The 52,017-nt window shown below is 72.3% G+C and carries 42 protein-coding genes and 3 pseudogenes; 17 read left to right on the top strand and 28 right to left on the bottom strand.

The annotated features are described in order from the left end of the window. Nucleotides 1-448: VOC family protein (locus ACFUK0_RS20260; protein WP_380252058.1), on the top strand; the 448-nt coding region annotated here is incomplete at its 5' end. 85 nt (nucleotides 449-533) lie between these two features. Here ACFUK0_RS20260 and ACFUK0_RS20255 read toward each other — a convergent pair. Next, nucleotides 534-737 (bottom strand): cold-shock protein, encoded by a 204-nt coding sequence (locus tag ACFUK0_RS20255; RefSeq protein WP_030918248.1) that lies wholly within the window; start codon nucleotides 735-737, stop codon nucleotides 534-536. A 307-nt stretch (nucleotides 738-1,044) separates the two neighbouring features. On the opposite strand from ACFUK0_RS20255, the gene ACFUK0_RS20250 reads away from it, so the two are divergent. Then, on the top strand, nucleotides 1,045-1,269 hold the full coding sequence (locus tag ACFUK0_RS20250) for a hypothetical protein (RefSeq protein WP_380252056.1): 225 nt from the start codon (nucleotides 1,045-1,047) through the stop codon (nucleotides 1,267-1,269). A gap of 195 nt (nucleotides 1,270-1,464) precedes the next feature. Here the strand turns inward: ACFUK0_RS20250 and ACFUK0_RS20245 are convergent, their stop codons facing one another. After that, a complete protein-coding gene (locus ACFUK0_RS20245; protein ID WP_380252054.1) occupies nucleotides 1,465-2,391 on the bottom strand; it encodes an LLM class F420-dependent oxidoreductase in 927 nt (308 codons plus the stop codon). A 151-nt stretch (nucleotides 2,392-2,542) separates the two neighbouring features. On the opposite strand from ACFUK0_RS20245, the gene ACFUK0_RS20240 reads away from it, so the two are divergent. The 3 genes from ACFUK0_RS20240 to ACFUK0_RS20230 all read left to right on the top strand — a co-directional run bounded on the left by ACFUK0_RS20240 (nucleotide 2,543) and on the right by ACFUK0_RS20230 (nucleotide 5,460). After that, nucleotides 2,543-2,872 carry a DUF6401 family natural product biosynthesis protein gene (locus tag ACFUK0_RS20240; protein WP_380252052.1) on the top strand — a complete coding sequence of 110 codons (330 nt, stop codon included), beginning with the start codon at nucleotides 2,543-2,545 and terminating at the stop codon, nucleotides 2,870-2,872. A gap of 135 nt (nucleotides 2,873-3,007) precedes the next feature. Next, a complete protein-coding gene (locus ACFUK0_RS20235) occupies nucleotides 3,008-3,766 on the top strand; it encodes an alpha/beta fold hydrolase (RefSeq protein ID WP_380252050.1) in 759 nt (252 codons plus the stop codon). A gap of 293 nt (nucleotides 3,767-4,059) precedes the next feature. Next, the gene (locus tag ACFUK0_RS20230; RefSeq protein ID WP_380252048.1) at nucleotides 4,060-5,460 is read left to right on the top strand and encodes a pectate lyase; all 1,401 of its coding nucleotides are present in this window, start codon (nucleotides 4,060-4,062) and stop codon (nucleotides 5,458-5,460) included. An 88-nt stretch (nucleotides 5,461-5,548) separates the two neighbouring features. Here the strand turns inward: ACFUK0_RS20230 and ACFUK0_RS20225 are convergent, their stop codons facing one another. The 3 genes from ACFUK0_RS20225 to ACFUK0_RS20215 form a co-directional block, all read right to left on the bottom strand. Continuing rightward, entirely contained in the window at nucleotides 5,549-6,394 is an 846-nt protein-coding gene (locus tag ACFUK0_RS20225) for a hypothetical protein (RefSeq protein WP_380252046.1), read from the bottom strand. Beyond that, nucleotides 6,391-6,918, bottom strand: a complete 528-nt coding sequence (locus tag ACFUK0_RS20220; protein WP_380252044.1) for a SigE family RNA polymerase sigma factor — start codon at nucleotides 6,916-6,918, stop codon at nucleotides 6,391-6,393. Before ACFUK0_RS20220 ends, ACFUK0_RS20225 begins: the two co-directional genes overlap by 4 nt. Nucleotides 6,919-7,049: 131 nt before the next feature. After that, the gene (locus ACFUK0_RS20215; RefSeq protein WP_380252042.1) at nucleotides 7,050-7,328 is read right to left on the bottom strand and encodes a helix-turn-helix domain-containing protein; all 279 of its coding nucleotides are present in this window, start codon (nucleotides 7,326-7,328) and stop codon (nucleotides 7,050-7,052) included. Nucleotides 7,329-7,390: 62 nt separating this feature from the next. On the opposite strand from ACFUK0_RS20215, the gene map reads away from it, so the two are divergent. The 3 genes from map (at nucleotide 7,391) to pntB (ending at nucleotide 11,813) form a co-directional block, all read left to right on the top strand. Next, nucleotides 7,391-8,158 (top strand): type I methionyl aminopeptidase, encoded by a 768-nt coding sequence (gene map / locus ACFUK0_RS20210; RefSeq protein WP_380252040.1) that lies wholly within the window; start codon nucleotides 7,391-7,393, stop codon nucleotides 8,156-8,158. Between the two features lie 617 nt (nucleotides 8,159-8,775). After that, a complete protein-coding gene (locus ACFUK0_RS20205; RefSeq protein ID WP_380252038.1) occupies nucleotides 8,776-10,344 on the top strand; it encodes a Re/Si-specific NAD(P)(+) transhydrogenase subunit alpha in 1,569 nt (522 codons plus the stop codon). A gap of 5 nt (nucleotides 10,345-10,349) precedes the next feature. Further along, nucleotides 10,350-11,813 carry a Re/Si-specific NAD(P)(+) transhydrogenase subunit beta gene (gene pntB / locus ACFUK0_RS20200; RefSeq protein ID WP_380252036.1) on the top strand — a complete coding sequence of 488 codons (1,464 nt, stop codon included), beginning with the start codon at nucleotides 10,350-10,352 and terminating at the stop codon, nucleotides 11,811-11,813. Nucleotides 11,814-11,874: 61 nt separating this feature from the next. On the opposite strand, the gene ACFUK0_RS20195 is transcribed toward pntB, so the two are convergent. Next, nucleotides 11,875-13,503, bottom strand: coding sequence for a serine/threonine protein kinase (locus ACFUK0_RS20195; RefSeq protein WP_380252034.1), 1,629 nt, complete (start codon nucleotides 13,501-13,503; stop codon nucleotides 11,875-11,877). Nucleotides 13,504-13,808: 305 nt separating this feature from the next. Between ACFUK0_RS20195 and ACFUK0_RS20190 the strand changes: the two genes are divergently transcribed. From ACFUK0_RS20190 to ACFUK0_RS20180, 3 genes are all read left to right on the top strand, one after another. Further along, nucleotides 13,809-14,975, top strand: coding sequence for a 4-hydroxybenzoate 3-monooxygenase (locus tag ACFUK0_RS20190; protein ID WP_380252064.1), 1,167 nt, complete (start codon nucleotides 13,809-13,811; stop codon nucleotides 14,973-14,975). A gap of 101 nt (nucleotides 14,976-15,076) precedes the next feature. Next, nucleotides 15,077-16,783, top strand: coding sequence for a methyltransferase (locus tag ACFUK0_RS20185; protein WP_380252032.1), 1,707 nt, complete (start codon nucleotides 15,077-15,079; stop codon nucleotides 16,781-16,783). Nucleotides 16,784-17,218: 435 nt separating this feature from the next. Next, a complete protein-coding gene (locus ACFUK0_RS20180) occupies nucleotides 17,219-18,211 on the top strand; it encodes a glycoside hydrolase family 11 protein (protein WP_380252062.1) in 993 nt (330 codons plus the stop codon). 200 nt (nucleotides 18,212-18,411) lie between these two features. On the opposite strand, the gene ACFUK0_RS20175 is transcribed toward ACFUK0_RS20180, so the two are convergent. From ACFUK0_RS20175 to ACFUK0_RS20130, 10 genes are all read right to left on the bottom strand, one after another. Then, the gene (locus ACFUK0_RS20175) at nucleotides 18,412-19,266 is read right to left on the bottom strand and encodes a glutathione S-transferase C-terminal domain-containing protein (protein WP_380252030.1); all 855 of its coding nucleotides are present in this window, start codon (nucleotides 19,264-19,266) and stop codon (nucleotides 18,412-18,414) included. Between the two features lie 471 nt (nucleotides 19,267-19,737). After that, nucleotides 19,738-20,757: an LLM class flavin-dependent oxidoreductase gene (locus ACFUK0_RS20170; RefSeq protein ID WP_380252028.1), complete on the bottom strand. Its 1,020-nt coding sequence runs from the start codon at nucleotides 20,755-20,757 to the stop codon at nucleotides 19,738-19,740. Nucleotides 20,758-20,959: 202 nt separating this feature from the next. Continuing rightward, on the bottom strand, nucleotides 20,960-21,841 hold the full coding sequence (locus tag ACFUK0_RS20165; protein ID WP_380252026.1) for a substrate-binding periplasmic protein: 882 nt from the start codon (nucleotides 21,839-21,841) through the stop codon (nucleotides 20,960-20,962). Between the two features lie 10 nt (nucleotides 21,842-21,851). Beyond that, a complete protein-coding gene (locus tag ACFUK0_RS20160) occupies nucleotides 21,852-22,793 on the bottom strand; it encodes a hypothetical protein (protein WP_380252024.1) in 942 nt (313 codons plus the stop codon). A 10-nt stretch (nucleotides 22,794-22,803) separates the two neighbouring features. Then, nucleotides 22,804-23,730 (bottom strand): trypsin-like peptidase domain-containing protein, encoded by a 927-nt coding sequence (locus ACFUK0_RS20155; RefSeq protein ID WP_380252022.1) that lies wholly within the window; start codon nucleotides 23,728-23,730, stop codon nucleotides 22,804-22,806. A 10-nt stretch (nucleotides 23,731-23,740) separates the two neighbouring features. Next, nucleotides 23,741-24,121, bottom strand: coding sequence for a CU044_2847 family protein (locus ACFUK0_RS20150; RefSeq protein ID WP_380252020.1), 381 nt, complete (start codon nucleotides 24,119-24,121; stop codon nucleotides 23,741-23,743). Nucleotides 24,122-24,355: 234 nt separating this feature from the next. Further along, on the bottom strand, nucleotides 24,356-25,402 hold the full coding sequence (locus ACFUK0_RS20145; protein ID WP_380252018.1) for a radical SAM protein: 1,047 nt from the start codon (nucleotides 25,400-25,402) through the stop codon (nucleotides 24,356-24,358). Beyond that, on the bottom strand, nucleotides 25,402-25,728 hold the full coding sequence (locus ACFUK0_RS20140) for a hypothetical protein (RefSeq protein WP_380252016.1): 327 nt from the start codon (nucleotides 25,726-25,728) through the stop codon (nucleotides 25,402-25,404). The genes ACFUK0_RS20145 and ACFUK0_RS20140 overlap by 1 nt, the downstream gene beginning before the upstream one ends. A 275-nt stretch (nucleotides 25,729-26,003) precedes the next feature. After that, nucleotides 26,004-27,125, bottom strand: a complete 1,122-nt coding sequence (locus tag ACFUK0_RS20135; RefSeq protein WP_380252014.1) for a Gfo/Idh/MocA family protein — start codon at nucleotides 27,123-27,125, stop codon at nucleotides 26,004-26,006. Nucleotides 27,126-27,242: 117 nt separating this feature from the next. After that, the gene (locus tag ACFUK0_RS20130; protein ID WP_380252012.1) at nucleotides 27,243-28,274 is read right to left on the bottom strand and encodes an aldo/keto reductase; all 1,032 of its coding nucleotides are present in this window, start codon (nucleotides 28,272-28,274) and stop codon (nucleotides 27,243-27,245) included. A gap of 107 nt (nucleotides 28,275-28,381) precedes the next feature. Here ACFUK0_RS20130 and ACFUK0_RS20125 point away from each other — a divergent pair, with 107 nt between their 5' ends. Beyond that, nucleotides 28,382-28,837: a MarR family winged helix-turn-helix transcriptional regulator gene (locus ACFUK0_RS20125; protein ID WP_380252010.1), complete on the top strand. Its 456-nt coding sequence runs from the start codon at nucleotides 28,382-28,384 to the stop codon at nucleotides 28,835-28,837. Nucleotides 28,838-28,856: 19 nt separating this feature from the next. On the opposite strand, the pseudogene ACFUK0_RS20120 reads toward ACFUK0_RS20125, so the two are convergent. The 3 pseudogenes from ACFUK0_RS20120 to ACFUK0_RS20110 form a co-directional block, all read right to left on the bottom strand. Then, nucleotides 28,857-28,928: pseudogene (locus tag ACFUK0_RS20120) on the bottom strand (family 1 glycosylhydrolase); the annotation flags it as partial. A 17-nt stretch (nucleotides 28,929-28,945) separates the two neighbouring features. After that, a pseudogene (locus ACFUK0_RS20115) lies at nucleotides 28,946-29,854 on the bottom strand (TIGR02679 family protein); the annotation flags it as partial. Nucleotides 29,855-29,972: 118 nt separating this feature from the next. Next, nucleotides 29,973-30,350 (bottom strand): annotated as a pseudogene (locus tag ACFUK0_RS20110) (SbcC/MukB-like Walker B domain-containing protein); the annotation flags it as partial. A 41-nt stretch (nucleotides 30,351-30,391) separates the two neighbouring features. On the opposite strand from ACFUK0_RS20110, the gene ACFUK0_RS20105 reads away from it, so the two are divergent. After that, nucleotides 30,392-30,673 (top strand): hypothetical protein, encoded by a 282-nt coding sequence (locus ACFUK0_RS20105; RefSeq protein ID WP_380252008.1) that lies wholly within the window; start codon nucleotides 30,392-30,394, stop codon nucleotides 30,671-30,673. Nucleotides 30,674-31,098: 425 nt separating this feature from the next. Here the strand turns inward: ACFUK0_RS20105 and ACFUK0_RS20100 are convergent, their stop codons facing one another. Then, on the bottom strand, nucleotides 31,099-32,484 hold the full coding sequence (locus ACFUK0_RS20100) for a GH1 family beta-glucosidase (RefSeq protein WP_380252006.1): 1,386 nt from the start codon (nucleotides 32,482-32,484) through the stop codon (nucleotides 31,099-31,101). A 236-nt stretch (nucleotides 32,485-32,720) separates the two neighbouring features. Further along, nucleotides 32,721-33,023, bottom strand: coding sequence for a hypothetical protein (locus tag ACFUK0_RS20095; RefSeq protein WP_380252004.1), 303 nt, complete (start codon nucleotides 33,021-33,023; stop codon nucleotides 32,721-32,723). A gap of 1,831 nt (nucleotides 33,024-34,854) precedes the next feature. On the opposite strand from ACFUK0_RS20095, the gene ACFUK0_RS20090 reads away from it, so the two are divergent. Both ACFUK0_RS20090 and ACFUK0_RS20085 read left to right on the top strand, forming a co-directional pair. Then, a complete protein-coding gene (locus tag ACFUK0_RS20090) occupies nucleotides 34,855-37,650 on the top strand; it encodes a LuxR C-terminal-related transcriptional regulator (RefSeq protein ID WP_380252002.1) in 2,796 nt (931 codons plus the stop codon). Between the two features lie 420 nt (nucleotides 37,651-38,070). After that, on the top strand, nucleotides 38,071-39,030 hold the full coding sequence (locus tag ACFUK0_RS20085) for an ACP S-malonyltransferase (protein WP_380252000.1): 960 nt from the start codon (nucleotides 38,071-38,073) through the stop codon (nucleotides 39,028-39,030). 103 nt (nucleotides 39,031-39,133) lie between these two features. Here ACFUK0_RS20085 and ACFUK0_RS20080 read toward each other — a convergent pair whose 3' ends face one another. Both ACFUK0_RS20080 and ACFUK0_RS20075 read right to left on the bottom strand, forming a co-directional pair. Beyond that, nucleotides 39,134-40,735 (bottom strand): PQQ-binding-like beta-propeller repeat protein, encoded by a 1,602-nt coding sequence (locus tag ACFUK0_RS20080; protein WP_380251998.1) that lies wholly within the window; start codon nucleotides 40,733-40,735, stop codon nucleotides 39,134-39,136. Nucleotides 40,736-41,060: 325 nt separating this feature from the next. Then, a complete protein-coding gene (locus tag ACFUK0_RS20075; protein ID WP_380251996.1) occupies nucleotides 41,061-42,638 on the bottom strand; it encodes an AMP-binding protein in 1,578 nt (525 codons plus the stop codon). Between the two features lie 232 nt (nucleotides 42,639-42,870). On the opposite strand from ACFUK0_RS20075, the gene ACFUK0_RS20070 reads away from it, so the two are divergent. Beyond that, nucleotides 42,871-43,158: a phosphopantetheine-binding protein gene (locus tag ACFUK0_RS20070; protein ID WP_380251994.1), complete on the top strand. Its 288-nt coding sequence runs from the start codon at nucleotides 42,871-42,873 to the stop codon at nucleotides 43,156-43,158. A gap of 372 nt (nucleotides 43,159-43,530) precedes the next feature. Here the strand turns inward: ACFUK0_RS20070 and ACFUK0_RS20065 are convergent, their stop codons facing one another. The 3 genes from ACFUK0_RS20065 to ACFUK0_RS20055 form a co-directional block, all read right to left on the bottom strand. Next, nucleotides 43,531-44,772, bottom strand: coding sequence for a pyridoxal phosphate-dependent aminotransferase (locus ACFUK0_RS20065; protein WP_380251992.1), 1,242 nt, complete (start codon nucleotides 44,770-44,772; stop codon nucleotides 43,531-43,533). A 70-nt stretch (nucleotides 44,773-44,842) separates the two neighbouring features. Further along, on the bottom strand, nucleotides 44,843-46,165 hold the full coding sequence (locus ACFUK0_RS20060; RefSeq protein WP_380251990.1) for a KamA family radical SAM protein: 1,323 nt from the start codon (nucleotides 46,163-46,165) through the stop codon (nucleotides 44,843-44,845). Between the two features lie 196 nt (nucleotides 46,166-46,361). Then, nucleotides 46,362-47,981, bottom strand: a complete 1,620-nt coding sequence (locus ACFUK0_RS20055; protein ID WP_380251988.1) for an MFS transporter — start codon at nucleotides 47,979-47,981, stop codon at nucleotides 46,362-46,364. A 100-nt stretch (nucleotides 47,982-48,081) separates the two neighbouring features. Between ACFUK0_RS20055 and ACFUK0_RS20050 the strand changes: the two genes are divergently transcribed. Next, entirely contained in the window at nucleotides 48,082-48,681 is a 600-nt protein-coding gene (locus tag ACFUK0_RS20050; protein WP_380251986.1) for a TetR/AcrR family transcriptional regulator, read from the top strand. Nucleotides 48,682-48,858: 177 nt separating this feature from the next. On the opposite strand, the gene ACFUK0_RS20045 is transcribed toward ACFUK0_RS20050, so the two are convergent. Together ACFUK0_RS20045 and ACFUK0_RS20040 are read right to left on the bottom strand one after the other, a co-directional pair. Next, on the bottom strand, nucleotides 48,859-50,406 hold the full coding sequence (locus ACFUK0_RS20045) for an amino acid adenylation domain-containing protein (RefSeq protein ID WP_380252060.1): 1,548 nt from the start codon (nucleotides 50,404-50,406) through the stop codon (nucleotides 48,859-48,861). A 140-nt stretch (nucleotides 50,407-50,546) separates the two neighbouring features. After that, the coding region (locus tag ACFUK0_RS20040; protein WP_380251984.1) for a thioesterase domain-containing protein at nucleotides 50,547-52,017 on the bottom strand (1,471 nt) is incomplete at its 5' end.

Below are 52,017 nucleotides of genomic sequence, written 5' to 3'. Positions count from 1 at the left end.
CTCCACGGCCGGGCCGTGGAGATTCCGGCCCGTCTGCGCGATAGTGACCGCCATGATCGGACGCCTGTTCTCCCTCGTCGTCGACTGCCCCGACCCGTCCGCACTCGCGGGCTTCTACGAGAGGCTGCTGACCCTCACCCGGGTGGAGGACGGCGACGACTACGTGGTGCTCCGGAGCGCGACGGGCACGGAGGTGGTGACCTTCCAGCGGGTCGCCGGCTTCCGCCCGCCGAAGTGGTCCGACCCGGGGCGCCCGCCGCAGATGCACGTCGACGTGATGGTCGAGGACCTGGACGTGGCCGAGGCCGAAGTCCTCGCACTGGGCGCGACGCTGCTCGAAGGCTCGGACAAGCCGATCGGGTACCGGGTGTACGCCGACCCGGTCGGCCACCCGTTCTGCCTGGTGACCCGCGAAGGCGTCGTCCCCGAGGACGCCCCGGCCGGGTAGCAGCGCCCGGACGCGAAAGGGGCCCGCACCGCGCGTGAACGCGGTGCGGGCCCCTTGCCTGCCGGGCGGGTGCCCGGCGGAAGGACTACAGCGGGCGGATGTTCTCGGCCTGCGGGCCCTTCTGGCCCTGCGTGACGTCGAACTCGACCTTCTGGCCCTCAAGCAGCTCGCGGAAGCCGTTGGCGTTGATGTTCGAGTAGTGGGCGAACACGTCCGGGCCGCCACCCTCCTGCTCGATGAAGCCGAAGCCCTTTTCCGCGTTGAACCACTTCACGGTGCCGTTAGCCATAACAAATTCTCCTTCGAGGACTGTCCGGAATCTGCACTGTGCGGATTCCGAGTCGCCGCGATGATGACCCGCCCGGGAAGCCGGGAAAACAAAAATGCGCCTGCGGTCAATCAGCAGGCGCACACAAAGTTCATGGGAACCAAAACTGCAACTAATTCGACTGTAGCAGGGCCGGGCCCCGAACGGGGCGATGTGACGCGTCGGTCCTCCGATCGCCCGCACTGTTCACCCCGCCGCCACCTGCTCCGGCGAACCAGCCGGGGCCCGGGCGGCCCGAGGGCCCCGGATTGGGCGCATACTGGCAAGGATGACGAAATCAGCTGCTCCCAGACGACCCCTGCCCACCAGCCCGTTCCGGGTTGCCGCCCCACCGCCGCTCAAGGAGTTCGCCGTCGGAGACCGGGTGTCACACGACCAGCACGGCCTCGGCCGGGCGATCAGTGTCGAGGGTGACGGCGACGCGGTGGTCATCGACTTCGGCGGACGACAGGTCCGGATCGCGAAGCCCTACCCCAAGCTGTTCAAGCTCTGAACAGCTGTCGCACCATCAGCCGGCCGTAGCCGCCGCGGAGCCCGGTCCTCGGCGGCGGCACGCGCCGGCACCGGCACGGCCAGCTCCGGCACGGCCGGCTCCGGCACGCCTGGCGCCCACCCGCGCCGGGCCCGGACGGCCTGCTGCCCGGCCCAGGTCGTGCCCGTCCCCCCGGACACGACCCGGCCCACGGCTTCAGCCGAGCTGCGGGGCGATCCGGGTGGCGATCAGCTCCAGGTGGTCCAGGTCGTCGAGGTCGAGGATCTGGAAGTAGAAGCGCTGCGAGCCGGCCTTGGCGTAGCGGCCGATGGTCTCGACGACCTCGTCGGGCGTACCGGCCAGGCCGTTCGCCCTCAGCTCGTCCACGTCACGCCCGATCGCGGCGGCCCGGCGGGCCACCTCGGCGTCGTCCTTCCCGACGCAGGCGACCAGGGCGTTGGAGTACACCAGGTCGTCGGCCTTGCGGCCGTGCTGTTCGACGGCGGCGCGGACCCGGCCGAACTGCTCACGGGTCTCCTCCACGGAGACGAACGGCAGGTTGAACTCGTCCGCGTACCGCGCGGCCATGGCCGGAGTACGCGTCGGGCCCCGGCCCCCGATCAGGACCGGGATCCGCTGCTGCACGGGCTTGGGCAGTGCCGGCGAGCCGCTGATCCGGTAGTACTCGCCCTCGAAGTCGAAGGTGTCGCCGAGTTTGGTCCCCCACAGCCCGGTGACGATGGCGAGCTGCTCCTCCAGCCGCCCGAACTTCTCCTTGGGGAAGGGGATGCCGTACGCCGCGTGCTCCTCGGCGAACCAGCCGGCGCCGAGGCCCAGCTCGACCCGGCCGTTGCTCATCGCGTCGACCTGCGCCACCTGGATCGCCAGCACGCCGGGAAGCCGGAAGGTGGCGGCGGTCATCAGGGTGCCGAGGCGGATCGTGCTGGTCTCGCGGGCGAGGCCGGCCAGCGTGATCCAGGCGTCGGTGGGGCCGGGCAGCCCGTCGACGTCGCCCATCTTGAGGTAGTGGTCGGAGCGGAAGAACGCGCTGAAGGCGCCGAGCTGCTCGGCGGTCTGCGCGACGCGCAGCAGCGTGTCGTAGGAGGCGCCCTGCTGGGGTTCGGTGAAGATGCGGAGATCCATGGGCCTCATTCTGGTCCGGACCGTCGCGTCGGCGAAGCCCGCCCGTCCGGTTCGGCCGGATCCCCACCGGATCTCCCCGGGTGGCGGAAGTCTCATGTTCAAAAGGCATAAGTGCGCGTCGGCCGATCGTTCGCTCCCCTACCGTGGACGGATGTTCGCCTACCCCGACGAAGCAGCCGGCTGCCCGCTGACCGGCATAGTCGCCGCCTACACGCCACGCCTGGCGGAGTTCGCCCACCAGCCGGGCTTCGTCGCCGTCGTCGACCAGCACGCCGCCGAGATCCGTGAGCGCCTGTACGCCCACGGGCCGGAGCTGGTGCCCCGGCCCCTGGACCGTGCGGAGCTGACCGACTACGCACTGGGCTTCCTCGACGCACTGGCCGAGGTCGGCTGGGACCAGCCGACCGGACGGGACTACGCGGTGAACCGGCTGACGGCGATCTGCTGGCTGGTACGGCAGCACAACCTGCTCGCGGCCTGAGACCGCGCGACCGCCCGGCGTGACCGATCCGGCCGAAGCAGAACGCCCGGGGCGGGGCTCCGCGTACAGTTGCGGTCCACGAAGCGATCGACGGCGGGAACGTTCAGAGTGATCAGGCAGGCGGGCAGGAGCGGCGTGGCCGGACACCGGGCGCTGGAATGGCGGGTCCTCCCGGAGCAGCCCTCGGCGGCGGTCCTCGTGCTGCACGGCGGACAGGAGCACGGCCTCGCGAAGCCGGGCCCGTGGAACCTGCCGGGGCTGCGGATGGCCGGCTTCGTCCGGGCGATCCGCCGCGAGACGGCCGGAGCGGGAGTGGCGATCGGCGTGGTCCGCTACCGCCACCGCGGCTGGAACGACGAGGCGGCCGACGCCGCCCGCGACGCGGCCGCCGCGCTCCACGACCTCGCCGAGGAACTGGGCCACGTCCCGACCGTGCTGGTCGGCCACTCGATGGGCGGCCGCGCGGCGCTGCGCTCGGCGGACCACCCCAACGTCACGGGCGTCGTCGCCCTCGCCCCGTGGTGCCCGAAGAGCGATCCCTGCGCCCAGTTGGAGGGCCGGGACGTCGTGATGCTGCACGGCGACCGCGACCGGGTCACCGCTCCGGCCGACACCCGGTTGTTCGCCGCCCGGGCCCGGGCGGCCGGCGCACACGTCTGCGGTTACACCGTGGCGGGCAGCGGCCACACCCTGCTCAAGCGTTCCGGTGACTGGCACCGCGCCGCCGCCCGGCTGTCCGCGGGCCTGCTCGGCCTGCGCGCCCTCCCGCAGGAGGCGGCGGTCGCGCTGGCCCTGAGCGGCGACGCCCCCGGCGGCCTCGGCCTGCCGCTGCCCGCCTTCCGGCACGCCACCGGCCGCGGGCGCCCGGCCCCGGCGATCAGCACCGAGGTCTGATCCCTGCCGCACGCGCCACGCGGGGCCTGAGGGCCCCTCATGCCCCTTGCCCCGCCCGCCCGCTGCCCGGCAGGCCGGTCGCGGGGCCGTGGGTCGCCGTGGGGCGCCGTGGGGCGGGTTTTCTGCGGATCGGAGATTTCCGCTCTGCCACGGCAACCTTTCCGAGGCGGGCGGCAACCAGGAGACAGGCGCCGAGCCGACGAGCCGTCACGGCCGTCGGCCGCGCGCCCGGGCGGGCCCCCGGACCGGGAGGCCCTGCTCCCTGTCCCTGCACCCGTAAGGAACTGTGAGACGTGAGCAAGCGAGCCATACGCCCCAAGCGTGCCAGGATCGTGGCCCTGGGCAGCGCGGCGGCCCTGGCGGCGGCAGGCGTGGCCGGCGGTGTCTGGGCGAGCGCGGACGCCGCCGCGCCGACCCCCGCGCCGGGTACCTACACCCTGGTCAGCGCGGCCGGCGGGCTGTGCCTGGACGTTCCGGGAGCCGCCGGCGCGGACGGTGTCCAGCTGAACCGGCACGCCTGCGGCGGCGCCGGCCAGACCTGGCGGCTGAGCACCACCACGGGCGGCTTCACGCTGGTCGCCGTGCACAGCGGCAAGTGCGCCGGTGTGCGCGAGGCGAAGACCGGCGCAGGCGCGGCGGTGCAGCAGGAGGCCTGCTCCGGTGGCGCCGCCGCCCAGACCTGGGCGCTGACGGCGGTGGAGGGCGGTTACCGCCTCGTCAACGCGGGCAGCGGCAAGTGCCTGGCGGTGAAGGACGGTTCGACCGCACCCGACGCGCCGGTGCAGCAGAACTCCTGCGACTCGGCGCCGGCCAAGCTCTGGGCCCTCAAGCCCGCCGGCACCGGCACCGGCACCGGCACCGGCGCCACACCGACCGCGACCGCATCGGCCACCGCCAAGCCGACCGCCACTGCCACTGCCACTGCCACTGCCACTGCCACTGCCACTGCCACTGCCACTGCCAAGCCGACCGCGACGGCGTCCCCCACGTCGAGCGGCACGATCCCCGAGTGGCCGACGCCGACCGTCGACGTTCCGCTGACGGCCACCCAGCAGGTCGGCGCACTCTTCGACGGCGGGGGCAGGCGCTTCGTCGGCAAGGGCGCGCTCGGCACGGGCGGTCAGTCCGAGAGCCAGCCGGCCATGTTCGAACTCGCCGACGGTGCCGTGCTCCAGAACGTCGTGCTCGGCGATCCGGCCGCCGACGGCGTGCACTGCAACGGAAGCTGCACCCTGAAGAACGTCTGGTGGGAGAACGTCGGCGAGGACGCCGCCACCTTCAAGGGCACCTCGGCCTCCCAGGTGATGACCGTCGACGGCGGCGGCGCGCGCGGCGCCGCCGACAAGGTCTTCCAGCACAACGGCCCCGGCACGATGGTGATCAAGAACTTCCGCGTCGAGGACTTCGGCAAGCTCTACCGCTCCTGCGGCAACTGCAAGACCCAGTACGCCCGTCATGTCGTGATCGACAACGTCCTGGCGACCGTCCCGGGCAAGAAGATCGTCGGCATCAACTCCAACCTCGGCGACACCGCGAAGATCTCGCGCCTCACCATCGCCGGTGACAGCGGCCAGAAGATCACCGTCTGCCAGCGCTTCACCGGCGTGACGAGCGGCGAACCCAAGGAGGCCGGCAGCGGCCCCGACAGCACGTCCTGCCTCTACACCCCGGCCGACGTCACCTACCGGCCGTAGTCCCGACTCCCGTGCGCTGCGGCGTCCCGGTGGTCCCGTCCGGACCGCCGCAGCGCACGGGAGTCCCGCTCGGTGAGGGTGCGCAGGCTCAGGTGGTGCGGGCGAAATCACCCCAGACGGCGGATCTGCCGCCGGCCGTCGTGGCATCGGCGCGATAGGTGTCGTCCTTGGCGTCGCGTCCGCCGGCGACGTGTCCGTACTGACCGGCGAGGACGAGCTGCCCCGCCGGGACGGTCCTTCCGGGCTTGAGGGTCCAGCGGTAGAGCAGGGACCCGCCGTCCTCACGGACCGAGACGTCGAAGTCGGCGGCGGGCCGGGTCTGCCAGCTGCCCGTGTTCTTCACCCCGTCGGTCAGGGCGATCCGCAGTTCGACGGTGAGTGCGGTGAGCGGACTGCTGGTCTTGAGGGTGACGTTGCTCTGGGCCCAGTCGTCGGTGCTGTGCGGGTCGACCGAACCGTCGGCCCAGAGCGGGCCGTCCGTGGTGTGGCTGCGGGCCGTCGGTGACGCCGACGGGCGGCCCACGGAGGGGGACGGGGACGGCGTGGGAGACGGGGACGAGGACGGCACGTACGGGGACGGCGCAGCGGGCGACGGCGCAGCAGAGGGCAGCACAGCAGGGGGCGGCGCGACAGGCGACGGCACGGCCGCCGGCCGGGATGTGGCCGGGGCCGCCGTGACGGCCTGCTGCGGCGGAGCGGGGGCACGGACGATGGCGGCCACCGCGAGGCTGCCCATGGTCACCGCGCCGGCGGTGGCCAGGGTCGCCAGCAGGACCCGGGGCCAGGACAGCGCCCTGACGCGCTCACGGTGGCGTCCGCGGGCGGCCGGCCCGGGGACGGCCATGCCTCGCTCCACCCGGGCGAGCATGCGGGCCCGGTCGGGCTGTTGGGCCTCGGCGCTCGTGCGCAGCAGGTCGCGCAGTTCGTCCGTCACCGGCTCCTGCTCCCCGTGAGATGGCCGGCGGCGCTGGTGCCGAGCAGCCGTTGAAGTTCCGCCATGCCCTTGGAGGTCTGGCTCTTCACAGTACCGACCGAGACTCCGAGGGCCTGGGCGGTCTCCTTCTCCGACAGGTCGAAGGCGTGCCGGAGCACGACGCAGGAGCGCTTGCGGAACGGCAGCCGGGCGAGTGCGGCACGGACGTCCACGACGGCCGCCACGTCCGGGTCCTCGCTGCGCTCGGGGTGGCGGGCCCAGAAGAGCAGGACGCGGCGCCGCTCGCGGACCGCACCGCGGATCCGGACGCGCGCCAGGTTGGCGACCGTCCCGCGGGCGTAGGCGAGCGGGTGGTCCGCACTGCGGACCTTGTCCCAGCGGTGCCACAGCGCGACCATGGCGTCCGCGGCGAGATCGTCGGCGGCGTCCGCCTCTCCGGTCAGCAGACGGGCGAGACGGGCCAGCTCGGCGTGGTGGCGTTCGAAGAAGTCGTGGAACTCCGCGGACGCCTCATCGGCGGTCATGCCCTCGGTACGGCCTCTCGGTGCGATGTTAGCGCTCACATCCAGGGCGGCAGCCTAGCAGCCCGCTCGCACCGCCGTTCTACCGCCGCCCGCCCCGGGCGGCCGATCCCGGCGGCCGGGCCCGCCCGGGCTCACGCCGACATCGCCTGCCCTCCGCAGTCCGCGTCCTCCTCGGCGCAGGCTGCGGCCAGCTCGTCCAGCGACAGGCCCAGCGCGTGGGCCAGGGCGGCCACGGTGAAGAAGGCCGGCGTCGGGGCCCGGCCGGTCTCGATCTTGCGGAGCGTCTCGGCGGACACCCCGGCCGCCGCCGCCACGTCCACCATGCTGCGGTCGCCGCGGGCCCGGCGGAGCAGGGCCCCGAAGCGCTCTCCGCGTTGCCGCTCCTGCGGACTCAAAGGAACTCTCACCATACCCGTGATACTAATACCGGTATAAGTATTGGACAGCATCGCATCGCGGGGAGTCACGGCACATGGTGGAGATCAAGAGCGACACGGCACTGGCGGCGATGCGGGAGGCCGGGCGCGTGGTCGCCCACGCACTCGCGGCCGTCCGCGAGGCAGCAGCCGTGGGGGTCCGCCTGCACGAACTGGACGAGGCCGCCCGCACCGTTCTGGCCAGGGCCGGAGCACGCTCCCCCTTCCTGGGCTACCGGCCGTCCTTCGCCCCCGTCCCCTTCCCCGCCGTGATCTGCGCCTCCGTCAACGACGCCGTCGCCCACGGCATCCCCGGCGACTACCGGCTGCGCGACGGCGACCTCGTCAGCATCGACTGCGGAGCCGAACTCGACGGGTGGACCGGCGACGCCGCGATCAGCTTCACCGTCGGCACCCCCCGCCCCGGCGACCTCGAACTCATCGCCGCCACCCAGCAGGCCCTGGACGCGGGCATCGCCGCCGCCACCCCCGGCCACCGGATCGGCGACATCTCCCACGCCATCAGCACGGTCGCCCGCAAGGCCGACTGCGGCATGCCGGCCGACTTCGGCGGCCACGGCATCGGCCGTCAGATGCACGAGGACCCTCACGTCCCCAACCACGGACGACCCGGCCGCGGCTTCCCGCTGCGCCACGGCCTCACCCTGGCCCTCGAACCCATGCTGATGGCCGGTGGACGCAACGACTACCGCACCGACCCCGACGGATGGACGCTGCGCACGATCGACGGCAGCCGCGCCGCCCACATCGAACACACCGTCGCGATCACCGAGGACGGCCCCCGCATCCTCACCCTGCCCTGATCTCCGGCAACCCGGCGGCACGACCCGGCCGGGTTCAGTACTTCTTCAGCCCGGCGCGATCGACTACGGGTCGGCCGGCCATGGCGTCCGGCGCGAGACGGATCCGACCGGACCCGCCGGGAGAGCCGGCGCCGCGGATCCCGACCTGGGGAGTGCGATGTTCGGCCGGCTCGCGAAGGTGAAGTCCCGTGGCACGCGCCCGGTCCTGAGGTGCTGATTCGGTGGCGCATTCCCTCGTCGGCGAGATCCCGCACGGACGGGGGCGGACACGGACGGGGGCCGGTACGGGCTGCGGCGGACACGGACCGACTCGGCCCGGAACAGCGAGTTCTGACCGACGGTCATCCGGGCGAACCCCGCTCGTGATCACGATCACCGATCGGTCTCCGGCCCCTCCGCCGGTGGTCTCCGGGGCCGTCACCTCGGCCGTTGTCCCGACCCGGCCCGGCGGCACCGCTGCCGGGCCGCCCGCCTGCTCACTCAGTGAGGCTAATCACTGCCTCGCGGTCTCGGCCCCGGTAGCCGAGTAGGTGTACGTTCCTGCGACCAGCGAGTAGAGCACCCCCGCTGCCGCAGATGCCCGGTCAACAGCGCCTCCGACGAGAGAGACACCAGACATGTCTGCACAGGTCCCGACCCACCACCCACCCCAGCGCATCGGCGTGGCCGCCGAGTCGACCTCCGGGGAGACCCGCGTCGCGGCGACACCCGCGACGGTGCGGCAGCTGCTCGACCTCGGCTACGAGGTCGTCGTCGAGTCGGAGGCCGGCGCGGCGTCCGGATTCACCGACGGGGCCTACACCGAGGCCGGTGCGAGCATCGGCGACGCCTGGGCGGCCGACGTGGTCCTCAAGGTCAACGCACCGTCGAGCGACGAGATCGCCCGCCTGCGCGCGGACGCCACCGTCGTCGGCCTGCTCGCGCCGGCCCAGCACCCCGAGCTGGTGCAGGAGTTGTCCTCGCGGGGCGTCACGGCGCTGGCGCTGGACGCCGTCCCGCGGATCTCGCGGGCCCAGTCGATGGACGTGCTCAGCTCGATGGCGAACATCGCCGGGTACCGCGCGGTGATCGAGGCGGCCCACGTGTTCGGGCGCTTCTTCACCGGCCAGGTCACCGCGGCGGGCAAGGTGCCGCCGGCGAAGGTCCTGGTGGCGGGTGCCGGCGTGGCCGGGCTCGCCGCCGTCGGCGCGGCGTCCAGCATGGGCGCGATCGTCCGCGCCACCGACCCGCGGCCCGAGGTCGCGGACCAGGTCCGCTCGGTGGGCGGCGAGTACCTGGCCGTGGACGTCGTCCAGGAGGCGAGCACCGACGGCTACGCCAAGGCGACCTCCGACGACTACGACCGCGCCGCCGCCGCGCTCTACCACGAGCAGGCCAAGGACGTGGACATCATCGTCACCACGGCGCTGATCCCCGGCCGGGCCGCCCCGCGGCTGGTCACGGCCGAGGACGTGGCCGCGATGAAGCCGGGCAGCGTCATCGTCGACATGGCCGCCGCCCAGGGCGGCAACGTGGAGGGCACCGTGCCCGGCCGGGCGGTGGTCACCGGCAACGGGGTCACCATCATCGGCTACACCGACCTGGCCGGCCGGCTGGCCACGCAGGCCTCGCAGCTGTTCGGCACCAATCTGGTGAACCTGCTGAAGCTGCTGACTCCCGGCAAGGACGGCCGGCTGGTCATCGACTTCGAGGACGTGGTCCAGCGGGCCGTGACGGTGGTCCGGGCCGGCGAGGTCACCTGGCCGCCGCCGCCCGTGGCCGTCTCGGCGGCCCCCGCAGCGGCGCCCGCGGCCCCCGCGGCGCCGGTGGGGGTGAAGGAGTCGGCCGTCACCCCGGCGGTGCGGTTCGGCCTGATCGGGCTGGGGATGCTGGCCGTCTTCCTGCTGATCGCGTTCGCGCCGACCCAACTCGCCGAGAACTTCACGGTGTTCGCGCTCGCGGTGGTCATCGGCTACTACGTCATCGGCAAGGTCCACCACGCGTTGCACACCCCGCTGATGTCGGTGACCAACGCGATCTCCGGGATCGTGGTGATCGGCGCCCTGGTGCAGATCGGGCACGAGAGCTGGGTCGTGACGACGCTGTCGTTCGTGGCCGTGCTGCTGACCAGCGTGAACATCTTCGGCGGCTTCGCCGTGACCCGCCGCATGCTGAGCATGTTCTCGACTGCCCCGGAAAGGCGCTGAGCCCGATGACTTCCACGACGGCGTCCCACGCCGCAGACCTGGTCGCCGCCCTGCTGTTCATCCTCAGCCTGGCCGGGCTGTCCCAGCACCGGACCTCGCGCGCCGGCGTCATCTACGGCATCGCCGGCATGGCCCTGGCCCTGGTCGCCACCGTCGTGCTGGCGGCGCAGAGCATCACCGCCGGCGCGGTCGCCCTGATCGTCCTCGCGATGGTGATCGGCGGCGCTGCCGGGCTGTGGCAGGCCCGGCGGGTCGGCATGACGCAGATGCCCGAACTCATCGCCGTCCTGCACAGTTTCGTCGGCCTGGCCGCCGTCCTGGTCGGCTGGAACGGCTACCTGGAGGTCGAGTCCCAGGGCTCGGCCCAGATCCTGGTCTCCGGCGACCTGCTGGGCATTCACCACGCCGAGGTCTTCATCGGCATCTTCATCGGCGGGGTCACCTTCACCGGCTCCATCGTGGCCTTCCTCAAACTGTCCGCCCGGATCGCCTCGCGCCCGCTGACGCTGCCCGGCAAGAACGCCCTCAACCTGGGGGCGCTGGCCGCGTTCGCGGGGCTCACCGCCTGGTTCACCGCGAGCCCGGGCCTGGGGCTGATGGTCGCGGTGACCGTGCTGGCGCTGGCCCTCGGCTGGCACCTGGTGGCCTCGATCGGCGGCGGCGACATGCCCGTCGTCGTCTCCATGCTGAACAGCTACTCGGGCTGGGCGGCGGCCGCCGCCGGGTTCCTCCTCGACAACAACCTGCTCATCGTCACCGGGGCACTGGTCGGCTCCTCCGGCGCCTACCTGTCGTACATCATGTGCCGGGCGATGAACCGCTCCTTCATCTCGGTCATCGCCGGCGGCTTCGGCATCGAGGCCCCGACGAGCGGCGAGGAGGAGCAGGGGGAGCACCGTGAGATCCGCGCCGAGGAGACCGCGGGGCTGCTCGCACAGGCCCGGACCGTGGTCATCACCCCCGGCTACGGAATGGCCGTGGCCCAGGCCCAGCACCCGGTGGCGGAGCTGACCCGGCGGCTGCGCGAGCGCGGCGTCGAGGTCCGTTTCGGCGTGCACCCGGTGGCCGGACGCCTGCCGGGGCACATGAACGTGCTGCTGGCCGAGGCGAAGGTGCCGTACGACATCGTCCTGGAGATGGACGAGATCAACGACGACTTCGCCAAGACCTCGGTCGTCCTCGTCATCGGCGCCAACGACACCGTGAACCCGGCCGCCACCGACGACCCGTCCAGCCCCATCGCCGGCATGCCGGTGCTGCGGGTGTGGGAGGCGGAGCAGGTGATCGTCTTCAAGCGCTCGATGGCGTCCGGCTACGCGGGTGTGCAGAACCCGCTGTTCTTCCGCGGGAACAGCAGCATGCTCTTCGGGGACGCCAAGCAGAGCGTGGACGCGATCCTCCGGGCCCTGCCGGGCGAGGCCCAGGACGCCCCCTCCCGGCCCGTCCGCCAGCCCACGACGGCCGGCTAGGCGCGCCACGACCGAGCGGACCGCCCGAGCACCACACCGGGCGGTCCGCCCGGACACCTGGTCACAACTGCCACAGCTGACCGGTGTAGTACCCGCACGGGTTGAGCACGAGCTTGACGTGGTTGGCCGGAGGGCCGGCCGTGTCCAGGCACAGGCCGCTCGGCAGGTTGGTGAACCGGTGATTGACGGCGTCGTACTCCCACTGCTGGCCGCTGTAGTTCCCGCACGTTCTGAGCTCCAGGCCGAGTCCGGTGACCGGGGCCCCCGCGGTGTCGAGGCACAGCCCGCTGGGAGCGTTCACGAGGTAGTGCCCGGAGTCGCTGTAACTCCAGCTCTGGCCACTGAAGTTGCCACAGTCGCTGATACGGACGTTCACGCCAGCCCGCTGCGGCCCGTCGGTGTCGATGCACAGTCCGCTGAAGGTGTTGGTGACCTGACGCGGGTCGGAGTCGGGCGGTGCGACGGGGCTCTTCGCAGGAAGGTCCGGCAGTGCCGCCGGGCTGTGCGGGGCAGCTGCCGACGATGTGACGCGGCTGCTCGCAGGAGACGTCGGCAGCGGCGCGGCGCCGGTGTGCGACGGAGAAGGCGTGCCGCCCTGGGCCCGGTCACCGTGGTGGGCCGTGGCACCCCTGATGCCCGCCACCGCGCCGGCGACGAGCGCCACGGCGCACACCGCGACCGCGGCGAGCAGGGCGGTGCGGCGTGGCGGGTGCGGCCTGCGTGGCGCCTCCGGCGGGAGGAGAACGGGGGCGTACGCCGAGGACACCGTCCGGACGGCCGGCGGATCGGGAGCCGCGAGAGTCGCCGGAAGCCCGTCCAGACGGTCCGACAGCTCGCTCCCGCGCTCGATGATCATCGTGGTGACGGCCGGCGGCACCCAGGCGCCGGCCGTGACAGCGGGCGCTGCCAGCCGGTTCAGGACGTCGGCCAGACCGGGCCGCTGCGCCGGGTCCTTGGCCAGGCAGGCGGCGACCAGCTCGACGAGGGGGGCCGGCACCCCGGCCAGGTCGGGGGCGGCGTGCACGATCCGGTAGACGATCGATTCGACCGTCCCCGCACCGAACGGGCCGCGCCCGGCCGCGGCGAACGTGAGCACCGCTCCCAACGCGAACACGTCGCCGGCGGGCCCGACGCCCAGCCCCCTCACCTGCTCGGGGGACATGAACCCGGGAGTTCCGACGATGGTGGTCGAGGCGTGGGTCGCATCCATCGCACGGGATATGCCGAAGTCGATCACACGGGGGCCGTCGTCGGCGAGGATGATGTTGCCGGGCTTGAGGTCACGGTGCACCAGACCCGCGCCGTGGATCGCGGTCAGCGCCTCCGCCAGTCCGGCCCCCAGGGCGGTCACGGCCGAAGCCGGCAACGGCCCGTGCGCATCGACCGCCTGCTGCAACGACGGGCCGGGAACGTAGGCGGTGACCAGCCACGGAGGATCGGCCCCCGGATCCGCGTCGACCACCTGGGCGGTGTAGAAACCACCGACGCTCCGCGCGGCGGCGACCTCCTGGGCGAAGCGGCGGCGGAACTGCGCGTCGCCGGCGATCTCGGGGTGGACCACCTTCACCGCGACCACGCGGCCGCCGCGCGACCGGCCCACGAACACCCGGCCCATCCCGCCGTGACCGAGCCGCCCCAGCAGGTGGTACGGGCCCACCTGTCGCGGATCTCCGACTTCGAGGGGTTCCATGAGCAATGGTCCTGCCGAATCACGAGAAACCGATGTCTGCCGGGGTGATTCTCCCAGGAACCCCACCCACCGCGAGGGCGGGTCGACCAAGCTGATGCCCACTCAGAAGCACCGCCGGGGCGCTGAATGCACGACCGAACGGCCGGGCGGCGGGGCACTGCCGCCGCCGGGCCCCACCCGATCCTCGCCGCAGGCCCGCAGCGTCCGTACGGGTGAATCCTTTCCTTCTCGACGTTTGCCACTGTCTATGATCCATTTCCGTGACGGAAAGTAAGAGCACCAGAACACTGGGCAACAGGGCCGACGTGGTCATCCTCGGCGCCGGACCCGCCGGGCTGGTGCTCGGGAACCTGCTGCTCGCGAGCGGCGTCGACTGCGTCATCCTGGAGCGCGCCACCCGCACGCAGGTGCAGGCCCGCTCGCGGGCCGGCTTCCTCGCGGCGAACACCGTGCGGATCCTGGACCGGCACGGCCTGGCCGAGGGCCTCCACCGGCGCGGCCGGGAGCACACGACCTGCGAGTTCCGTACCGAGGACGGCCGGTTCCGCCTCGACTACGGCAGCCTCGGACGCGGGGAGCGGCACACCGTCTACCCGCAGCACGAACTGGTGACGGATCTGCTGACGCAGTACCTGAACACGGGCGGCCGGGTGCGTTTCGGAACCGAGGCGCTCACCGTGCGGGGCGCGGACGACGCGCGCCCCTCCGTCACCGTACGGGAGGCCGACGGCCGTACCGGCAGCTGGCAGGGCAGGTACGTCGTCGGCTGCGACGGCCGGCACGGCGCCGCACGGCGCTCGCTCCCGCCCGGCGCCGTCCGCCGCCATCGTCTCGACCACGGCATCTCGTGGCTCGGCCTGCTCGCCGAGGCGCCCCCGAGCCTGGACGCGGTGGGCTACGCGGTGCACCACCGGGGCTTCGCCGGGCACATGGCGCGCACCCCCGAGGTCACGCGCTACTACCTGCAGTGCGAGCGCGGCACATCGCCCGACGCGATGTCCGACGGCCGGATCTGGGACGAACTGGCGCTCCGGATGCGCGCCGAGGACTACGGCCCGCTGCGCCGCGGCCGGATCGTCGACCGTACCGTGGTCGACCTGGAGTCCGACGTGCTCGAACCCCTGCGCCACGGCGCCCTCTTCCTCGCGGGCGACGCCGCGAGCCTGCTGAGCCCCTCCGCGGCCAAGGGCGCGAACCTCGCCGTGCTGGAGGCCGAGATCCTCGCCCGCGCCCTGATCGACGACCTCTGCCACGGCAGTCCCGAAGGGCTCGCCGGCTACTCGCAGCGGTGCCTGGCCCACATCTGGCGCGCGCAGGAGTTCTCGCAGTGGATGGTCCGGCTGCTGCACGGCGCCCCCGGTCCGGACGGAGAATCGGTTTTCCACGATTCCCTGCGCCGCTCCCGCCTCGCCTCCCTGAGCACCTCGCGCAGCTGCCAGGACTGGTTCGCCGACCACTACGTCGGCGTCTGAGAACCGTCCCGCAACCGTCTGCCGTACCGACCGTCACCCGCGTACCGACCATGCCCCGCGTACCGACCACCACCCGCCTACCGAAACGAGGCCGCTCCGCCATGACCACGTCGTTCACCACCGACGCCGACCGCTTAGGCGAGACGGCCGACTTCGTCCGGGAGCAGGACGCCTCCACCCTGCTGCCGCTCCTCCTGCCCGGCCTGGACGCCGTGGAACTGCGGGCGCTGGTGGACCGCTGCCGGTTCTCGCACGCCGCACTCCTGGTCTTCCCGCCGGATCCCGGGGCACTGCGCGCCGCACTGGCCGGCTGCGGACTGTCCGCCGACGCGCCCCCGATGCCCAGCGTGGTCGTCCGGGACCGGCTCGCCGCCCGCCACCTGCGCGACGCCGCGGAACTCGACGTACGCATCCTCCGCCCGCCCGTGGCCGGCCCGGACGGGACGAGCCGGACGGTCGAGGTGTTCACCCTCACCGTGCCGCCGGGCTCCGATCTCACCGGGATCGCCGAGCAGGAACGCGCCCGGGAGCACGAGGCGCACCTCGCCTTCGAGATCGAGCAGCCGGACCCACTGGTCCTGCGGGGCATGTGCGCGATCTTCGCGCGGCACGGAGCGACGGCCGACGGCGGCGGCTACAACCCGCACGAGGACGGCACGGTGTTCTACTTCAGCGCGCCCACCGATGCGAAGGCCGGGTACCGGCGGGTGGAACTCTACGTCCCCGGCGACCACCGGGACGTCCTCGCCACCCACCTCGACGAGCACCGCGCACGGCACTCTGCGGAAACGCTCCTGCGCCTGCTGACCGGTGCGTGGACGACCCAGGCCCTGGCCGTCTTCGCCGAGCTGCGGGTACCCGACGCCCTGCACACCGGGACAGGCACCGGCGCCGAGGCACTGGCACAGGCGGTCGGCGCCGACCCGGAGAGCCTGGCGGCGCTGCTGCGCTACCTCGCCATGCTGGGCCTGGTGACCACCGAACGGGACGGCTTCCGCCTCACCGGACTCGGCGCGCTGCTCCGTGCGGACGCCCCGGACTCCATGCGGCCGCTGGCCCTCCTGTACGGCGGCCCGTTCTACCGGTCCTTCGGCGCGCTCGGGCACACCGTACGGACCGGGGAGGTCGGCTTCGACCACCTCTTCGGCGAGAACCACTTCGACCACTTCGCCCGCCACCCCGAACTCGCCGAGCTGTTCGACCGGTCCATGGCCGCCGGCTCACGCATGTTCGATCCGCTCACCGATCACCCCGTCGTCACGGCCGCGAGCGGGGCCCCCGGCCGCCGGACCGTCGTCGACGTCGCGGGCGGGAACGGGGCCCTGCTCGGCCGGATCCTGGCCGCCCACCCGCGCCTCGACGGCGTCCTGCTCGAACGCCCGCACGTCCTCGACGCCGCGCGCCGCTCCCTCGACGCCGCCGGCCTCGGCGGGCGCTGCGCCTACCGGGCGGGCGACTTCGCGGACGTACCGCCGGGCGGTGACGTCTACATCCTCTCCCGCATCCTGCACGACTGGGACGACGAGCGGTGTCGCGAGATCCTGCGCCACTGCGCCCGCGCCATGCCCGCCGACGCCGACCTGCTCATCGTCGAACGCGTGCTGCCCGCCGACGACTCGGCCTCCCTGGCCACGGCCTGGGACCTCCACATGCGGTGCAACGTCGGGGGCCGCGAACGCCGCGCCGAGCACTACACCCGGCTCCTCGCCGACGCGGGGCTCACTCTCGTCGGCCACGCGCCGCTCCCCCTCGACGGCAGCGTGCTGCACGCCCGCCCGGCTGCCGCACTCCTGCCGGGCGACGGCTGAGCCATTACGAAAGTTTCGCTCATCCGCTGAAAGTTTTGGACGTTGGACGCCACAAGCCGTGGCCCGCACTACAGGGGATCATCGAACACAGGGGAGGCTCCTGCCGAGCCGTCCGGCCCGCAACGGATCCCAAGCCCCTGACCATGGCCTTTTCCTGCTGAGGCAGATCGATACTTTCGCTCCTCCAGCCGAAAGTATTGACAACTCGTCGACCCCGGACCAGCCTGGTCGCCGTCGACAAGTCCGAACGGCCTCGGATCCGGGCCGAAACCGCCAATCACCCATGGGCGCAGTGATGTTGATGACCAGTCGGTTCCGCGTCATGCGGCGGCGCCGGCCGGTCACCCCATCGCGTCCCGGTCCTCGGCGGCGCAGGGCAGTGCCCACCCCCGCACCCCACCCCCACACCCCCACCCATCGGCAGGACGGATCACCATCGTGAGCTTCCCCCACCCCAAGAGCACCACGAGAAGCCGCCTTTGGCGGCTGGTCAGCAGGGCGCGCATCCTCGTACTGGCCCTCGCGGCCGTCGTGCTGCTGCCCGGCACCGCCGACGCGGCGACCGTCTCCACGAACCAGACCGGCACCGACGGCGGGTACTTCTACTCGTTCTGGACCGAGGGCACCGGCGCGGCCTCGATGTCCCTCAACGGCGGCGGCAACTACAGCACCTCCTGGAACAACGCCGGCAACTTCGTCGCCGGCAAGGGCTGGAGCACCGGATCACGCAACCCGGTCACCTACTCCGGCACCTGGAACACCAGCGGCAACGCCTACCTCTCCCTCTACGGCTGGAGCACCAACCCCCTCGTCGAGTACTACATCGTCGAGAACTACGGCACCTACAAGCCCACCGGCACCTACAAGGGCACCGTCACCACCGACGGCGGCACCTACGACATCTACCAGACAACCCGCTACAACGCCCCCTCCATCGAGGGCAACAAGACCTTCAACCAGTACTGGAGCGTCCGCCAGTCCAAGCGGACCGGCGGAACCATCACCGTCGGCAACCACTTCGACGCATGGGCCAGATACGGCATGAACCTCGGCACCATGAACTACGAAGTCCTCGCCACCGAGGGCTACCAGAGCAGCGGCAGCTCCAACCTCACACTCGGCACCTCCACCGGCGGCGGAGGCACCGGCGGCGGCACCGGCAACGGCTGCACCGCCACACTCTCCGCCGGCACCTCCTGGAGCGACCGCTACAACCTCAACGTCTCGGTCACCGGATCCACCACCTGGAAGGTGACCGTCAAGATCCCCTCCCCCGAGAAGGTCAGCTCCACCTGGAACACCACCGCCACCTACCCCGACGCCCAGACCCTCGTCGCCACCCCCAACGGCTCCGGCAACAACTGGGGCATGACCATCACCAAGAACGGCAGCACCACCTGGCCGACAGTGTCCTGCAGCACCGGCTGACACCCGACACCGGCCCACCACGAACACCCCGGGGCGTGGCGACCGAAACCGCCACGCCCCACCACCCCGGCACGGTCGAAATCCCTTACCGTGCAGCTGAGTTCCGGGGACCGCCGCGCAGTTCACCGGCAGGTGCCGCGCGGCGGCACGTCCGCCGCCCTCGTCGTGGACAAGGTCCGGCGGACGGCGCTCTCCCCCGCTCAGCCGGAGTACACCCGCCGCTGGGCGTGCTCCGCCCAGTCCACGATCTGGATCGCCGCTCCGGCGGCCTCCTCGCCCTGGCAGCGGGTGTGGTGGCGGCGCGCGATGCCGTCCAGGTCGAGGTGGCGGCCGAAGGCCGGGTGTCCGGCCAGTCGGCGGGCGTGGGCCCACACGTGGGAGTGCTCGGCGATGCGCTGCACGGCGGCGGCGTCCAGGTGCCAGCGGTGCACGGTGTCCAGCCGCACCAGGGTCACCCAGAGCTCCACGTCCGCGAGGGTCAACTCCTCGCCCAGCAGGTACTCCTGGGATTCCAGACGGGCCTCGATCGCGGCCAGCCCGTCCAACAGGCTCCGCAGCGCGCCCGCGCGCGCGTCCGGGGTGGCGTCGGACCGGCCCGCCTCCTGGGCCGGGGCGTTGATGCTCCGTTCGCAGAGCTGCCGGACGGCCCCGATCGCCCCTTCGAGGCCGCGCGGGTAGAGGTCGGGCCCGGGGAACCGCCGGGCCAGGTCGGTGAGAATCTCGACCGGGTCGGTGCTGACGATCCGTCCGCTCCAGTCGTCGCTGAGCACCGGTGCCGAGGCGGGCCCGGGGTGCCGGTGCGAGCTGGACTCGTACAGCGGCAGCAGTGCCAGGTAGCCGTCGGCGCCGGCGTCCGGCAGCGCCGGCAGCAGGGTCACCGGCAGGGTGTCGTCGAGGCCGAGCAGGCTGTGGGTGACCGCGATCTGCAGACAGTGCGGGCACGAGAGGGTCAGGTGGAGCCGGTAGCGGTGCGGCGCGGGGAAGTACCCGCTGCGGGCGTCGTGGCCGATCCGTCCGCGGAGGGAGGGTACGGCGGACGGGGACATAGCGGACATGGGTCTCCCAGGAGTCGGCAGTACGCGCACACGCGTACAACGAAGAGGGTGGGGGGAGAAGGGCGCAGCTCAGGACATGCGACTGCCCGCGGTGGAATCAGACGAGAACGGCTGCCGGGCCGTGGGGGGCCGGCGCCCCTGCCATGCTGCTGCAGACCCGCTGCAGGTCGATGTGGCGGCGGCATGTCAACACCGGGAGGAACCGTACAGCGTGAGCCACGCCATCGATAATCGGCTCCGCACGCCTCACGGCTCTCCCGCCTACGTTCGACGATTCCTGCTTCGGAGTTTCATCCCGCATTCGCGCCACGTCAAGGTTCTCGACAGGGGCGAGCGGAGCGTCCCGCATGATGGGACGCTCTCGTCGCTCCGGTGAGACGGCGCCCCGCTCCCCGGCCCGTGGCCGGGACCCGGGACAACGTCAGGAGCCCTGCCGCGGGCGGCAGGGCTCCTGATCGTGCCGGCGGGGTGTCAGAGCGCAGGCTGCCATCCGAGTGCGGGGCCGAGGCCGGTGGCGATGTCGGTGAGGATCTGCACGTAGTCCTCGTAGTCGAAGGAGAACGGCAGTGCGAAGACGACCTCGTCGACCTCCCGGAACCCGGCGTGGGCGTACAGCTGTTCGGCGATCTCGGCCGACGACCCGATCAGGTCCGGCGCGAACAGCATCCGGGCCGGGCCCTGCGGGGCGGCGGTGCGCGGGGTCCGGTTGAGCACGTAGTCCTGGTACTTGGCACGCTGCTGTGCCGACGCGCTGTCGGTGGGGATGACGACCAGCCCCTGCGAGACCCGGGCGCGCGCGCCCTCGGGGTGACCGGCACGGAAGGCGGCGATCTGCGAGCGCTGGATCTCGGCGAAGTCCTCCGACTCCTCGGCCCGCACCACGTTGCTGGTCAGCAGGCTCAGGCCCTGCTCACCCGCCCACCGGGCCGAGTTCAGGCTCCCTGCGCCGTACCACAGGCGGTCGGCCAGGCCGGGCGAGACCGGCTGGACCCGGTCGGAGTACACCTCGATGCCCTCGACCCCGCTGAAGTCGGTGACCGGCTTGCCGCGGACGAAGTCCAGCAGGCGCCGCACCCGCTCGTAGCCGAAGTCCTCGGCCTCGGCGGTGTGGGGGTAGAGCGCGGAGGCGATCCGGTCGTACTGCCCGGGGCGTCCGACGCTGATGCCGGGGTTGAGCCGGCCGCCGGACAGCAGGTCGACGGTCGCCAGGTCCTCGGCGAGCCGCAGCGGGTTCTCCCACCCCAGCGGGATGACCGCGGTGCCCAGCTCGATGCGGTCGGTGCGCTGCGAGGCCGCCGCCAGCACCGCGACGGGAGAGGAGATCCCGTACTGCAGGTGCCGGTGGCGCACCCAGGCACTGTCGAATCCCAGGTGCTCGCCGAGTTCGATGATCCGGAGCGTGGACTCGTGTCCGAGGCCGGGGTCGGCCGGGTCGAAGACCCCGATGGTCAGGAATCCCAGCCTCCGAAGGGGCTGCAGGTGCGACGGCACCGATTTCTCCGTCCTCCGCGCCAGGCCCGGCTCTGAGCTGCGCGGTTCGACTTCCACGGTCCGGATGGAGGTCACCGGACGTCCGCCCCACACTCACACACCGGTCAGCGGCACTCAAGAGCTGCATCGCAAACGCAATACGGGGCAACACGCACGTGACATGCCCGCACGAGGCACGAAAGGGAGTTCGGAGCGCCCCCGCTCAGCCCCCGCAGAGGTTGTCGGACGTGCTGGTCACCGGCTGGAAGTCCTGACGCAGGTTGCCGTCCGTCACGTCGGGCCCGAAGTTGAAACTGCTCCGCAGTTCGGTCACCCATTCCTGGCTCTTCATGTACGTGTCGAGCCGGCTGCGCAGCCAGGTGCAGGCCTCGGCATGGCCCTTGGGCAGGGCGGCCGCCAGGAGCTGCACCTTGCCGAACTTCCCGTCCGTGATGGCGTAGGGGAGCCGCCCGTCCACCTGGAGATTCACGGCTATGCCGCGCAGCGGCAGGTAGTCGGAGACGAAGACGTCGGCGGAGCCGTCGTCCAGGTGGTCCAGGCACTGCTGGGTGCTCTGGCCGTCCAGCGAGACCTTGGGCTTGATCTCGTTGTCGACCAGGGCACGGGCGGTGGTCTGCGCAACGGTGCAGATCCGCAGCGCGACCAGGTCCTCCTGCCTCCGGACCGCAGCGGGGTGCGCGGCCGAGGTCAGTGCGCCCAACGGGGTCTTCAGGTAGGGGCCCGCCATGTCGAACTTCTTCCTGCGCTCGTCGGTGACGGAGATGTCCGCCACCACGAGGTCGACGCCGTTGTGGTTGGTGTTCCCGTCCACCAGGGCGTCCTGCCAGCTGATCGCCGAGACCGGGACGGCGGAGTACTTCACGCCCGCGTCGCCCAGCACCTTCTCCACCAGCCGGGGCTCGAAGCCCTGGAAGATGCCGTCGGCGTTCTGGACCGACATGCCGGGTATGGCGGTCTTGAAGCCGACCTGGACCCTCCCGTCGAAAGGCGCCGGCCGGTCCGGCCCGGAGGAGCAGGCGGCGGCCGGGGCCAGCGACACCGCGACGGCGACGGCGAGCAGCGGGAGACGTCGTGAGGCGTGCACGGTGGTGCTCCTAGTCCTCGAAGCTGACGGCCTTGGTGTAGAGCTGCGCCTGACAGCCCTGCGGCGTTCGCAGGGTCAGCCGCAGCGTGAGCGTGCTGCGGTGCGCGGGCAGAGCGGTACGGACCACCTCCGACAGCTGCCGGACGGTCGCCTGCTCGCCGTCGAGCGACAGTTCCACCGTGCCGGAGCAGACACCGCTGCCCGGGTTCGGGTCGCGCAGGTCCAGCGGCAGCACCAGACGGGTGCGGCCGTCGGGCACGGCGACGGTGGCGCTGGCGGTGGCGTCCGGCTGGAGCACGGTCACGTCCCACCCCACCGGCACCGACACGGCCGGCCGGTCCGCCTGGGCCTGGAAGACGGCCCAGGCCACCACCGCCAGGACGACGACGCCGGCGGCCGGCAGGAGCCACGGCCTGCGCCCGCCGCCGGTTTCCGGCGGGGCCGCCGGCTTCCGGGGCGGGAACACGATCGTGCCCCCGTCACCGCCCGGCTGCAGGACGCCGATCCCCTCGCAGAAGTCGCCGATCTGTGCCTGGGTCCCCCCGGCCACCAGTCGGGTGAACTCGCTCAGCGGGTCCCGCTCGGCGGGTGACCGGCTGCTTCCCCAGCCGGCCAGGCGCAGTTTTTCCCCCACGTCGAGCAGCCTCGCCTTGAAGGCGTCCGGGTGGCCGGAGTCCAGCACCGCGTTGAAGAACCCCAGCCAGGAGACCGCCCGTTGCCCGCCGGCCAGGCGACGCGCCTCGTCGTGCAGTGCCTGCCGGGCCGCCGGGGCGTTGCGGTGCTCGACACAGGCGCGGGCGATCCGCTTGAGGTGCGTGTACGCGACGTTGTCGGGGGTCGCCTGGAAGTCCCGCACGCCGGGCGCCTGTCTGATGCTGTGCACCAGTTCGTCGCGCCGGTCCGTGTTCGCGAGCAGCTGGATGTCCATCAGCGCACCCGTCAGGGCGATCACCGCTCGTTCCTCAAGCCCCATGGCCGACCCCGCCTCCGCAGCTCCCGTCGAGCATGACCGTCAGCTCTCCCACGGCCCGATGACCGCCCGCCAGCCGTCGTACCGCCCCGACCAGTGCGCCCAGGGCCGCGCAGGGGTCGAGATTGTCGAGGCAGGCCCCGGCGATCTGCTCCAGGTGGAGCACCGCGAGGGAGTCGGCGCGCGGGCGGATCCCCCGGTCGGGGGGAAGCGCGTCGTTGATCCGCCGGACCAGGTCGTGGCGCACCCGCTCCTCGTCCAGCACAGGTATCCGGTCCAGCAGGTCGGCCCACTCCTGGCGGCCGGCCGTCGGGCGCGCAGGCCCTGCGGAGGGCTCGGACGGCAGGTCCACCACGCTCCGCAGTCCGCCGAGCGGGGTCATCCACCCGCCCACCGGGTCGCGGTCGTCCTCGGTTCCCTTGACCACGCCGACCACGCGGCCGCCCTCCGGTTCGAGCAGCATGCTCCCGCTGAGCCCCTTGCGGATCCAGCCGCTCGCGAGCCGGACGAACGCGCCCGCCGGTCCGACCACCGTCAGCCGCGCGCTGTCCGGCTGGACACCGTCCGAGGCCGTGGCCGTGGTGAAGCCGTAGGCGGAGAGCTGGGTGCCGGCCGGGGCCTCCGCCGCGGCGAGCACGGCCACCGGCTGCCCCTCGCGCACGGGAGTGCGCAGGACCGCCAGGTCGGGCGCGGGGTAGTACGCAGCGCCGGCGGGCCGGCTCGGGGGCCACAGGGCGGCCGACAGTGCCTCGTCGGTGCCGGACACCCCGTGCACCGTGACCGGCCAGTGGCCGTGCACCACGTGGGCACAGGTCACCACCAGCCCCGGGCCGACGTAGAAGCCACTGCCCAGGAAGGCCGTGGCAGCATCGCTGAGCCAGACCGCGGCGTCGTGCGGCGCTCCGGCCCCGGTGACCACCCGGCCCGTCCTAGGCGGTGGCGGTGGCTGCGGCTGCGGCAGTGGCCCGGTCCCAGCTGAGCCGGACCAGCAGGCTCGCCTCCCCGCCCGCCTCGGCCAGCACGCCGACCAGCCGCCCCGACTTGACCGAGAGCTTCAGCCCGAACTCCACCTCGAACGAGGACGGGTCACCGCAGCTCGCCCCGGTGTCCTTGGCCCACTGGCCGACCGCCCGGATGGTCCCGCGCACCTCGTCGAAGGTGTGCCGTGCGACGGCGGAGACAGCACCGGCGTCCCCGGAGTCGCGCCCGGACCTGGGACCGCGGACCTCGGCGTACACGATCGCGCCGTCACCGAGGTCGATCTCTATCGACTCGGCGTCGGACACGGTAGGGCCGGTGGAGTCAGCCATGCACGTCACGCCCCTGAGAGGTCAGATGGCACTGCAGCCGATCCGGAGCGGACAGATTCGGCCGCATTTCCGTGCCTGATCAGGCGTCAGATTGCCTACGGCCACTCAGATTAGCGCATGAGGACGCCTTCAATCGCATAATCTCCGCACCACCGCCATCGCCCCGCCACAATCGGGACAATCCGGCTGATCTTCCCCAACGGCCGTCGAAATGGCGTTCGGCCCCGCTCCCGCTCAGCGGGACAGTGCCCGGTGCGAGGCGGACAGCGCCGATACGGCGCCGTACCAGTTGATGAAGGGCCTCGCCGTCGAACCGCGCTCGACGAGCGCGCCGTAGGCGTCCGCACAGAGTGCGCGGAACTCCGGGTACGTCGCGGCCTTCCACGCGGCCGCGCCCGCCCGCAACCCGGTGACGGCGTCCGCGATCGCGTACGCCCGCCCGAATCCGTACTGGAGCGGCACGATCACCCCGTCCGCCTCCAGCACGATCGATCCGACCAGGTCCGCGAGCGGACGCGCGGACGGATCGGCCACCGGCGCGTCCGCGTAGAGCCGGCCCGGTTCGGCGCGGGCCGCCTCCAGGTCGACGGCATCGAACTGAACGATGAGCCGGCCGGCGTACTCGCGCTGGATCCGCGCCGCCTCCAGGAAGGCCACCGTCAGTTCCTCGGCGTCGGGCGCCTGGCCCGGGAGGTGGTCGCGGGCTGAGCCGGTCTCCTCCAGAGGGTGCACCTGGAGCAGCGACGCGCCCTGGTCGGCGGCGAATTCGGCGAGTTCGCCGAGTTCCGCCGCGTTGCGCAGGGTCAGCGTGACGATGAAGCCGAAGGGGATCCCGGTGGCTCGCACCGCAGGCAGCCGCCGGACGAGGGACTCGAACGCACGCGGCGCACCGCGCATCCGGTTGTGTGCGGGGCCGAGCCCGTCGAGGCTGATCGCGAGCAGGTCGACGACCCCGCCCAGGGAGGCCAGCTGTGCCTCCGTACCCACGGTGCCGTTGGTCGTCACGGTGGTCGCCATGCCCAGCCCCTTGGCGTGGCCGAGGACGGCCGTCAACGGCCCGTACAGCAGTGGCTCGCCGCCGGACACGCCCACCGCGTTGTAGCCCTCGGCCCGGGCGTCGGTCAGCACCGACCGGACGAGCCCGACGTCCAGTTCCTCCGTCCGGTCCGGCCCTGATGCCGAATAGCAGTGCAGGCAACGCAGGTTGCACCGCAGGGTCGGGTGGATCTGGAGGACCCGGACGTCGGGCCCGGTGGGACCGGCACCCCCCTCAGGGCCCATCAGCCGGTGACCTGGCGTTCCATCGTCACGTCGACCAGGACGCCGTCGAGCGCGGGCAGGCCGTACGGGAACGCGTTGACCGTGACCTGGAGCTTGTCGCTGTGCAGCTGGACCAGCTCGGTCAGCACACTGCCGGCCCGCTCCTGGGGGATGTCGAGCTTGACCTTGATCGCGTCGACCGCGGGCTGGCCCAGCTTCCACCAGCGCAGCACCCGGTACTCCTCCCGGGCCGCCTTCAGCGCCTCCTGCAGTTCGGCGTCGGAGGGCGTGGCATCGAACAGGCGGGTCAGCAGCTGGGTCGAGCCCCGGGCGTCGTGTGCGTTCATCGGATACCCCTGTGCCTCAGGTCAGCCACCCCCGACGGGCGGCCGCTCTCGACCCGGACATTACTCTTCGCGTCCGATTGATCGCACTTCGTACGCGCCGCCGTGGCGAGCCGGCCTGCCGAATCCCGGCGGGTGACCGGTTCGGGGGTACTCCGGCGCGCTGTTTCACCTGCCAGGCTCAGGCCGCGCCGCGGACCGGGCGTCCCCGATGCCGGTGCACCAAGCGGGACAGCCTGTCCCCGACGCGCTCGATCCGCCGAGGCCGGCACCTGCGGTCAGGCTGTCGTCACGGCGGATTCGATGCTGCGGTGCCGGGCCGCGCCGTGCGCGAAATCGGGTACCGCTGAGGTGCCCTCGCGCAGGTCGTCCAGGAACTGCTGGTAGGCGTGGGCGACCGCGTAGAGCGGCGCGTCGGCGCGCGGGTCCAGTCGCGGGACGCGAACGTACGATTCCGGCACCGTCAGGGGAGCGAGTCCGGGGGACGTTCCGCGGCCGCCTTCGAGGGTGACCGGGCTGAGCTGGAGATGTCCGACCGGGGCCGTGAGGACGAGGTCGCCCTCGGTGCCGTTGATCTCCCAGCGGAAGTTGGTTCCCCGGGAGATGCCTCCGCGGTAGTGGAAGGTGACGACCGCGCCGCCCGGCAGCCGCCCCGAGGCCACCACCTGGTCCGCGGCGGTCATGGGCACGGGCTGCCCGCTGTCGGTGTCCACGGCCGACGTACGCCGCGACGCCAGTCGGATCCGCAAGTCCTCGGGCTCCCCCAGGACGGACGCGACGCCGTCGAGGGTGTGACTGAACGGGATGGTCAGCAGCGTCGCGCCGTTGGCGGCGTCGAGCACGTAGTGATCGCCGGGGCCGACGGTGGCGCCCCAGGCACCGCCGGAGCCGACGACCGTCGTGGACAGCACCTCCCCCACGTAGCCGTCGGCCACAAGATCCCGTGCGTGGGCGAGGGCCGGATGCGACCGCGCCTGGAGTCCGACGACGGTCGGCACAGCGCGGCTGCGCGCTTGCTGCGCCATGTCCTCGGCCTCCGCCAGCCCGTTGCCCAGCGGCCACTCGCAGAGCACGCTCTTGCCGGCGCTCAGCGCCGTCTGCACCAGCTCCCGGTGGTGCGGCACCTTCACCGCCACGACCACGAGGTCCACCTCTTCGCAGGCCGTCAGCTCGGCCGCCGTCCCGAAGGTCCGGGAGACACCGTGCTTCTGTCCGGAGCGCTCCGCCGACTCCTTCGAACTCGTGCTCAGGGCCCTCAGCTCGTAACCCGGGACCGCGCGCAGGGCCGGCAGGTGAGAGCGCTCGGCCCAGCTGCCGTGCGCCCCGAGCCCGATGATCCCTACTCCGATCGGCTTCCCGGACCGGACCAGCCCGGTGAGCAGTGACGCAGATGTGTTCACGATTCGCAGCCTGTTCTGATCCGCGACCGGTGGACGCGGGATCGGAGTGTGGGGATCGGACTGTGCGGGTCGGCGGGTGATGCCGCAGACGGGTGTGACGGATACGGTGATGTTCCGTCAGTTCTGCACGTTTGCAGCCGGATTCGGGCCGAGCTCACTGTCCAGCAGAGCCATGAGGGGTGCGGCGTAGCGGGTTCCGGCCACCGCATCGGCCGGGACGGCCGCGTCGATCGCGCGGAGGTCTGCGTCGCTCAGGGCGACGTCGGCCGCGGCCAGGGCCTCGGCGACGCGGTGCGGCCGGCGGGTGCCCAGGACGGCCACGATGGTGCCGCGCTCACGGTTCCGGGCGATGACCCAGGCGGTGGCGAGCTGCGCGACGCTGATGCCGTGCGCGTCGGCGAGCGGCCGCAGCCGTTCGACGAGGGCGAGGTTCGTGACGAGGTTGTCGGGGTGGAAGCGGGGCAGCCAGTGGGCGCGCGGGTCGCCTCCGGCGGGCTGCCGGTAGGTGCCGGTGAGCAGGCCGTGGGCGAGGATCCCGTAGGCGGTGACGCCGATCCCCAGCTCGCGGCAGGTGGCCAGGATGCCGTTGGCCTCGGGATCACGGCTGAACAGGGAGTATTCGATCTGCACATCGCAGATCGGGTGCACGGCGTGGGCACGGCGGATGGTCTCGGGCCCCACCTCGGAGAGCCCGATGTGCCGCACGTATCCGGCCTGGACCAGCTCGGAGACGGCTCCGATCGTGTCCTCGATCGGGGTGTCGGGGTCGAGGCGGGCGGAGCGGTAGATGTCGACGTGGCCGGTGTCGAGGCGGCGCAGCGAGTAGGCGAGCGCGTTCTTCACGTGGGCGGGGCGGCCCTCGATGCCGACGAAGGATCCGTCGGGGCCGCGCAGACCGCCGAACTTGACGCTCAGCAGCGCCATTTCGCGATCGCCGGCGCGCAGGGCGCGGCGGATGAGGTCCTCGTTGTGGCCCATGCCGTAGAAATCGGCGGTGTCGAGGAGGGTGACGCCGGCGTCGAGGGCCGCGTGGATCGTGGCGATGGCGTCGGCCTCGTCGGCGGGGGCGGAGTGGTCGGACATGCCGGCGCAGCCCAGGGCGAGAACGGGGACCTGCGGGCCGCCGGTTCCGAGGGGTCGGGTTTGCACGGTGCCTCCTGCGGGGCGGGAAGGGTGGACACGGCCGGCAGGGGGCTGCCGAGGACGCAGCCACCTGTTAGCGTTGACATCTCAACACTAAGAAAAGGCACGTTGATATGTCAACACGAAATGGGGAGACCGCCGCGCCGGACGAGGCCACGACCGATGTCGCGTACGAGCCCGTCGATTTCTGGAGCGCCTTCAAGCGCGCCCACGAGGTCGTCCGGGCCCGCGTGATCGCGGACACCGCCGAGGCGGCGGGCCTGTCCGAACCGGACCTGACGATCCTCGCCAACCTCAACAAGGCGGGAGGCAGCCTGCGCCAGAGCGAGCTCGCCGCGTCACTCGGCTGGGACCGCACGCGCATCTCCCACCAGCTCACCCGCATGGGCAAGCGCGGACTCGTCACCCGCGAACGCGCCGGCGGTGTCACCGTCACCCTCACCGACACCGGACGCGCGGCCATCACCGCCGTACAGCCCGGCCTGGACACCGCGGTACGCCGCCACCTCACCGACAAACTCTCCGCGCAGGAGATCGAAACACTGAGCTCCCTGTTCCGCCGGCTGTAGGCACCGGAACAGGGAGTATCGCCTTCGGCGTGCGCCGCTGCGTCTCGAAGTCGACGTGGACGAGGCCGAAGCGCTGATGGTATCCCTCGGCCCGCGGATCACGGCGGTGTTGGGCCGGCCGGACGTGCAGACGAGGGGAGGGCAGCGATGGCCGAATTGCCGTAGAGCCAGGGTCAGCACGCTGGGGTTCTCGGTGACGTGGACCGGCCCCGCGGGACCGGTGAAGTGACCGGGTGTGCGGAGTTGGGCGAGGGTGAGGCTGACGGGGTGGCCGACTCCGGCGCAGATGCGGGAGATCCGGGCAACCGGGCTTTCCCCCTGGGGGCGGAGACCGATCGCGAGCACACCGGCGGACAGTTCGTCGTCGGCCACGCCGGCGCGACTCCAGAGGGCACGTCGTCCTTCGGCGGCGTCCGGCATGTCGGTGTCGTACGGCACCGCCAGGGCGCGTAGGACGAGGGAGGACAGCCGGGTCCCGTCATCGAGGGCGTGGGAGTCACCGTCGAGGAGGCGGGCGGCGAGGACCGGGAGTGGCTCGCCGCCGGCCGGGAGCGCGGCGAGGACGGTCAGAGCGGCAGTCAGGAGGTCGCGGGTGCGGTCGGGTGATCCGTCGACGAGGCCGTTGGCCCGTGGGTGGCCGACCCAGTCCATGAGAACGGGCTGGGCGGTGACCACTTCATGGCCGGTCAGCCACCCCCAGAGGGCTTCGCGTCGGCCGGCCACGAGTTCACGCTCGGCGGCCCGGTCGTGGAGCGGGCCGAGGATGGCGACGACCACGTCCCGGACAGGCCGGCCGCAGACGTCCAGGACGGCGCCGTCGAGTCCGGCGAGGAGGACCGTCGGTTCGGCGCCGGGGAGCCGGTCGAGTCCGAGGAGGTCCGCCAACGCCTCCCGGCCGGCCTCGTCGAACGGTCCGGACCGCACCCGGCTGACGGGACGGCCGGTCGAGAGGCGGTCGTGGACGGCCGACCAGAGGGGGCGGAGTTCGGGGAGATCCAGAGAGGTGCGGTCCGTCATGTTCGCGGTAGGTGCACCACTCATGGTCGGAGGTGAGCACCAGATCGAGATCGAGCGCGGCGAGGAGGCCGAAGACCTGTCCGCGGTTGACGGTGTCGACGCCGACGAAGACCTCGTCGAGCAGGATCAGCCGCGGGGACTCCGGCACCGCCTCGTAGTGGGCGGCCACGGCGGCGAACAGCGGCAGATGGAGGGCGATGGCCTTCTCACCTCCCGAGAGCGCGCCGTGAAGCTTCTTGGTGAGCAGTTGCCATCCGGAGCCGTTGGCCCGGTCCAGCTTGACGACGAACTGGTGCCAGGCCGTGTAGTCGAGGACCTCGGCGAGCTGTTCCTCCCATGTCGCCGCGGTTTTGCGGGCCTTGGCCTCCTCGATGCGGCCCCGGAAGAAGGCGTGCAGGGCCTCGCCGTCGGCCTCGGTGATCCGGGCCGGGTCCTTGAGCAGGAGTTCACGGGCTGTCCGGGTGCCGGCCGGCAGGTCGGGGTGGATCTGCCACACCGGGCGAACGGCCACCCGCGAGGCGGTGCGGACCCTTCGAGGTGACCGTTCATCCGCTCGACGAGCTCACCGGCCTGGCGGATCCGGGAGGCGAGGTGGCGGCGGGTGTCACCGGTGAGGGTCCGGTCGAAGAGACTGCGTTCGGCGGCGGTGATGTCGTTCCGGCTGCGGTCACGGTCGCCGGTGACGATGGACAGGAGGCTGGTGGCACCGACGCGGATGCCGTCGATGGCGGCGGTGAGGACCTGGTCGGTCTCGCGATGGTGCCGGGCTGTCCGCCGGCACGTGCCCGGGCCACTGCCGGGTGCTGGTCGACCGGCTGATCGCGGTGGCGGACGCCGACCTCGCCGAGGTCCTGGCCGGCCGCCCGGACCTCGGCCGTGCCGCAGGTGACGACGCTGGCCGCCCGCCACGAGGAGGCCCGCTGCGGCTCGCGTACGCGGGCCGCCTCAGCGCCGACGACGTCGGCCCCGCCGTACGACCGCGCGCCGCGCTCGCCCTGCTCGAAGATCGCGCCGACCGGCCGCAGTGGGCGCGCCTGCTCGCCGCCGGTCCCGTGGAGCACCGGGAGAAGCCGGCCACCTGCCCCGATCTGCCGCCGGACGTGGCGCTGGCGCTCGCCGCGGGCCCGGAGGTCGGAGCAGTCGCGGAACTCGCGAGTCCAACACCATTCGCAAGTCCCCCGCCTTCCGCCACACAGCCTGCCAGATCCGTTGGCACGGCTATTTGGCGCGGCCGGAATTCCCGTCTACCGTCCCGCCGAGGAACAACGCGTGACCTGCCTCTCACTCCGTGCCCGGTGGGCGGCGATCAGGTCTCGGTACCAGGCGTACGACGCCTTGAGGGTGCGCTTCTGCGTGTCGAAGTCGACATGGACAAGGCCAAATCTTTGACTGAACCCCGCGGCCCACTCGTAGTTGTCGAGGAGGGACCAGGCGTAGTAGCCGCGCACGTCGACGCCTTCGGCGACGGCTGCGGCGAGGGCGTCCAGGTGGCCCGCGAGGTAGGCGATCCGGTCGGGGTCGGGGACGGTGCCGTCGGGGGCGGGTTCGTCGGCGACGGAGCAGCCGTTCTCGGTGATGGTGATGGGCGGGAGGGCGGCGCCGTAGCGGTCGCGCAGGCCCACGAGGAGTTCACGCAGGCCGTCGGGGACGACGGGCCAGTCGAAGGCGGTGCGGGGGACGCCGTCGATCGGGGCTTCGCTGAAGGGCAGGCCGGGGTCGGTGGGGGCGGCGATGCGGGTGGGGTTGTAGTAGTTGACGCCGAGGGCGTCGAGGCCGGGGCCGGCGATGAGGTCCAGGTCTCCGGGGCGGACGCAGCCGCCGAGGTCGTCGCCGAGGCCGAAGGCCGACAGGTCGGGGTAGCGGCCGAGGAGCAGCGGGTCGGTGAACAGCCGGTTGTGCAGGGCGTCGTAGGCCGCCGCGGCAGCCTGGTCGGCTTCCGAAGGACTCGCCGGGCGGACCGGAGTGAGGTTGTTCGCGATCATCACGTCCAGGCCGCGCTCGCGCAGCACGGCGGCGGCCAGGCCGTGGCCGAGCATCTGGTGGTGGGCGGCGGGCAGGGCGTCGAGCATCAGGGCCCGGCCGGGGGCGTGGATGCCCAGGGCGTAACCGTAGACCATGTGCACGAAGGGCTCATTGAGGGTGATCCAGGCGGGCACGCGGTCGCCGAGTCGGTCGGCGGCCAGGGCGGCGTACTCGGCGAAGCGGTATGCGGTGTCGCGGGCGAGCCAACCGCCCTTGTCCTCCAGGGCCTGCGGGAGGTCCCAGTGGAAGAGAGTGGGCAGCGGCGTGATCCCGGCCGCCGACAGGGCGTCCACGAGGCGGTCGTAGAAGTCGAGCCCGGCCGGGTTGGCCGGACCGGCGCCGGTGGGCTGGATGCGGGGCCAGGCGATGGAGAAGCGGTAGCCGTCCAGGCCGAGGCCCTGCATCAGGGCGATGTCCTCGGCGTAGCGGTGGTAGTGATCGCAGGCCACCGCCCCGGTATGGCCGTCGTGGACGGCACCCGGGCGGGCAGCGAACACGTCCCAGACGGACGGGCCGCGCCCGTCCTCGTCCACCGCTCCCTCGATCTGGTAGGCGGCGGTGGACACGCCCCAGCGGAAGTCGGACGGGAGATCGAGTCGGTTCGGCATGGTCTGACTCCCTGCTCACGATGGCGATCGATGAGATCACAAAAACACGAGGGTTGCTCATGTTAGTGCGCTGTCGCCGAAACACCAGCTCTGGCAGCACCGCCCACGATGGCGAGCCCTTCGGGGTTCGCGGAGCGGCCCTTCGACGGCGTTGGTGGGGCGCATCGCTGTCCGTTCGGGTGATGCCAGGCTGTCTTCGGCCGGCCTGGCCCGATTCCGGTCGTCGGTGAGGCAGGTCAGCGGAGCGCGTTCTGCCGGCCGGGCGTGGGCGATTCCCCGGTGCTGTAGCACCAGGACGGGCGCAGCGGGATCTTCTGGCGGGTGCGACCGGCGGGGATCCCGGCCTCCGGCCACCGCAGGCCGCCGCGCTCGTACGGGAGCCAGGCGTCGAGCCAGGTGGTGAACCGTTCGATCGCCGTCCGGTGGCCAGGGACCCGGATGCCGTCGGACCAGGTGATGCCATGGGCGAGGCCGAGGCGTTCTGCTCGCGGCCACCGCTCGGCGATCTCGACGTGGTCCGGGGAGAGCCCGACGCCCACAAGGCGCCGGCCTTCGCCAGGGCAGGTAGAGGCTTCGGCTGTTGTCCAGGGTGCCCTTGACACCACAGGTGCCGAATTCCGCGAAGGTCGGTCCTGACGAGTTCCACCGTCAGCTCGGGGACGGCGCGGACCGCCGTACTGGGCGGCGAAACGCGGTGGGCGGGGACACCGCCCTACCCCGACGTGTCCCCCGGACCGCAGCCCGCGCCAGTTCTCCGGCTGACGTCCGGTCTGTGCCTGCGCTACCCATGCAAGAGGTGTTCAAGTCGGGGATCGGGCCGGGGTACGCCGGTGGTCGTGGAACTGGACGCCGAGTCGCGAGAGATGCTGCTGCGGGTCGCGGCCTCGGCGAAAGCACTGGCCCGGCAGGTACTCCGGGCCCGGATCGCGCCAGCCGCTGCTGACGGGCAACGAGGCGATCGTCTTCACCCTGGCCGTGCGCGGGAACACCGTCCGCAAGTGGCGTGGGCAGTTCGCCGAACGCGACTGGGGGGCTCAAGGACGCAGCCCGACACGAGTTCGAGTACCGCCGCCACGGCACTGCCTCGATCACCGCCACCCCCGGCACCATCACCGGCCGACTCCGGGAACGTCTCGCCCAGGTCACTTCCAACCGGGCCACCGGCCGCGAACCCCCCGCGCCGGTGGGCGGCAAGCAACGCCGGTCACCCCACAACTCCCCCCGTCGAGACACCCCGCTTCGGATCCTGCACCGCCTACCTGTGTGCCCTCGCGGCGCAGCTGACGGTCCGCGGAGCACCGGCGTCGAGATCGACCGGTACCGTCGGGCGCCCGCATTCAGCCACGTCGGCCGAACAAAGCCGCCCATTCCCGCCACCGAGAAGTGAGACAACATTCTCAGAACGCCGATGCGAGCGGGGAATTCCCCCCGGACGCCCGGGGCCGCCCGGCACCGGACCGGGTACTGGACCACCCGGCGGCTGCGGCCACGGGCGGGCGGATCCGCCGACGCCGGATCCCACCACTGCCCCTCACAGTCGCGGGAGTTGGGCGGTTCGGCCAGGCCGACCCCGCTGTCACCGGACGGCGGTCCAGGGCGCACTCCCGGCCCGTGACGTGCGCCGGCGTACGCGGGAGGGGCACGCGTGGGGCCCTCGAATGGAGTCACGGTGCAATCGCACCGCCATAGTTCGCCCAGGCCTTCATCTAATCCACCACCGATCCCGGGCACCCGTCGAATAGGCAGGATTGACATCGCGAATTCACCCCTTAGCATCTACTCGCATAGAGTCCGCAAGGACATCATGAACGCGCGCTTCCCAGTACCGGGACCGGTCTCCGGGACGCGATGCGCATTGTGCGGTGTCGGCGTTCGCCATCGGGGGGATCTCTTGGACAGCACCACCTCAAGGCGCGACACACCGGCCGGGACAGCCCGGCCCGCGGCCCCCTCCCAGTCCTCCGCCCGACCGCCGGCCGGGCCCGCCACGGCCATCGCGCCGACCCTCTGCCCCTCCTCCGCCGAGCCGTCGGGAATCCGCGGCATTTGAGAACGATCCCGCTCCCGAACCGCCGCCGCGCCCCGGCGACCACGCGGCAGGGCCTGCCCCGCCGGTCACCCGGCACCCGCTCTGTTCCCCCGCTCCCCGTTTCCCGTCCGGATACCTGGCATCCGCCTGCGCAGGCCACCCTGGTGGCTGCCACCCGCGATGCACGCGCCCCAACGAGCCGGCGCAGCCACGCCCCGCCGCGGGGTTGCGGCACGCCCGCCGCCCGAACCCGTGCCACCGGCGGCCCGTCCGGGGCCGGGCCGCCGGTTCCGCACACCCTGAAGATCCTCTCCCATCACACACATCAACGGGGGCATGTCGTGAGAGACGTCGATTCCTCAAGCGCGCTGGGGTTGCTGAAGGAGGTCCTGGCCGCCAGCACGGAGGGCGGCGGCGGCCAACTCGCCCTGATCCAGGGCAGTCTGGCCTGCGGTAAGACCAGCGTGCTGTGCGACTTCGCGCAGTGGGTGGCCGCCTCCGGCGCACTGATACTGACCGCCACCGGCTCCCGGACCGAGAGTGATCTGCCGGCCGGGCTGATCGACCAGCTCTTCCAGAGCCCCGGGCTGCCCGCCGAACTCACCGAGCGGATCCGACGGATGATCACCTCGGCCATGCTCGCCGAGCCGGACGGGCCCGCCGGCTCCAGAACCATCCAGCAGCCCGGCGCGTTGCTGGTGCACGAGGCAAGCAGAGCACTGCTGGAGCTCGCCCGGACCCGCCCGCTGGTGATCCTGGTCGACGACGTCCACTTCGCCGACTCGGTCTCCCTGCGGCTGCTGCTCCACCTGCTGCGCCGGATGGGGTCCGTACAAGTGGTGATGGTGCTCACCGAGTGGGACTGGCCGCAACCGCCCCTGCCGCCGCTCCGGGCCGAGCTGGCCGGGCGGCCCCACCATCTGATCCGGCTGGGGCCGCTGACCGGCGGCGCGACCACCGAGATGATCACCCGCTCACTCGGCCCGCACGTCTCCGCCGAACTCGCCACCTCCTGGCACGACCTCACCGGCGGGAACCCGCTGCTGGTGAAGGCGCTGATCGAGGACGAGCGCGGCGCGGCGCTGGCGCCGCGGGCGAGCCGGGCCGAGCGCGGCGACACCTGGTCGCCGACGATGGGCTTCGCCTTCGCCGAGGCCGTCGCGGCCTGCCTGCACCGCTGGGAGCCGCTGGTGCTCCAGGTCGCGCAGGGCATCGCCGTCCTGGGCAACCGGGGTGAACCGGAGTCAATCGGACGTCTGATGGAGGTCCGCCCCGAGGCCGCCGAGCGGGTCATGCACACACTGTGCAGGGCGGGCCTGCTGCTGGGCGGTCGGTTCCGGCATCCGACCGCGGAGACCGCCGTCCTGGACACGCTCTCCCCCGAGGAGCGCTCCGCCGTACACGGCCGGGCGGCGGAACTGCTGTACCAGCGTGGTGTGGCGGCCGTGGAGGTAGCCCGCCAGATCATCGCCGCCGACCGGACCGCCGAGAGCTGGATGCTGCCGGTGCTGCGGACCGCGGCCGAGCAGGCCGTCGTCGAGGACGACGTGCCGCTGGCGATCCAGTGCCTGGAGACGGCCCTGCGCGCAGCCGACGACAGCGCGACGGTGCTGGCCGTCACCGCCGCCCTGGCCAGGACCGCCTGGCGGCTGAACCCGTCCGTGGCGGCCCCGTACCTCCCGCCGCTGCAGTCCGCGGTGCAGGAGGGCGTCCTGCACGGGCGCGACACGCTGGCCGTCGTACGGTGCGCACTCTGGAACGGGGACACCGAGGGCGTCACCGCCGTCCTACGGGCGCTGTCCGACTCCTCCGCCCTGGAGGACGGGCAGCTGTACGCGGAGGTGCGACTGGCCCACCAGTGGCACTACGGCTCCGACCGCGACCGCTTCCAGACCCTGGGATCGGTGTCGGCGGCCGGCGGCGAGCCGTGGGGCCAGGCGGCGAACGAGCTGGCCGCGGTGTGGAACCAGCGGGCGTCCGGCGCCGCCACCGGCAGCGCCGAACAGGTGCTGCAGAACTGCCACTTGGAGGACTCCACGCTGGAGTTACTCGCCTCCGCGGTCCAGGTGCTGATGGCGGGCGGCAAGCTGACGGAGGCCCTCGACTGGTGCGACCAGCTGATCGAGGAGGCTCAGCGCCGTCGCGCGGTGACCTGGCAGATGCTGCTGGGCTCGCTGCGGGCCAGGGTGTCGCTGAGACAGGGCAGGATCACGGTCGCCGCGGGCCGTGCCGAGGAGGTGCTCGGGCTGCTGTCCGGGCAGAGCTGGGGGGTGCTGATCGGGTGCCCGCTGTCGACTCTGGTCACCGCGTACACGGCGATGGGCCGGTACGACGCCGCCGCCGAGGCGCTCCAACAGGGAGTCCCCGAGGCGATGTTCGACACCGTCCACGGCCTGCGCTACCTGCACGCCCGTGGCCACTACTACCTGGCGACGGACCGGGTGCTCGCGGCGATCAGCGACTTCCAGCGCTGCGGACGGCTGATGCAGGACTGGGACCTCGACGTGGCCTCACTGGTGCCGTGGCGCAGCAGCCTGGCCGAGGCGAATCTGCGCCTGGGCCGGACGAGAGTGGCGTACGACCTGGTCAAACGGCAGATGGAACAGGCCCGGACGATGGACGAGCGCACCAAGGGGATCTCGCTGCGGGTGCTGGGGGCGAGCAGTGACTTCAGCCGGCGATCGGCCCTGCTGGCCCATGCGGTGTCGTGCCTGGAGAGCGCCGGCGACCGGCTGGAGCTGGCCAGGGCACTGGAGGACCTGGGCCAGGTGTACCAGGAACTCGACGAGTTGACCCGGGCGCGGATGCTGGCGCGCCGGGCGGCCCAGGAGACCAAGGCGTGCAACTCGGGTGCGGTGCCGGCACGGCTGGTTCCCCCGGACCTCCGGGTGAGTGCCGCGCTGCCGGCCAGGCGGGTCCGCCGCGCGGAGCCCGCGGAGCCCGCGGAGCCGCCGATGCTCAGCGACGCCCAGCGCCGGGTGGCGGAGCTCGCGGCACTGGGCCACACCAACCAGGAGATCAGCCGCCGGCTCTACATCACGGTGAGCACCGTGGAGCAGCATCTGACGCGGGTCTTCCGCAAGCTCGGGGTGAACAGCCGCAACGATCTCCCGGCCGGCTTCAGCGACCTCTCCTGAGCTTGACTCCGTCGGGGATCTCGGTTGGCGGTCGAAGTCGATGTGGAAGTCGTCCCGGGCGAAGCCCTCGTTCTTTCGGTGCCGGCGGGTGGGATTGCCCGGCAATGGCCCGGTGACAGTGACCTGGTGCTCGCGGGCGACTCGTTCCGAGTCGAGCTGAGGGCTTGCCGGGCGGCGGCCCTCCGGGCCCGGGGGTCCGTCGCCGGGTGCCCACCTGCTGGTTCCCGGCCGGTGGGGTCTCGGCGCGGCGAGAGCCTGGTAGGGGCCGCTAGGGGTGCCTCCGGTGACGCGGAGAGGGGATTCTGACGCCCGAACGGGGTCGGTGCGGCCCTCGCGGCCGGGCAACCGTCGCCGTACCGGGCCTGTCCGGCGTCGCGCGTGGCGGGAATCGTCGGACGAGCCCTGAGCGAGGACGTAGGCATGGAGACGCAAGAACGACCGGACGCTGCGATCCTCTTCCCCGGCATGGGACCCACCGCCTTCACGGACGTGGCCAGGTTCATGCTGGTCAACCCGGTCGCGCGCAGGCTGGTGGCCGTCGCGGACGAGGCCCTCGGCTACTCGCTGGTCGACCGGTACCGGCAGGCCGAGGGCGACTACTCGCCGTACGCCCAGATCGCCTTCGTGGTGAACTGCGTGGCGCTGGCGCAGTGGAGCCGGGAGCGGGTGGAGAGCGCGCCGCGGTACGTCGTCGGCCCGAGCTTCGGAGGGCGGGCCGCGGCGGTGTACGCGGGCGTGCTGAGCCTCCCGGACGCAGTGCTGATGACCTCGCGGCTGGCGGCCTGCATGGACGAGTACTTCACCCGCGAGCACCCGGACCTGGTGACGCACTCCTTCGTGCGGGTCCCTCGGGAGCAGCTGACGCAATTGCTGGGCGAGCTCGACGACCGGGGCGTGTGGCACGACGTCTCCTGCTACGTCGACGAGGACTTCTTCATGGTGACCCTGTCGGAGAAGGAGGTCGAGTGGCTCACCGAGCGGGTGCGCGCGGTGGGCGGCATGAACCTGTACACCATGAAGCCGCCGATGCACTCGCAGGCCTTCGGGGCGCTGCGTGACCGGGTGGACGAGGAGATCTTCGACGGGCTGACCTTCGCCGACCCGGTGCTCCCGGTCGTGGCGGACCAGGACGGCCGGGTGGCGACCACCGGTGCCGCAGTGCGGGAGATGCTGCTCGACGGGTTCGTCCGCCCGGTACGCTGGCCGGCCGTGGTCGGCTCACTGGTGGAGCTGGGCGTCGGCCGGCTGTACGTGGCGGGCCAGGACGGCATGTTCAGCCGGGTGGCCTGCACGACGCGGAACTTCACGGTGCTGCCGTTCACGCCCAGGGCGGGCGTGCAGCCCGTCCGCAGGAGCATGCCGGCGCCCGCGGTCCGGTGAGGACCGCCGGCGGGGGCGGTTGCCGCGCCGACCCCCGCCGACAGGCGTGCCGCGGGCCGGCCGGCTCGCACCGGCCGGCCTGCGGCTCCCTGCCGGTGCGTGCCTACCTGCCGTCGACGGAGAAGGCGTAGAACGTGCCCGTGGTGGTGCTGCCGGTGGTGCCGGCGTACGAGAACTTCGCGTAGCCGTTGCCCCAGTAGACGGTGCCGTCGACGACGGCGGCCCCGGCGATCGTGGAGTAGGGGCCGAGGTAGTCGAAGAGGATGCGTCCGGTGGCGGAGTCGATGGCGTACATCCGGCCGCTGGTGGAGCTCGCGTAGAGCACGCCGTTCGCAACGGTGACCGGGGCCCAGGCGAAGCCGTCCGACGGGTCGGCGATCTGCCAGGCGATCTGCCCGGTGCGGGCGTCCAGCGCGACGAAGGAGCTGCCGGTGGCGGTCGAGCCGTCGGGCAGCCGGTAGGGCTCCTTGCCGAAGTTGGCCTGGGCCAGGTAGACCCGCCTGCCATCGGTGGCGGTGCCCCAGAGGATGCCGCCGACCTTGCCGCCGGGGCCGGTGGCCGCGCTCCACACCACCTGTCCGGTGCCGGCGTCGAGCAGCCAGTACTCGCCGCTCTTCTGGCCGCCGCCGACGACCTGGCGCGGGTGGCCCGAGGCGTCGCGGATCGTGAACAGGTGGGCGCCGTCGCCGAAGTCGTAGTCGGGCCCGACGGAGGCCGGGCAGTTGTTCGGCGGGAACCCGGGGAGGCAGCTGACGTTCCAGGCGTCGAACCGCGCCCGGCCGCTGGCCCACTTGACCCGGCCGGTCCTGGTGTCGAGGGCCAGCACGGAGTCGACGTGGTCGTCGGGAGCCAGGCAGTCGCCGGGCGTGCCGCCGGCGGCCTGACAGTCGGCGACGCTCTGCGGCACCTGGTAGTTGTTGCCGGTGGTGAAGTACACCGTGCGGTGCTCGGCGTCGATCGCGGGGGTGCCCCACACTGCGGCGCCGCTGTAGCCGCCGGCCTGGCCGCCGTTGTCGGGCACGGTGTGGCGGGTCCACAGCACGCGCCCGGTCCGGGCGTCGACGGCGTTGGCGCTGCCCCGGAAGGTGCAGCAGACGTACGCCGGGTTGGCCGCGGCGAGCTCGGACTCGCGGGAGGAGACGCCCTGGTAGATCACGCCGTCGTGGACGACCGGGGACTGGGTGAGCACCGCGAAGGGGTGGCTGTCCAGCTGGGTCTTCCAGCGGAGTGCACCGGTGGTGGCGTCTATCGCGAGCAGGACGGCCTGGGCGTAGTCGCCGATGTAGACGGTGTCGCCGACCACCGCGGGGCTGGACCGCGAGACCGACCCGTCGAGTCCGGTGTAGTCGGAGACCTTGTGGGTCCACACGCCCTTGCCCGTCCTGGCGTCGACCTTGTGCAGGTAGCCGCCCCAGTCTGGGAAGTAGGCGGCGCCGCCGACCACGGCGGGGGTTGCGGAGACGTCGCCGTGGGTGGTGTAGGTCCATTTGACGGCCAGCCGGGCGGCGTTGCCGGTGTTGATCTTCTTTTCGAGGGGGTTGGACCGGGTGTTGGTCACGTCCCGCCCGATCATGGGCCAGCTCGGGGTCTGGCCGGCGGCACCGGCGGGCTGGACGCCGGGGAGGACGGCGACCAGGACCAGCGCGGCGGACAGCAGCAGGCCGCCGCGTCTCCAGCCGGACTGCTTGCGGAGAAGACGATGCACTGCATCGTTCCCTTCGATCGGTGGTGTTCGGCTGCCGGCGTGCGGGTCCGGGCGCACTGCCCGGTGGCCCGCGGCGTCGACAGGGGACGACGGGTCGCCCTCTCGGGCCCGTGCGGTCCGGTGCCGGCGTGTCGGCACCGGGAGCGCTCGGGGTCGGCGGGGCGGAGATCGTCCCGGGCGGAAACTAACGGCGGGGGGATTGGGGAGCAGCCCCTACCGGCCCCTACGGGGATGCCCGGAGGCCTGGCTGCGGGGGCGCCTCCGGGTCGGCCGGGCATCACGGACGGCGGCCGGACGCCGACCCGGCCCGTGGCATGCCGGCGGGTCAGGAGCGCAGCGCGGCCGCCTGTGCGGTGAGCCGCAGGCGGTCGGTCTTCCGGTTGGTGTTGAGCGGGAACTCCTCCAGCCGGCGGTAGTGCCGCGGAATCATCTGCTGCGGCAGCCGGGAGGCGAGCAGATGGACGAACTCCCGCGCGGACAAATCCCGGTGGCCGAGGTAGAAGACGAACAGCTCGGTGCTGTTACCGACGGGGACGCCGACCACCACGGCGTCCGCGACCGGTGCGTGGCTGCGCAGGGCGTGCTCGACCTCTGCGAGTTCGACCCGGTACCCCTGCACCTGGACCTGGGCGTCCACCCGGCCGAGATAGACCAGCTCGCCGCCGGCGACCCGGCGGACGCGGTCACCGGTGCGGTACCACAGGCGGGAGTCCCGCCGGAGGTACCTGCCGTGGCCGTCCTGCGGGTCGAGGTAGCCCGCGGAGACCTGCGGGCCGGAGAGCCACAGCTCCCCTTCGGCCCCTGAGGGCTCGCCGTGCTCGTCGAGGAGCAGTTCGGCGTGGCCCTCGTGAAGGCGGCCGAGGGGCACCACGCCGTTCACGCCGAGGGCGGGCGAGAGCTCCGGCGACCAGCGGTGGCGGTGGGTGGTGATGGTGGTCTCGGTGGGCCCGTAGACGTTGATCACGGCTGAGCCGGGGGCGGCGCGCTGCCAGTCGTCGGTGTCCTGGTACCGGAGGGCCTCGCCCCCGAAGAAGGTCCAGCGCAACGTGGGCATGGTCGCCGGCCCGAGGCCGCCGGTGCGGCGGGCCAGCGAGATCACGGCGGGTGCGGAGAACCAGACGGTGATCCCGTGCTCGGCCACGAATCCGGGCAGGTCCCGATAGGCGTGCGGGGGGACCGAGACCAGCGGGGCGCCGACACCCCAGGCGCACCACAGATCGGAGACGGCGGAGTCCCAGTTGAGGTTGGCCGCCTGCGAGAACACGTCCCTCGCGGTGAAGTCGTACCAGGAGTCCATGAGGCCGAAGTAGTGCGCCAGGTTGCCGTGCGTCAGGCGCACCCCCTTGGGGCGCCCGGTGGATCCCGAGGTGAACAGCACGTAGGCGACGTCGGAGGGGTCCGCGGGCCGCGGGCCGGCCAGGGCCCGCGCCGGGTCGACGGCGATGCTGTCGAACCCGTGCAGGCCGCCTGTGCCAGGCCCGTCCGGCGCCGGCCCGGCGGCCAGCACGGGCAGGCCGCGCCGGGCCACCGGCAGCCCGGCCAGGGCCGGCAGCAGGGCGGCCCCCTCGGCGTCCACGATCAGTGCGGAGACCTCGGCGGACTCCAGCATCTGCCCGGTGCGCTCCGGCGGGAAGTCCGCCAGCAGCGGCACGACCGTCAGACCCGCGTAGAGGCCGGCCAGGATGCCCACGTACGCCTCGACGCTGCGCCCGGCCAGCACGCTCACGACCCGGGGCGGTCCGCCCGGGGCGGCGAGCAGCGCGCCCGCCCAGGAGAGCGCCAGCCGGTGTGCCTGCTCGTAGGTCGCCGTCCTGCCCTCGGCCCGGATCGCCACACCGTGCGGCGACGCGGCCAGGCCGCGCAGGAATCTGGCGTGCAGGGCGCTGTCTGCCGGGCGGTCCATCGGAACTCCTTCTCACGGGGAGGCCCCGTGGGGATTTCGAGGGCCGCATCCGCCGCCCGGGGGAAAGCCTCGGGATACCGGGGAATGCGAGGACGCGGCCCGGTCCGACGCGGGACAATTCTAACTTCGGCCGGTCGCCTGTCAACGGCCGCCCGTTCTCCGGACAACTCCTCGAAAGGATCACGCCGATCTCCCGTTGACATCCGATCGGGAGTTTCGGCATCCTTTTCCCATGCCCGATGAAATCACACCCGAAAGCACCGGCGACGCCGGCGTGGACGCGCGGTTCGAGGCCGTCGTACGCCGCTACCTGCCCTTCCTGCCCGCCGACGAGCCGCTCGCCGACGACGCCGCGCTGCGCGACCTCGGACTGGACTCGATGGGGGTCGTCGAGCTGCTCGCGGCCCTGGAGAGCACCTTCGCCGTACGGTTCCGGGACGACGCCCTGAACATGGAGAACTTCGCCGCCCCCGACGTCCTGCGGAAGACTCTGGTCCGGATGATCGAGACACCCGCCTGAGCGGTCCGGGCGGACGCCCGGCCGGGCCCGGTACGGAACGCGGGTTCCGTACCGGGCCCGCGTCGTTTCCCGGCCGGAGCAGCGCCCGCCCGCTACCGCCGCACCCCGTACTTTCCCGGGCACCGCCGAACGCGAGTCGCAGGGTATTTCCGACGAAGGTCTCACCGATTGCTGACGGACACACCGAAAAGCGGGGGTCGAATCGTTGGACGACAAGCGCGCCAAAATCCTGCGGAACAGGTCCGCCAAGACCGGAAACCCGTCCGCCGAGCCGCCGGAGAACAGCAGGACAAAACCTCGAATCGGGACGCGAAAATTCTGCCGTTTGTTTCCGGCGGTCGGTGGAGCGGAATTCTGCGGGGCTTTCCGTCGTCATGCACGGAGTCGGGCGAAACTCTCCTCCAGTCGGTCGAGGACGACGCGCACGTGCGGGAGGGCGGTCGGGTCCGCCGCGTCGAGCGCCTGCTGCTGCTCCACCGCGGTTGCGCCGTAGAGCATGCTGGTGGCCGCCTTGAACCGCAGTGCCCGCTCGCTGTCGCCGAGGTGGTGCCCGGCGAGCACGACGATGCCGTAGGCGTCCAGCAGGTGCTGGAAGAGCGTCGGCGAGTCCTTCACGCCGTGCCGGGCCAGGTCCTCCCGGATCGGCTCGAAGTCGGGGTAGACGTAGAACGCTCCGGTCGGCGGGCGGCAGTCGGCCCCGGCGGAGACCATGATGCCGTGCACCGCGCGGGCCACCGCGCCGTGCAGCCTCGCTCCGGCTGCCAGCCGGGCCCGCAGTTCGGCCGGCTCGGCGAACGCGTACTCCGCGACCGCCTGCATGGGGCCCGCCAGGGTGGACCAGACCTCGCTGCCCACGGAGACCACGCCCTCCCGCAGCCGAGTGCCCCAGGGGCCGGCGGGGAAGCGTGCCGCGCCGATGCGCCAGCCGCCCAGGGCCAGGCTCTTGCTCAGCCCGGTGGTCACCACCGTCCGCCGCGGCGCCACCTCGGCCGGGCTGAGCAGGGGCGTCGCCGGGTCGTGCACGATGTCGCGGTAGATCTCGTCCGAGACGATCAGCAGGTCCTCCTCCTCCGCGATCGCGCAGATCTCGCGGACCAGCGGGGGCGGCGCCAGTGTCCCGGTCGGGTTGTCGGGCAGGGTGAGCACGACGATGCGCGGGTCGTGGCCCAGGGTGCGGGCCGCGGCGATGGTCTCCCTCAGCGCCACGGGATCGGGCACGCCGCCGCACTCGGCCGGGATGGGCACGCCGAAGGCCCGCTTGCCGGCCAGCCGCGCCTGCGGGGCGTAGGTGTTCCAGGCGGGTCGCGGGAGCAGCAGGTCGCCGGGGGCGGTCAGGGCCAGGGCCATCAGCAGCGGCTTGCTGCCCGGCGCCACGACCACCTGGTCGGGATCGGTCGGCAGTCTGCGGCGCCCGAAGTACCCTGCGACGGCGGTGCGGACGGCGAGGCCGCCCGCGACCGGTCCGTAGGCGTTGCGTCGGCTGCCCTCGACAAGCCGCTGCACCAACGGCTCGAAGACGGGCAGCCGGGCCTCACCGAAGCCGAGGTGCACGATGGACTCGCCCTCGGACTGGCGCTCGGCCACGAGTTGGTTGAGCGCAAGGTTGGGCGACACTCTCCGGTCGGCCACTGTTCGGCTCCTGTCTGTGTGATTCGCGCCGGTGGTTCAGCCCTGACGGGTTCGGTCAGCCGAGGCCTGCAATCGCGGTCGCCAGGTCGGGCGGGGTTGACTCGTGGAGCTTGAGCTCGTCGAGCCATGCTGCGGTGTCGCTGTGGTGGGCACGGAACGGACGGCCGACCAGGTTCGGGTCACGGGCCTGGAGCATCCGCAGCTGGAAGAACCGGCCTTCAGGGGTGGACTCGACCCCGTCGACCACGACCTTGCCGGGAGTCGCCGACATGACCGGCCCGCGGACCGTGCGGGCCAGACCGGGCAGCCGCCGGTAGGCCTCCTGGAAGATCTCCGCGGCCCTGGCCAGCGGGACCTTGAAGTAGTCGTACGGACCGGTGTCCCGTTCCACGAACATGTAGTACGGCACGACGCCGGCCGCCATCTCGGCCCGCCACAGCTCGTACCAGGTGGCCGCGTCGTCGTTGACCCTGGCGATCAGCGGGGCCTGCCCGTAGACCAGCGCGCCGGTGGAGCGGATCCGCGACAGCGCCTCGCGGGCGAGGTCGGTGGTCAGCTCGCGGGGGTGGCTGAAGTGGGCCATCACCGCGAGGTTCCGCCCGGTGGCGACCACCTCCTCGAACAGCCGCAGGACGTCGTCGGCGTCCTGGTCGGTGACGAACCGCTGGGGCCAGTAGCCGACCGACTTGGTGCCGATCCGGACGGTTTGCAGGGTGTCCACCGCCAGCAGCGGCTCGATGTGGCGGCGCAGCCGCTCGGTGGACATGACCATCGGGTCGCCACCGGTGACCAGCACGTCGGTCACGTCGGGGTGCTCACCGAGGTAGTCGATCAGCCGGTCCGGCGTCGGCGCGGCGAAGCGCAGGTCGGCGTCGCCCACGAACTGCGCCCAGCGGAAGCAGTAGGTGCAGTAGGCGTGGCAGGTCTGCCCCTGGCTCGGGAAGTACAGCACGGTCTCCCGGTACTTGTGCTGCATGCCGCGGAGGTCGACGCCGTCCTGGGCAGGCACGTTCAACTCCCGCTGTCCGGAGGGGTGCGGGTTGAGGCGGCCGCGGATCTGCTGGACGAGGGCGCCGAGTTCGGCCTTGGTGCCGGGGCCGGCGGAGAGCTCGGACAGCCGTTGCTCGTCTGCGGGGGTGAGCATTCCGCTCTGGGGGAAGACCAGTTGGAAGATCGGGTCGTCCGGGATGCGGCTCCAGTCGATCAGTTCCTGGAGCACGTAGTCGTTGACGCGGAACGGCAGGACCATCGACACCAGCCGCACGGTCTCCCGGACTTCGGCCGACAGCCCGTAGCGGTCCGCGATCTCGTCGGACTGTCGTGGTCCATGAGCGCGGAATCGCGCCGTCTCAAGGAGATTGACTGCCAGCGAGGGCATGCGGCTTTCCTCTCGGTTCCGTGCGTCGAGGACTGGGGTCTGCGGTCGACCTGAGCATGCAGGACTGCGAATCAGACGGTAGCCGAGCGGGCGCACCCCGGAACCCCCCAGGCAACCCCAGGCAGACCCTTACGACGCCGGGTGCGGCCCCGCACCCGGCGTCGTAACGGGGCGGGGACCGCGGGCGGGGGACCGGTCAGCTCTCCGCGGCGGGCAGGACGGTCCGGGCGGCCGCCGGATCGACGGTGGTGCCGGCCGCGGAGCCGGCGGTCCGCTGCTCCTGGTGCGCGTCGTTGCGCACCGAGCGCAGGGTGGCGAGCACGAAGGCGCCGGCCAGCACCATCACCGCGCCGCCGGCGAGCGCCGCCGCGTGCACCTCCTCGGCGAAGGCCGCACGGGCGGCCCCCGCCAGCGTGTCGGCGGCGGCCTGCGGCAACCGCCCGGCCACGGCGAGGGCGCCGCCGACGGTCTCCCGGGCCGGGCCCAGCAGGTCGGCCGGCACGTCCGCCGGCGCGTCCAGGGAAGCGCTGTGCGTGTACACCGCGGCGCCGATGCTGCCGAGCACCGCGACGCCCAGCGCACCGCCGAACTCCTGTGCGGTCTGGAGCAGGGCGGAGGTCGAGCCGGCCCTGGCCGGGTCCGCTGTGCCGACCACCAGCTCGGTGACCAGCGCGAGCACGGGTGCCAGGCCGAACGCGACGGCGGTGATGGCGATCAGCAGGAGCGCCAGGCCGTCCCGGTCGGGAAGCCGGGTCATCGCCAGCAGAGCCACGGCCGCGATGAGGAAGCCGCCGCAGATGATGTAGGCCGGGCGGACGCGACGCACCAGGGCGGTGGCGAGCGGGACCGAGACGCCGACCGCCACGGTGCCGGGGAGGGTCCACAGGGCCGACTTCAGGGCGCTCATCCCGAGCACGGACTGCATGTACTGGGTGCTGAAGAGGGCGAAGCCCACCAGGACGAACGAGGCCAGCATGTTGGTGACGACGGAGGCCCTGGTGACGCCGGCCCGCAGGACCTCGAGGTCGATCAGCGGGTCGGGGCTGGTCCGCTGCCTGCGGACGAACAGCGCACCGAACACCAGGCCCACCGCGATGCCGCCCACCGGCAGGACTCCCGGACCGTCCACGGCGATCCGCTTGAAGCCGTACACGATCGGCAGCACGGCGACCAGCGACAGCACCGCGCCGAGCAGGTCGAAGCGGCCGGCCGCCGGGGCGCGGAACTCGGGGAGCAGGATCGGCCCGACCACGAGCAGCAGGACCATCACGGGGATGTTGACCAGGAAGATCGACCCCCACCAGAACTGGCTGAGCAGAAGGCCGCTGATCACCGGTCCGAGGGCGGCGCCGGCGGCCATGCCGGTGGACCACACGGCGACCGCGGTACGGCGCTGGGCCTGGTCGCGGAAGATGTTGCGGATGAGCGCCAGGGTGGAGGGCATCAGCGTCGCCCCGCCGATGCCCTGCAGGGCGCGGGCGGCGATCAGCAGCTCGGGCGTGCCGGCGTAGGAGGCCAGCGCGGACCCCGCTCCGAAGGCGACGGCGCCGATCAGCAGCAGCCGCCGCCGGCCGATGCGGTCGCCGAGGGCGCCCATCGTGATGAGCACTCCGGCGAGGACGAAGCCGTAGATGTCGACCATCCACAGCTGCTGGGTACTGGACGGCTGGAGGTCCGCGGTGATGGAGGGCATCGCGAAGAACAGGACCGTCAGGTCCATGGACACGAGCAGGACGGGCAGCAGCAGGACGCCGAGGGCGGTCCACTCCCGGCGGCCGGCCGTCGCTTCCGGGCCGGGCAGATGAGACTCAGTCATGAGGACGACGCTAGAGCCCTGGCTATACGTTTGTATAGTACGCGCGTATAATACATACGTACATCTTGGACGTCTGTCGGCGAACAGTTAGCATCGGACCATGGGACATCGTGAAGACCTCCTGGTGGGAGCCAAGCTCTGCCTGCTCGAAAAGGGCTATGCGCGCACCACCGCCCGCGACATCGTGGCGGCCTCCGGGGCCAACCTTGCTTCGATCGGCTACCACTTCGGGTCCAAGGACTCCCTGCTCAACGCGGCACTCATGGAGGCCACCGAGGAGTGGAGCGGCGAACTCGAACGGGCACTGGCCGTCGGCATCGACCCGGCGGCGGACCGGGTGGAACGCTTCACCATCGTCTGGGATCGAATCATCGAACTGATCCGGCGTCACCAGGGCCTGTGGGCGGCGCAGTTCGAGATGTTCGGTGAGATCCAGCGCACCCCCGACATGCGCCCCTTCGTTTCCCAGTCGCAGGAACACGCCCGCCGCGGGCTGGCCGCACTGCTCCAGCAGGTCGACCCGTCGCTCGACGACGCCGCGGCCCGGTTGACCGCCACCTTCTACCTGGTCCTGATGACCGGACTCATCGCACAACTGCTCACCGACCCCGAGAACGCCCCGTCCAGCAGCGAACTGGCCGAGGCGGTCCGCCTGGTGGCCGCGCCGGCCGTGAGCGCGCCCGGAGCCGGGACGGCCTGACCGGGACGGTCCCGCCCGTGACGGCGGGGCACGCCGGCGGTGCGGGCCGGGCCGGCGACGGAGCTGTGACGGCGGCGCCGCGGGCCCGCCCGCACCAGGAGGGCAGTGGCGGACCCGCACCGGAAAGGCCGGACACCGGGTCCGCCCGCACCGAGCCGGCCGGCCGGGCCGGAGTCGCTACACCGGCCGCGTGACCGGCACCTGCGCCAGCGCCCGCCGGTCGGTCTTGCCGTTGGCCGTGACCGGCAAGGCGTCGATCAACTCCACCTGCCGGGGCACCATGTACGCCGGCAGCGCCTGCTTGCAGAAGGCACTCAACGCCGCCGCCCCCGGCACGTCTTCACCGGGGACGGGCACCACGAACGCGCAGAGCTCCGGGTCCTCCGTCTCCCGCCCCTCCCGGGGACGGACCACCACGGCGGCGGCCGCCACCCCGGGGAACTCCAGGAGCCGGCGCTCGATCTCGCCGAGCTCGACCCGGTTGCCGCGGATCTTCACCTGGAGGTCGGCCCGGCCGACGAAGTAGAGCTCGCCGTTCTCCCCGTAGTGGGCCAGATCCCGGGAGCGGTAGACCCGCTGACCGGAGCGGCGGTCCAGCGGGTCGGCCACCAGCGCCTCCCCGGTGGCCTCCGGGTCGTCCCAGTACCCGGTGAACAGTGACGGCCCGCGCAGGTAGATCTCCCCCGTCACCCCGGCGCCCTCGACGGGCTCGCCGTCCTCATCGATCAGCAGCATCTCCGCGCCCGGGTAGGCGAAGCCGATCGACAGCCTGTCCTGGTCCACCGGCAGCGGGTTGGGCACGTCGGTGAGCGAGAAGGCCATCGCCTCGGTGGGACCGAAGCAGTTGACCACCCGCACGTCGGACAGCAGCGACTGCAACTGCCGCAGCTCCGGCAGCGGGAACGCCTCGCCGGAGAAGAGCACCCCGCGGACCTGCCCGGCGAGCTCGGCGATCCCCTCCGCCTCGTGCCGCAGCGCCGCCCGCCAGATCGAGGGAACCCCGTTGACCTGGGTGGCCCCGGTGTCCCGCAGGAAGCCCAGCAGCAGCCGCGGCCAGTGCAGCAGGTCCCGCGGCACCGGCACCAGCGTCGCACCGCTGCCCAGGGTCAGGCCGATGTCCAGTAGCGAGAAGTCGAACTGCAGCGGCGAGGTGGTGGCCACGCGGTCCTGCGGAGTGACGATGCCGTGCTGCAGCATCCCCCGGTAGAACGACAGCACCCCGCGGTGGCTCATCACCACGCCTTTCGGCCGGCCGGTGGTGCCCGAGGTGAAGATGATGTACGCGGCGTCGGTGCCGACCGCGGCACGGCGGCGCCGGGGCCGCGGCAGCGGAGGGCGCTCCACCACGACGCCGTCCGGGCCGAACCGGGCCGTCCCCACCTCGGCCGGGATGCCCGCCCGGACACCCCCCGTCGCCTGCAGGTGCAACGCCGGCTCCGCCGTGGCGATGATCGACGCCAGCCGAGCCGCGGGCACCTCGGGGCTGACCGGGACGAACGTCAACCCCAGGAACGAACAGGCCAGCAGCATCGCCACGGCCGACGCGGAGTTGTCCGTCTCCAGGATCACCCGGTCGCCGATGTCCAGCCCGAGCTTGTCCAGGCCGACGGCGTAGTCCTGCATCCGTTGTTCGAGCTGCTGGTAGGTCAGCACGGTGAACTCGCCGGCCGGGCCCGCCTCGACGACGGCAGGCCGGTCCGGCGCGCCCCGGCCCTCCGCCAGCATGAACTCGTGGATCCGCTGGGCCGCCCCGCGCTCGACGGCGGCGGACGTTCTGCTCGTGCTCACCGGAATGCCTCCCTCTGGGTCGGTGACGCTTCTGCTCATCGGTCCTGCTGCTCGTACCGCTCGTGCTGTCAGTGCTGTCAGTGCCGCTCCCCGGGAACTCCGGGAAGCTCGGCCAGCCATCCGTCGATGACCCGGGCCGTGGTGGCGGCGTCCTGCTCCGCGATGGTGAAGTGCGTGCCGGGCACGGTACGTACCGTGTCCGCCTGCTCCCAGGTGGCCTGCCAACCGTCACCCCGCAGCATCGGGTCGCCCTCCACCGCCGGGTCACCGTTCATCGCGAACAGTTCGGCGGCCTGGACGAAGAGCAGCGGCGCGGCCAGGTCCTGCTCGCGGAAGTCCGGCAGCAGCTCCGCGTAGCGCCCCATGGCCGAGAGCTCCGCACTGCTGAACTCGCCCAGCACCGAAGCCCGTTCCTCGACCGCGAAGGCCATCTGGTCGAAGATCGCCTCGTTGATGCCGTGGCCGACCCGGTAGCTGTCCGCCATGATCAACGCTGCCGGACGCACTCCGAGTTCGCGCTCCAGGTGGGCGACGGTCGCATGGGCGAGCAGGCCGCCGGAGGAGAACCCGTACAGCACGAACGGCTCACCGGCCGCGGCCGCGACGACGCTGTCGGCGAGCACGCGCACGGCCGCCTCCCAGGACACGGGCAGGCTGTCGTCGCGGCTGAAGCCCGGGGTCGGGATCGCGCAGACCGGCACCGACAGCCCGGCGGCGAGCCTGGCGTGCTGATGGACACCGCCGGCCACGGTGGGCGTGCTCAGGCAGATCAGCTTCGGGGGCCGAGGGCCGTCCCCGGCCTGCGGGCGCACCGGGAAGGACACCGGCACCGGAAGCTCGGGCAGGTCGGCCGCGGACTCGAAGCCCGGACGCAGGTCGGCGACCGCCTGAAGCATCGCCATGCCCTTGCGTGCGTTCCCCCTCTGGACGGCAGCGAGGAACAGGTCGTACAGGGTCTCCTCACGCCGGCCGCCGGACCGGCCCGCGGAGCCGGTGGTCGCTGCGGATGCGCCGGGGCCGCCGACCGCGGGCAGGTCCCGCAGTTCGGCCTGGATGTGCTGGGCGAGCTCGACCGGATTCTTGCTGTCGAAGACCGCCATGGCGGACAGGTTCAGCCCGGTCGCGGTGTTGAGCAGGTTCCGCAGTTCGACCGCGGTCAGCGAGTCGAAGCCTGATTCGAGGAAGCCGCGCTCCCGGTCGACGGCAGTGGCATCGGCGTGCCCCAGCACCTGTGCCGCGTAGCCGAGCACGAGTTCCAGGAGGGTGTGGGCGCGTTCCTCCTCGTCCAGGCCGGCGAGGCGCTGCCGCAACGCCCCCTCACCCGACCCACCGGCCACCACCGCCCGACGCCGACCCGCCGGCACCAGAGCCCGCAACAACGCCGGCACCTCGTCCACCCGCGCCCGCAACGCCCCACCGTCCACCCTCAACGGCACCACCACCGCCGACCCGCAACCCAACCCCGCATCGAACAACCACAACCCCTCCTCCACCGACAGAGCCGGCATCCCCGCCCGCCGCATCCGCAGCAGATCCCCCTCCCCCAAC

Origin of the sequence: Kitasatospora sp. NPDC057223, assembly GCF_042669755.1 — a bacterium.
GTDB lineage: Bacteria > Actinomycetota > Actinomycetes > Streptomycetales > Streptomycetaceae > Kitasatospora.
The sequence above is the reverse complement of the archived record's forward strand: the minus strand, read 5'-3'. Positions and strand labels throughout refer to the sequence as shown.

Bases quoted from the DNA above. Each gene is read 5' to 3' on its own strand.
- ACFUK0_RS20255 (WP_030918248.1), bottom strand. From the start codon at position 737: ATGGCTAACGGCACCGTGAAGTGGTTCAACGCGGAAAAGGGCTTCGGC.
- ACFUK0_RS20250 (WP_380252056.1), top strand. From the start codon at position 1,045: ATGACGAAATCAGCTGCTCCCAGACGACCCCTGCCCACCAGCCCGTTC.
- ACFUK0_RS20245 (WP_380252054.1), bottom strand. From the start codon at position 2,391: ATGGATCTCCGCATCTTCACCGAACCCCAGCAGGGCGCCTCCTACGAC.
- ACFUK0_RS20240 (WP_380252052.1), top strand. From the start codon at position 2,543: ATGTTCGCCTACCCCGACGAAGCAGCCGGCTGCCCGCTGACCGGCATA.
- ACFUK0_RS20220 (WP_380252044.1), bottom strand. From the start codon at position 6,918: ATGACCGCCGATGAGGCGTCCGCGGAGTTCCACGACTTCTTCGAACGC.
- ACFUK0_RS20215 (WP_380252042.1), bottom strand. From the start codon at position 7,328: ATGGTGAGAGTTCCTTTGAGTCCGCAGGAGCGGCAACGCGGAGAGCGC.
- map (WP_380252040.1), top strand. From the start codon at position 7,391: ATGGTGGAGATCAAGAGCGACACGGCACTGGCGGCGATGCGGGAGGCC.
- ACFUK0_RS20205 (WP_380252038.1), top strand. From the start codon at position 8,776: ATGTCTGCACAGGTCCCGACCCACCACCCACCCCAGCGCATCGGCGTG.
- pntB (WP_380252036.1), top strand. From the start codon at position 10,350: ATGACTTCCACGACGGCGTCCCACGCCGCAGACCTGGTCGCCGCCCTG.
- ACFUK0_RS20195 (WP_380252034.1), bottom strand. From the start codon at position 13,503: ATGGAACCCCTCGAAGTCGGAGATCCGCGACAGGTGGGCCCGTACCAC.
- ACFUK0_RS20185 (WP_380252032.1), top strand. From the start codon at position 15,077: ATGACCACGTCGTTCACCACCGACGCCGACCGCTTAGGCGAGACGGCC.
- ACFUK0_RS20175 (WP_380252030.1), bottom strand. From the start codon at position 19,266: ATGTCCGCTATGTCCCCGTCCGCCGTACCCTCCCTCCGCGGACGGATC.
- ACFUK0_RS20150 (WP_380252020.1), bottom strand. From the start codon at position 24,121: ATGGCTGACTCCACCGGCCCTACCGTGTCCGACGCCGAGTCGATAGAG.
- ACFUK0_RS20145 (WP_380252018.1), bottom strand. From the start codon at position 25,402: ATGGGCCCTGAGGGGGGTGCCGGTCCCACCGGGCCCGACGTCCGGGTC.
- ACFUK0_RS20140 (WP_380252016.1), bottom strand. From the start codon at position 25,728: ATGAACGCACACGACGCCCGGGGCTCGACCCAGCTGCTGACCCGCCTG.
- ACFUK0_RS20125 (WP_380252010.1), top strand. From the start codon at position 28,382: ATGTCAACACGAAATGGGGAGACCGCCGCGCCGGACGAGGCCACGACC.
- ACFUK0_RS20100 (WP_380252006.1), bottom strand. From the start codon at position 32,484: ATGCCGAACCGACTCGATCTCCCGTCCGACTTCCGCTGGGGCGTGTCC.
- ACFUK0_RS20085 (WP_380252000.1), top strand. From the start codon at position 38,071: ATGGAGACGCAAGAACGACCGGACGCTGCGATCCTCTTCCCCGGCATG.
- ACFUK0_RS20075 (WP_380251996.1), bottom strand. From the start codon at position 42,638: ATGGACCGCCCGGCAGACAGCGCCCTGCACGCCAGATTCCTGCGCGGC.
- ACFUK0_RS20070 (WP_380251994.1), top strand. From the start codon at position 42,871: ATGCCCGATGAAATCACACCCGAAAGCACCGGCGACGCCGGCGTGGAC.
- ACFUK0_RS20060 (WP_380251990.1), bottom strand. From the start codon at position 46,165: ATGCCCTCGCTGGCAGTCAATCTCCTTGAGACGGCGCGATTCCGCGCT.
- ACFUK0_RS20055 (WP_380251988.1), bottom strand. From the start codon at position 47,981: ATGACTGAGTCTCATCTGCCCGGCCCGGAAGCGACGGCCGGCCGCCGG.
- ACFUK0_RS20050 (WP_380251986.1), top strand. From the start codon at position 48,082: ATGGGACATCGTGAAGACCTCCTGGTGGGAGCCAAGCTCTGCCTGCTC.
- ACFUK0_RS20045 (WP_380252060.1), bottom strand. From the start codon at position 50,406: ATGCTGGCGGAGGGCCGGGGCGCGCCGGACCGGCCTGCCGTCGTCGAG.